Consider the following 46,990-nt stretch of genomic DNA (forward strand, 5'->3'; position numbering starts at 1 on the left):
ATCGGCCGCAGCGCGGAGGAGGTCGACCACGCGCCGCCGCGCGGCCGGTACGCCCCCGTCCCCGTGCCGCAGACGGTCGCCGCGGGCTCCCCGCTGCGCTGGGCGGCCCCCGCCGCGGCGCTCGCGCTGGCGTCGGCGATCGTGGTCGGCAGGGCCCTGCGCAAGCGCCACTGAGGAGGCGCGTACGGCGGTCTTGATCGCCCCAGTAGGGTCGTCCCGTGAGTAACGAAGACATCACGCTGACCGCGGGCGACGCGGAGGTGACCGTGCAGCCCGGCAACGGCGGCCGGGTCGGTGGGCTGCGCGTCGGGGGCACACAACTGCTCAGGCAGGGGGAGCGGTTCGGCTGCTTCCCGATGGTCCCCTGGTGCGGGCGGATCAGAGACGGGCGGTTCCGGGACGGGGCGACCGTCCACCAGATGCCGCTCAACTCCCCGCCGCACGCCATCCACGGCACCGCGCGCGACGGCGCCTGGACTGTGGCGCGGGTGGGCGCGGACGAGGCCGTCCTCACGTACGACCTCGTCGACCCCTGGCCCTACTCCGGCCGCGTCACCCAGCAGGTCGCCCTCACGCCGGACGCGCTGACGCTGACGATGGCGGTGGAGACGTACGACTCCTCCTTCCCGGCCCAGATCGGCTGGCACCCGTGGTTCAACCGGAACCTGGGCGGCGAGGACGTGCGGCTGGACTTCGCGCCCGCCTGGCAGGAGGAGCGCGGCGACGACCACCTGCCGACCGGCGACCGCATCGAGCCGAGGCCCGGCCCCTGGGACGACTGCTTCGGCATGCCCGGCGGCGTCGACGTCACCCTCACCTGGCCCGGACAGCTGGAGCTGAAGGTGGCCAGCCGGGAGGAGTGGGTCGTGGTGTACGACGAGCAGGAGGCCGCCGTCTGCGTGGAACCGCAGACCGGGCCGCCCGACGGTCTCAACACCCTGCCCCGGCAGGTCACGCCGCTGGAGCCGCTGGAGGCGACGACCACCTGGACCTGGCGCCGCCTTTAAGCTGACTGCCATGACGGACGTACGTGGCGCGCTGCTGCAGCAGATCAAGGACAAGGCCGTGGTGCACGGCAAGGTGACCCTGTCATCGGGTCTGGAGGCCGACTACTACATCGACCTGCGCCGCATCACCCTCGACGGAGAGGCCGCTCCGCTGGTCGGGCAGGTGCTCCTCGACCTGACCGCGGACCTCGACTTCGACGCGGTGGGCGGTCTGACCATGGGCGCCGACCCCGTCGCGGCCGCCATGCTGCACGCCGCCGCGGCCCGCGGGCAGCGGCTCGACGCCTTCGTCGTGCGCAAGGCCGCCAAGGCGCACGGCCTGCAGCGCCGTGTGGAGGGCCCGGAGATCGCTGGGCGGCGCGTCCTCGTCGTCGAGGACACCTCCACCACCGGCGGCTCGCCGCTGACGGCCGTCGAGGCGGTGCGCGAGGCGGGCGCCGAGGTGGTCGCCGTGGCGACCATCGTGGACCGCGCGACCGGCGCCGCCGAGAAGATCCAGGAGGGCGCGGGAGTGCCCTATCTCTTCGCTTTCTCGAAGGTCGAACTGGGTCTGGACTGAGTTGTCCACAGGGGGTTATCCACAACTTGGACACGGCGGGCAAAGCACCCTGCCATGTCTGCGAAGATGTGGCCGACGACGACGTCACTCCCAGGTTCCAGGTCAGGGCCGTAGCACGCAGAACGCCAACCCGCACATACAAGGAGCGGACAGATGCCCATCGCAACTCCCGAGGTCTACAACGAGATGCTGGACCGGGCGAAAGCAGGCAAGTTCGCCTACCCGGCCATCAACGTGACCTCGACCCAGACCCTGCACGCGGCCCTGCGCGGTTTCGCGGAGGCGGAGAGCGACGGCATCGTCCAGATCTCGACCGGTGGTGCCGAGTTCCTGGGCGGTCAGTACAGCAAGGAGATGGTGACGGGCTCGGTCGCGCTGGCCGAGTTCGCGCACATCGTCGCCGAGAAGTACCCGGTCAACGTCGCGCTGCACACGGACCACTGCCCGAAGGACAAGCTCGACGGGTACGTCCGTCCGCTGCTGGCGGTCTCCGAGGAGCGCGTGAAGGCGGGCCGCAACCCGCTCTTCCAGTCGCACATGTGGGACGGCTCGGCGGAGACCCTCGCCGACAACCTCTCCATCGCGCAGGAGCTGCTGGCCCGCGCCGCCGCCGCGAAGATCATCCTCGAGGTCGAGATCACCCCGACCGGTGGCGAGGAGGACGGCGTCTCGCACGAGATCAACGACTCCCTGTACACCACGGTCGACGACGCGATCCGCACCGCCGAGGCCCTGGGCCTGGGCGAGAAGGGCCGCTACCTGCTGGCCGCGTCCTTCGGCAACGTCCACGGCGTGTACAAGCCGGGCAACGTCGTGCTGCGTCCCGAGCTGCTGAAGGAGCTGAGCGACGGCGTCGCCGCCAAGTTCGGCAAGCAGTCGCCGTTCGACTTCGTCTTCCACGGCGGTTCCGGCTCCACCGAGCAGGAGATCGCCACCGCGCTGGACAACGGCGTGGTGAAGATGAACCTCGACACCGACACCCAGTACGCCTTCACGCGCCCGGTCGCCGACCACATGTTCAAGAACTACGACGGCGTTCTGAAGGTCGACGGCGAGGTCGGCTCCAAGAAGACCTACGACCCGCGCACCTGGGGCAAGCTGGCCGAGGCGTCCATGGCGGCCCGTGTCGTCGAGGCCACGCAGAACCTCCGCTCGGCGGGCAACAAGATCAAGTAAGCGGATCTTCGCCGCGCCTTTTCCAGCGGGCCCGGTGCTACGGCGCCGGGCCCGCTGTATACCTGAGGCCATGCCCGACGTCCGGCTGGCCTCATCGCAGGGCAAGTGGATCCTGCTCACCACCGTCCTCGGCTCCAGCATGGCCATGCTGGACTCGACCGTCGTCAACGTCGCCCTGCCGCGCATCGGCCGGGACCTCGACGCGAACCTCGCCGCCCTGCAGTGGACCGTCAACGCGTACATGCTCACGCTGGCCGGGCTGATCCTGCTCGGCGGTTCGCTCGGTGACCACTACGGCCGCCGCAAGGTCTTCGTCGTGGGCGTGGTGTGGTTCGCCGCCGCGTCCCTGCTGTGCGGGCTCGCCCCGACGGCCGGCGTGCTCGTCGCGGCGCGGGCCCTGCAGGGCGTGGGCGGCGCGCTGCTGACGCCGGGCTCGCTGGCCCTGATCCAGGCGTCCTTCCACCCCGACGACCGGGGGCGGGCGGTGGGCCTGTGGTCCGGCTTCGGCGGGATCGGCGCGGCGGTCGGCCCGTTCCTGGGCGGCTGGCTGGTGGACGGTCCCGGCTGGCGCTGGGTGTTCCTGCTCAACGTCCCGCTCGCCCTGCTGTGCGCGCCGATCGCCCTGCGGCACGTCCCGGAGTCGAGGGACGGCCGCTCCCACGGGCGCTTCGACGTGCTCGGCGCGGCCCTCGGCGCACTGGCGCTCGGGCTGCTGACGTACGCCCTGATCGAGGCCCGTCAGGGCTCCGCGGTGGTCGCCCTCACGGCGGTGGCCGGCCTCGCGGCGGGCGCCGCCTTCGTGTACGTCGAGAAGCACAGCCCCGACCCGATGATGCCGCTGGACATCTTCGCCTCCCGCCAGTTCACGGCCGTCAACCTGGTCACCCTGTGCGTCTACGCGGCCTTCGGCGGGTTCTTCTTCCTGTCCGCGCTCCAGCTGCAGGTCGCCCTCGGCTGGTCCGCGCTCGCCGCGGGTACGGCGCTGCTGCCGACGACGGCCATGATGCTGCTGTTCTCGGCCCGCTCCGGCGCCCTCGCCGACCGCATCGGACCGCGCATCCCGCTGACCGTGGGGCCGCTGCTGTGCGCGGCGGGCATGCTGCTGATGCTGCGGGTCCGCCCCGGCGCCTCCTACGCCGCCGACGTTCTGCCCGCGCTCCTCGTCCTGGGCACCGGCATGGTCACCCTGGTCGCCCCGCTGACCGCGACCGTCCTCGCCTCCGTCGACACCGCGCGGGCGGGCCTGGCCAGCGGCGTCAACAACGCGGCGGCCCGCGCGGCCGGCCTGATCGCGGTGGCCGCGCTGCCGCTGCTCGCCGGGATGGGCCCGGACGCGTACCTCTCCCCGGCCGCCTTCGACGACGCCTTCCACCGGGCGATGCCGCTGTGCGCGGGCGTCCTGGTCCTCGGAGCGGTGATCGCCTTCGCGACGGTACGGTCCCTGCCGCCGGACTGCCGCCACCCGGAATGCCGCCACCACGGCGCGATCACGGCACCCCCGCTGGAGGGACAGACGGCGGCGAAGCGGATCGGCTAGCGCGGGGGCGGTGGGCGACCGGAGCGCTTGCCGATGGTGTCCCGGGCGCTTGCCTGTGGTGTTCCGGGTCGCTTGCCGGTGGTGTCTCCGGGCGCTTGCCGGTCGTGTCTCCGGGGTGCTGCCGGGGTGTCCCGGGGCCGCTTGCCGCCGGTGTCCCCGGTGGCCCGGGGCGGCGGCCGTTCGTGGTCGAGGCGGGGGTCTTGGGGCGCCCGCCACCGGCACGGGCGACACTGGTGCACATGTCGATTCACGAGAACCTCCTCGGGGGCCCGCCCCCGACCCACCTGCCCGACGACCCCGAGCCCCGCGAGCTCCTGGCGGGCGGCACCCCGCCCGCGGACGTCGCCGCCAAGTACCCCACCTCCTCGCTGGCCTGGGCCCAGCTGGCCGACGAGGCGTTCGAGCGGGGCAGCGTCGTGGAGTCGTACGCCTATGCCCGTACGGGCTACCACCGGGGCCTGGACGCCCTGCGCCGCAGCGGCTGGAAGGGCCACGGCCCGGTGCCGTGGGAGCACGAGCCGAACCGCGGCTTCCTGCGGGCCCTGCACGCCCTCGCCCGCGCCGCCGGAGCCATCGGCGAGCAGGAGGAGCACGAGCGCTGCACGCAGTTCCTGAAGGACTCCTCGCCGGCCGCCGCCCAGACCCTGGGCTGACCGTCGCCTCCGGGCCCGCCCGTCCGGTGTGACGAGGCGGGCCTTGCGATGCGGGGGGTCATTGCAAAGAATGCGGGTGGGGACCGGGGCCCCCGTGTCGGTAACGGCAGGGGCGGACCGCTACCCGGAGAACATCACAGGAGACAGCGATGTCCCACGAGGCTCACGAGGCCCAGGAGCCCGAGACCCCGCATCTCGACTTCGCCGGCACGACTCCGTACGAGGACTACGTCAAGGCGGACGTGCTCACCCATCTCCAGCACACCCTCTCCGACGATCCCGGAGAGATGGTCTTCCTGGTCACGACCCAGGTCATGGAGCTGTGGTTCACCTGCATCGTCCACGAGTGGGAGACCGCGGCCGACGCCCTGCGCTCCGACGACGTGCCGACCGCGATCGCCGCGCTGAAGCGTTCGGTGCGGGAACTGGAGGCGCTGAACGCCTCCTGGAAGCCGCTGGGACAGCTGACCCCGGCCCAGTTCAACTCCTACCGCTCCGCCCTCGGCGACGGCTCCGGATTCCAGTCGGCGATGTACCGGCGCATGGAGTTCCTCCTCGGCGACAAGTCCGCGTCCATGCTGGTCCCGCACCGCGGCGCGCCCCGCGTCCACGCCGAACTGGAGAAGGCGCTCGCCGAGCCCAGCCTCTACGACGAGGTGCTGCGGCTGATGGCGCGGCGCGGCTGCGCGATCCCGGCGTCCGTCCTGCGGCGCGACGTCTCCCTGCGCTACGAGGCGAACGACGCCGTCGAGGCCGCCTGGACCGCCGTCTACGCGGGCGACGAGACCGCTGAACTCGCCCGGCTCGGCGAGGCGTTGACCGATGTCGCCGAGCTGGTGTGGCGCTGGCGCAACGACCACCTCGTCGCCACCCGCAGGGCCATGGGCGCCAAGCCCGGCACGGGCGGCTCCGCCGGCGTGGCCTGGCTGGAGAAGCGTGCGCGCAAGAACGTGTTCCCCGAGCTGTGGACGGCGCGCTCCCATGTCTGAACTGGCCTCCCGAGCAAGCGAGTTGGACGCCGCCGACGAACTGGCCGGGCTGCGCGAGCGGTTCGTGCTGGACGACGTGGTCTACCTGGACGGCAACTCGCTCGGCGCCCTGCCGGCGCACGTCCCCGGTCGCGTCGAGGACGTCGTACGGCGGCAGTGGGGCGAGCTGCGCATCCGGTCCTGGGACGAGAGCGGCTGGTGGACGGCGCCGGAGCGGATCGGCGACCGGATAGCCCCGCTCGTCGGGGCCGCCGCCGGGCAGATCGTGGTGGGCGACTCCACGAGCGTCAACGTCTTCAAGGCGCTGGTCGCCGCCGTGCGGATGGCGGGCGAGGGACGCGACGAGATCCTCGTCGACGCGACCACCTTCCCCACGGACGGCTACATCGCCGAGTCCGCGGCCCGGATGACGGGGTGCACGCTGCGCCCGGTCGCCCCGGCCGAGGTGGGTCCGGCGCTGTCCGGCCGTACCGCCGCCGTGCTGCTCAACCACGTCGACTACCGCACCGGGCGGCTGTACGACCTGCCCGCGCTCACCGCCGCGGTCCACGCGGCGGGCGCGATCGCGGTCTGGGACCTGTGCCACAGCGCGGGCGCGCTGCCGGTCGGCCTGGACGAGCACGGGGTCGACCTGGCCGTCGGCTGCACCTACAAGTACCTCAACGGCGGCCCGGGTTCACCGGCGTACCTGTACGTCCGCCGTGACCTCCAGGACCGTTTCGACTCCCCGCTGCCCGGCTGGAACTCCCACGCGGAGCCCTTCGGGATGCGGCCCGGCTACGAGCCGGCGTCCGGGGCGGTGCGCGGCCGGGTCGGCACGCCGGACATCCTGTCCATGCTGGCCCTGGAGGCCGCGCTGGACGTCTGGGACGGGGTGTCGGTCGAGGCGGTGCGGGCGAAGTCCCTTGCTCTGACGGACTTCTTCCTGGAGTGCGTGGCGGCGTACACCCCGGCCGGCCGGGTGGAATCCGTGACGCCGGCCGCCCACGCGGAACGCGGCAGCCAGGTCGCGCTGCGCTGTGACGACGCGGGTGACGTGATGAAGCGGCTGATCGAGCGGGGAGTGGTCGGCGACTTCCGGCACCCGGACGTCCTGCGCTTCGGCTTCACGCCGTTGTACGTCGGTTTCGCGGACGTCGAGCGGGCGGCCCGGGTGCTGGGGGAGACGGTCGCGGGGTAGCTTGCGGCGCTTTCGGGGGATGTGGGCCGGGCGGCGCGTGACGCCGTCCGGCCCCGGTGCCGCTGCCGAACCGTTTTCCCCTCACCCAGCGTGACATCCGCGTGTCCGCGCACGTCACCGGCCTGATACCGTCCCCGCCAACGGCCGCGGTCTCTGGGGGACGCCTTCCCGCCCGGTCCGTCAACACAGGTACACCGCTGAGAGGTTGGAGCATGCCGGACGACGCCGCAGCAGCCCGGGCCGCCGCCGAGGAGCAGTCGGCCTTCTCGCACCCGGCGGTCGACCCCGACTCCACCGCCGCCTACGGCGACCACCCCGACCAGGTGATCGACTTCTACGCCCCGCGCGGCGAGACGGTCCCCGGCGCCGGGCCCGTCCCGCTGGTCGTCGTCCTGCACGGGGGCGCCTGGCGGCCCCCGTACGACCGCAAGCACATCTCGCCGTTCGCGGACTTCCTGGCACGGCGCGGGTTCGCCGTGGCCAGCGTGGAGTACCGGCGGGGCGCGGTGCTTCCGGGGCAGGGCGGCGAGGGCGGTGCGGGGGTTCCCGTCGCGGGTCGCTGGCCGGACACCTTCGACGACGTGGCAGCGGCGCTGGACGCGCTTCCCGCGCTCGCCCGCGAGGCGCTTCCGCAGGCCGACCCGCGGCGCATGGTGATCACCGGGCACTCGGCGGGCGGCCACCTCGCCCTCTGGGCGGCGGCCCGTCATCTGCTGCCGGGCGACGCGCCCTGGCGCATCAGCGGCCCCGCGCCGCTGCGCGGAGTGGTCGCGCTCGCCCCGATCGCCGACTTCGAGGTCTCCGACAAACTGGGCGTCTGCGGCGGAGCGGTACGGCAACTCCTCGGCGGGGACGAGAAGTTCGCGGAGCGCCGCCCCTACGCCGACCCGGCGCTGCTGCTGCCCACCGGCATCGCGACCGCCCTCGTCCAGGGCCGCACCGACCTCATCGTCCCGCAGGCGGTCGCCGAGTCCTACGCGGACGCGGCGGCGAAGTCCGGCGAGATGGTCGGCCTCACCCTCCTGGAGGACGTCGGCCACTTCCCCCTCATCGACCCCGCGGCGGACGCCTGCGCGGTGGTGGCGGAGGAGATCGCCCAACTGGCCTGGTGACACGCCCTGCTCGGGGGTGACACGCCCTGAGCAGTGACCCGCCCCGCTCAGGGGTGACACGCCCTGAGCAGGTCTTTCACCCTGGTGTCGGGGTTCCCCTCTCATACCCGTAGTACCTGAGAGCTACCCCGCGCATGGGCTCTCCAGCGTGACGCGGACGACGTTCTCGTCTCCGTAACTTCCCTTCCAGACAGGCCCGATGACCGGGCGGTGGGGGAAGGGAGACGCGTCATGGGGCGAGGAACGGGGGCCGGGGCGACGGTGGCCGCGCGAACGGTGCGGACACCGTCGCCGCCCGGGGAGGGACGGCCGAGCGAGAACGACGCCTCTCGGTCCCCACGGCGGCGCAGGCACCGCGAGCGCCGGACCGTCCTGGCGGCTCTCCTCGCCGCCGCCGTGGTCCTGCCGCTCACCGGTGCCACCAGGCCGGACATCCCCGCCCCGCCCCCCGCCTCCCTGGCGCCCCTCACCCCCGCCACCCTCGACGCGGCCTACGAGGCCAACCGCGCCGACGCCGCCGAGGCGTCCCGCATGGCCGCCGCCCACGGCGACACCACCCGCGCCGCCGCCGACCACGCCATGGCCTCCCCCTCCCGCCGGCTCCTCGCCTTCGACGGAAGAGGCGAGGGCCGGGCCACGGAGGTGTTCGGCGACCTCGCGCACGCCTCCCGCGTGGCCGTGCTGGTCCCGGGCTCCGACACCTCCCTCGACACTTGGAGTCGCTTCCGCGCCACCGCCGTCGCCCTGCGCCACCGCCTGCTGCGCGAGGCCCCGCACGGCACCGGCACGGCCGTCGTGGCCTGGCTCGGCTACACCACCCCCGCCACGGTCAGCACGACCGTCCTCACCACGGCCCGCGCCGACGAGGCCGCCCCGCGCCTGCGCGACCTCCTCACCGAACTGCACGGCCTGACCCGCCCGGACGCGCACGTCTCCCTGATCTGCCACTCCTACGGCACGGTCGTCTGCGGCCGTTCCGCCGCCCGCCTCTCCGGCCTCGGCGTGAGCGACATCGTGCTCGTCGGCAGCCCCGGCACCGGCGTCGACTCGGCCGCGGACCTGCGCACCCGCGCCCGCCTCTGGGCGGCCCGCGGAGACGACGACTGGATCGCCGACGTCCCGCACCTGCGCACCGACTTCTTCGGCACGACCGTCGGCTTCGGCACCGATCCCGTCTCCCCGGCCTTCGGCGCCCGCGTCTTCGCGGCGGGCGGCGGCGGCCACAGCGACTACTTCCGGCCGGGCTCGGTCTCCCTGGCCAACCTCGCCCGGATCGTCCTCGGCGAGACACGGGAGGTCTCCCATGCGTGAGCCGACCCCGCGAAGCACCTGGGACGGCATACGGCGTGCCGCCCACCGCGTCGACGCCGCCACCCCCGCCGGCCGGGACCGGGCCGTGGACGCCCTGCGCGCCTTCGCGATCCTCGGCGTGGTCCTGGGCCACTGGCTGGTCTCCGCCCTCGTGGCGGACGGCGGCAACCTGCAAACCGCAAGCCCGCTGCAGCACATGCCCCGGCTGGCGCCGATCTCCTGGCTCTTCCAGACACTCGCCGTGTTCTTCCTGGTCGGCGGCCATGTGGCGACCCGCGGCCACACCGCGGCCCGGGCCCGGGGCGTGCCGTACCGCAGCTGGCTGGCGAGCAGGCTGTCCCGCCTGTTCACACCGGTCGCCGCCCTCCTGGCCCTGTGGACGGTCGTCACCGTCGCCCTGCTCTGCTCCGGCACCGACTACGCCACGGTCCGCACCCTCGCCAAACTGGCCCTCTCCCCGCTCTGGTTCCTCCTCGTCTTCGCGGCGCTGACGGCGGCGACCCCGCTCGTCGCCCGGCTCAACCCCCTGTGGCCGCTGGCCGTCGTCCTCCACGTGGACCTTCTCCGCTTCGGCCTCGGCGCCCCGCACAGCCTGGGCTGGCTGAACCTGGCGGCCGGCTGGCTGGTGCCCTACACCCTGGGCGCGGCCTGGGCCCGTGGTGAGCTGGAGCGTCCCCGCGCCGGCTGGGTGCTGCTCCTCGGCGGGGCCGCGGCGACGGCCGGGCTCGTGCTGTGGGCGGGCTACCCGGCCTCGATGGTCGGCGTGCCCGGCGCGTCCGTCTCCAACCTCGACCCGCCGACGCTGGCCGCCGTCACCTTCGGCCTGGCCCAGTGCGGACTGGCCCTGCTCCTGCGCGACCGGCTGCGCCGTGCGATGCGCCGCCCTCTGGCGTGGGCGGCGGTGGCCCTGGTGAACCTCTCCGCCATGACGATCTTCCTGTGGCACCAGACGGCCATGATGGCGACCACCGCCACCGGACTCCTCGCGGGCCGCCTGCCCGGCCTGCACACGCGCCCCGACGATTTCGTCTGGGTGGCGTACCGGCTGACCTGGCTGCCGGTCTTCGCCCTGGCCCTCACGGTCTGCTGGACGGCGTTCCGCGCCTACGAACACGGCCGTCCGGCCGAGGGCGGCCGCTCGCGGGTGGTGCGGACCGGACGCGGACCGGCCGATCGGGCGGGGACGGCGGGGCCGCGCCGTGTCTAGGGTGGTCCGCGTGACGGGGACGGGGATCATGCGGGTGCTGGGCGAGCGGCTGCCGCGCTGGCCGCGGGTGCTGCGCGAGGACCTGTGGACCCTGCGGGCCGACCCGCTGCCGCGTTCCGCGCGGCTGCGCAGGGCGCCGCACGTGGTGCTGTGCCTCGCCGCGTTCGGCGTCGTGCTCGGCGGGGTCGCACAACTCCGGGACAACGGGCACCTGGGCACCGGCACCGCCTTCCCGATCGCGCTCGCGCAGGGCGGCGCGGTGGTCCTCGCCCTCAGGCGGCCGATCCCGGCGTGGTGGCTGTCCACGGGCGCCACGCTGGTCGGCGCCGTACTGCTGCACGGCCGGCTGAGCATGCCGCCGGCCATGCCGTTCACCTGGCCCTGGACCACGGCCGGGATCATCGCGCAGACCCTCGTGATGCTGCTGCTCGCCCTGCGCGTCCCCACCCGTGTCTCCGCCGAGGCGCTCACCGTGACCGCCCTGGTCACCTATGCCCTGGAGGGCGTGTGGGGCGCCCCGCACTACCAGGAGACCGGGGTCATCGCCGTCGCCCTGTCGGCGCTGGTGTGGGCGCTCGGCAGTGCCCTGCGCGGCCGTCGCGAGGCCCGGGCGGAACTCGGCCGGCAGGCCACGCTCGCCACGGAGGAGCGGGCGCGGCGCACGCTGCTGGAGGAGCGCAGCCGTATCGCGCGCGAACTGCACGACGTGGTCGCCCATCACATGTCCGTCATCTCCATCCAGGCCCAGGTCGCCCCGCACCTCGTGCAGGACCCGCCCCCGGAGCTCCGGGAGAACCTGGAGGGCATCCGGCACAACGCGCTGGAGGCGCTGACCGAGCTGCGCCGGGTGCTGGGGGTGCTGCGCTCCGAGGACGGCGACACCGACGCCCTCGACCGGGCCGGCACCGACCCGCACAGCCCGCAGCCCACCCTGGACCGGCTCGACGCGCTGGTGGAGAACACCCGGGCGGCCGGGCTGAGCGTGAGCACGCGGATCGTCGGCGAGCGGCGGCCGCTGCCGTCCGGTGTGGAGCTGTCGGCGTACCGGATCGTGCAGGAGGCGCTGAGCAACGTCCTGCGTCACGCTCCCGGCGCGACGGCGAGCGTCGAGATCGGCTATGTGCCCTACGGTCTGCGGGTGGAGGTCCTCAACTCGCCCTCGCGCAGACCGGTTCCCCCGTCGCCGGGCGCCGGGCACGGGCTGCTCGGCATGCGGGAGCGGACCGCGATGCTGGGCGGTCACCTCCTGGCGGGCGTCCGGCCGGACGGCGGCTTCCAGGTCTCCGCGTTCCTCCCGGTCACCCCGCGCCCCGAGGCCGCGGGGCCCGTCGACGCCGACGACACCTCCGACGTGAAGGACCACACCGCATGACGAGCAGCCCGATCCGCGTACTGATCGCCGACGACCAGCAGATGGTCCGGCAGGGCTTCACCGTGCTGCTCAACACCCAGCCCGACATCGACGTCGTCGGGCAGGCGGTGGACGGCGCGGACGCCGTCGCCAAGGTCGGCGAACTCGCCCCGGACGGCGTCCTGATGGACATCCGCATGCCCGAGCTGAACGGCATCGAGGCCACCCGCCGCATCGCCGTCGAGCTGCCGCACATCAAGGTGCTGGTGCTCACCACGTTCGACCTCGACGAGTACGTGTACGAGGCGCTGCGGGCGGGTGCGTCGGGGTTCCTGCTGAAGGACGCCTCGGCGGACAAGCTGGCCGAGGCGGTCCGCGTGGTGGCGGCCGGCGACGCGCTGCTCGCGCCCGGCATCACCCGGCGGCTGATCGCCGAGTTCTCCCGCCTCGGCGACCGGCCGCGGGCCCCTCTGAAGGTGCGCGTCGGCGATCTGACCGAGCGCGAGACGGAGGTCCTGGCTCTGATCGCGCAGGGCCTGTCCAACGCGGAGATCGCCGAGCGGCTGGTCGTCGCCGAGCAGACCGTGAAGACCCATGTGGGCCGGATCCTGGTGAAGCTGGGGCTCAGGGACCGGACGCAGGCGGCGGTGTTCGCGTACGAGTCGGGACTGGTCAGGCCGTCCGGCTACTGAAGCCCGAACCCCGTACCCGTAGTACTTCAGGTGGATGCCGCAGGACCGTTCTCACAGGGGACGCCCCCGTACCGGGTCTGCGCCTACGGTTTCCGTGTGACCGAGAAGACCCGGACGCAGCAGGAGCCCACGAGGCTGCTGGAGCCGTCGGACCCCGCGTACGAGCCGTACACACCGCGCAGCCCCGAGTTCCGGGCCGCCATGGACGCGCTCCAAGGACTGCGGCAGGACCTGTTCCATGACGCCTTCGCCTACCGTCCGCTGCCCCGGATGGGTGTCGACGGCCCCCTCACCCGGCGGCTGAGGGGCAGGCTGCGGGAGTACGCGACCTGGCGGGGGCACGCCGTGATCGTCGCGCTCGGGCTGCTCGCGATGCTGATCGGCTCCAACAGCTCCCTGATCGGCGCGGGCAACAACTTCGTCCTCGGCCTGCTCGCGCTGGTCCCGGTCCTGCTGACCATGGTGCGGCCGGTCGGCGCGTTCTGGCTGTCGATGGCCGCGACCCCGCTCGCCGGCGTGGTCGGCGGCAGCTGGGAGACCGAGTTCCCGTGGCTGCCCGGGAGCTTCGCGTGCCACCTGTTCGTCCTCACGATCGTGGCCGTGCGGACCAGGCCGCGCACCGCGGCGTGGATGTGGGTGCTGACGACGGTGTACGGCGTCGTGGTGGAGAACTTCTTCGACTGGGGACACTCGCCGTTCGGCACCAACTCCGCCCCCATGGTGTTCTTCTCGGCCCTGGCCCTCCTCGCCGTCACCGTCTGGCACATCCGCCGCGACGCCCGCCAGGAGGTGACCGCGCAGCAGACGGTGACCGCGCACGAGCGCTCCCGGCGCACCCTGCTGGAGGAGCGCACGACGATCGCCCGCGAACTGCACGACGTGGTCGCGCACCACATGTCGGTCGTCGCCATCCAGGCGGAGGCGGCGCCCTACCGGGTGGAGAACCCGCCGCCGGAACTGGAGAAGGCGTTCGCCACGATCCGGGAGAACGCGGTGGCGGCCCTGACCGAACTTCGCCGCGTGCTGGGCGTGGTCCGCGCCGAGGACTACGAGGCGCCGGACGCCCCGCAGCCCACGCTCGCCGACCTGGACGCACTGCTCGCCAACGTCCGCGAGACGGGCCTGCGCGTGGACAGGACGACGACCGGGGCGATACGCGAACTGCCGCAGGGCGTCGAGCTGTCGGCGTACCGGATCGTCCAGGAGGCGCTGAGCAACACCCTGCGGCACGCGCCGGGAGCCGCGGCCAAGGTGGAGGTCTCCTACGTCCTCGGCGGTCTCGGCCTGCGCATAGTCAACGACCCGCCCCCGGAGCCGTCGGCGGTCAGACCGTCACCCGGTGCCGGCCACGGCGTCACGGGCATGCGCGAACGCGTCAGCATGCTGGGCGGCGAGATGACGGCGGGCCCGACGGACGAGGGCGGATACGAGGTGACGGTGTTCCTGCCGGTCGCCGCGGTGAGCGAAGGAGAGGCATGACGATCCGCGTCCTGATCGCGGACGACCAGATGATGGTGCGCGAAGGCTTCTCGGTCCTGCTCAACGCGATGCCGGACATCGAGGTCGTCGGCGAGGCGGTCAACGGCCGCGAGGCGGTCGAGCGCGTCCGCGAACTCACCCCCGACGTCGTCCTGATGGACATCCGCATGCCGGAGATGAACGGCATCGAGGCGACCCGCGAGATCGTGGCGGCCAACAGCACCTCGAAGGTCCTGGTGCTGACCACCTTCGATCTCGACGAGTACGTCTACCAGGCGCTGCGCGCCGGCGCCTCGGGCTTCCTGCTCAAGGACGCCTCCGCCCGCCAACTGGCCGACGGGGTCCGGGTGGTGGCGTCCGGCGAGGCCCTCCTCGCGCCCACGGTCACCAGACGCCTCATCACGGAGTTCTCCAAGCTCTCCCAGGCCCCGCGCGTCATGCAGGCTGCCCACCAGGCCTACGGCGACCTCACCGAACGCGAGACGGAGGTCCTGGTCCTCATCGCCCAGGGCCTGTCCAACGCGGAGATCGCCGAGCGCCTGGTGGTCGCCGAGTCGACGATCAAGACCCACGTCAGCAGAATCCTGGTGAAACTGGGCCTGCGCGACCGCACCCAGGCAGCGGTGTTCGCGTACGAGGCACGTCTGGTGACGCCGGGGTGAGGCGGAACCCCCCTGGTCAGGGCCCGGCATGCCGGGTTAGCGTCCCCGCATGGCAGCCTTCGACCCCTGGGACCCGGCGTTCCTCGCCGACCCCTACCCCGTCTACGCCGAGCTGCGTGCCGCCGGGCGCGTGCACTACTTCGAGGCCACCGACCAGTGGCTGGTGCCGCACCACGCGGACGTCTCGGCGCTGCTGCGGGAGCGCCGGCTCGGGCGGACGTATCTGCACCGGTTCGGCCACGAGGACTTCGGACGCACCGCGCCGCCGCCCGAGCACGAGCCGTTCCACACGCTCAACGACCACGGCATGCTCGACCTGGAGCCGCCGGACCACACCAGGATCCGGCGGCTGGTGTCGAAGGCGTTCACGCCGAGGACCGTCGAGCGGCTGAAGCCCTATGTCGGCGATCTCGCCGGAAAGCTGGTGGACCGGCTCGTCGAGAACGGCGGCGGCGATCTGCTCAGCGACGTCGCCGAGCCGCTGCCCGTCGCCGTCATCGCCGAGATGCTGGGCATCCCGGAGTCCGACCGTGCCCCGCTGCGGCCCTGGTCGGCGGACATCTGCGGGATGTACGAGCTGAACCCGTCCGAGGACACGGCCCGCAAGGCCGTCCAGGCGTCCGTGGAGTTCTCGGAGTACCTGCGCGAGCTCATCGCCGAGCGGCGCAAGGAGCCCGGCGACGACCTGATCTCCGGGCTGATCGCCGCCCACGACGAGGGGGACCGGCTGACCGAGCAGGAGATGATCTCCACGGCCGTGCTGCTGCTCAACGCCGGGCACGAGGCGACGGTCAACGCCACCGTCAACGGCTGGTACGCCCTCTTCCGCAACCCGGAGCAACTGGCCGCCCTGCGCGCCGATCACACGCTCGTCCCCACCGCTGTGGAAGAGCTCATGCGCTACGACACCCCGCTGCAGCTCTTCGAACGCTGGGTGCTGGACGACATCGAGATCGACGGCACCGTCATCCCCAGGGGCTCGGAGATCGCGATGCTCTTCGGGTCGGCCAACCACGACCCGGAGGTCTTCCGGGACCCCGAGCGCCTCGATCTGACCCGCGCGGACAACCCGCACATCTCCTTCTCCGCCGGCATCCACTACTGCATCGGCGCCCCGCTCGCGCGCATAGAGCTGGCCGCCTCCATGACGGCCCTGCTGGAGAAGGCCCCGACGCTGAGCCTCAGCGAGGAGCCGCGCCGAAAGCCGAACTTCGTGATCCGCGGCCTGGAGGGACTCGGCGTCCAGGTGGGGTGATCACCTGTTCGGATGATCACCGAGCGATCCCCGGTGAAAGCCGCGAGTGACTCGTCACGCTGGTGCCTGCCTGCGGAGGGAGGCACCATGACGGTTATGGCAGAGCGCACCTCGTCACAGATGTCGCTGGATGTGTTCGAGCGGATCGCGGCATTCGCGGAACGCGAGGACGAGACCGTCAGGCTCGAGTTCATCGGCGGACGGATCGGGGTCGGGAAAGTGACGAACGGCAACCACGGTTCGATCATCATGTGGTTGATTCGGCAGTGCATGCGGGCCCGACCCGACCTCGACCTCAATCCGACCCAGGGCCTCAAGGTCGAGGCCTACCGCCGGGGGCGGGCCCGGCCTGACGGCGTGCTGGCGCCGGTGGGGCACTTCGCGGGACAGGGCGACTGGGCCGAAACCGATGGCGTGCTCATGGTCCTCGAAATCACTTCGTACGACTCGGACACGCACCTTCGCGACCGCGTGGAGAAGCCCCGGGGCTACGCCGAGGCCGGCATCCCCGTCTACCTGCTGATCGACCGCGACAGCCTCTCGGTCCTGGTCCACAGCGACCCGGACCCGGAGGACGGATACCGGGACATCCACGTGGTGAAGCTGGGGGGCAAGGTCGCTCTCCCCGATCCGGTCGGCATCGAACTCGACACCGAGGAACTCAAGGACTACCTCGACTGACTACCTCGACTGAGCAACCGCCGTCCCGCCGGCGGCCCTCTCAGGTCGTCAGGTCCCGACGGCGCAGTCCCGCCAGGCCCGCCGCGACCAGGGCCACGGCGAGCGCCAGCAGTACCAGGACCGGCCCCCACTCCATCCCCCCGCCGGGCAGCTTCGGCAGGTGGCCGAAGGGGGAGAGGTCCAGCACCGCCTGCGGCGCGGCCAGCGCGGGGCCGACCCAGCCGATGAGCAGGACCGCGCCCGCCACGCCCCAGGCCGCCGTCGCCGCCCGGGGCAGCACCCCGTACAGCAGCACCGCCAGTCCGCCGATCACCCACACCGCGGGGAGCTGCACCAGGCAGGCCCCCAGGATCGGCCCGGCCTCCTTGCCGTAGCCGACGACGAAGCCGAGGCCGGTCACGAGCATCAGCAGGACCGAGCCGCCGAAGGCGATGACCAGGTGGCCCGTGGCCCAGCGCAGCCGGCCCACGGGGTTCGCCAGCACCGGTTCGGCCCGGCCGGAGGTCTCCTCGCCGTACAGGCGCAGCACGCTGCCGACGACGTACAGCGCCGCGACCAGGCCCATCATGCCGACCATCGCCGCGAGGAAGGCGTTGGTCAGCGCGCTCTGCCCGCCCATCCGCTCGAAGATCCTGCGCGCGCTCTCGTTGTCGCCGACGATGTCGGCCACGCCGTCCGTGAGGCCGCCGTAGACGACTCCGACGACGAAGAAGGCGAGCGACCAGCCCAGGACGCTGCCGCGCTGCAGCCGCCAGGCGAGCGCGCCGGCCGTGCCCAGGCGGCCGACCGAGGGGCCGGGCCGGGTGGGCAGGAAGCTCATGCCGATGTCCCGGCGGCCCGCGAGCCCGTAGGCGACGGCCGCCTGGAGCGCGATCGCCGCCGCGAACAGCGCCAGCACCCACCAGCGTTCGCCGCCGTAGGCGCGCAGGTTCTCCAGCCAGCCCAGCGGCGACAGCCAGGTCCACACCGAGGAGCCGTCCGTGGTCGCGGAGTCGCCCGCCGCGCGCAGCACGAAGGCCGCGCCGAGCACGCCCGCGGTCAGGCCGCGCGCCAGCCGCGCGCTCTCCGTCAGCTGGGCGACGATCGCCGCGGCGGTCGCGAAGACCATGCCGACGGCCGCCAGTCCGAGTCCGAAGGCCAGCGCGCCCACGGCTCCCTGGCCCATCAGGCCGGCCACGACCAGCAGGGCCAGCACGGCGTTCGCCACCGCCGCCGCGAGCAGCGCCGCGGTCAGCGAGGCCCGGCGGCCCACCGCGCCGGAGGAGATGAGTTCCTGACGCCCGCTCTCCTCCTCGTCGCGGGTGTGGCGTACGACGACCAGGAGACTGGTGACCGCCGCGAGCACCCCTGCGTAAACGCCGACGCGCCAGGCCGTCAGGGCGCCGACGGAGTCGTCGAAGACGGGGCCGATCAGGGCCCGGAAGGAGGCGTTGGTGGCGACCTGGTGGATGAGGTCGGCGCGTTCGGCGGGGGTGCCGTAGAGGGTCTTCAGCGTGTTCGGCATGGAGAGGACCATCAGGGTGTTGACGGCCACCCACACCGGGATCATCAGCCGGTCGCGGCGCAGGTTGAAGCGCAGCAGGATCCTGGTGCCCACGAGGGACGTCATCGCGCCGCCACCTCGTCGTCCTGGTAGTGGCGCAGGAACAGCTCCTCCAGCGTGGGCGGGGTGGAGGTCAGCGAGCGGACCCCGGACTCGCTCAACTGCTTCAGTACGGCGTCGAGTTTGTCGGTGTCGACCTGGAGCCGTACCCGCCGGCCCTGGACGTCGAGGTCGTGGACGCCCGGCAGGTGCGACAACCCGTTGGGCGCGCCCGCCAGTTCGGCGGTCACGCTGGTCCGGGTCAGATGGCGCAGGTCGGCCAGCGAACCGCTCTCCACGGTGTGGCCCTTGCGGATGATGCTCACCCGGTCGCAGAGCTCCTCGACCTCGCTGAGGATGTGCGACGACAGCAGGATCGTCCGGCCCCTGGCCCGCTCCTCCTCCACGCAGCGCTGGAAGACCTCCTCCATCAGGGGGTCCAGGCCCGAGGTCGGCTCGTCGAGGATCAGCAGGTCGACGTCCGAGGCGAACGCGGCGACCAGGGCCACCTTCTGGCGGTTGCCCTTGGAGTAGGTGCGGCCCTTCTTGGTGGGGTCCAGTTCGAAGCGCTCGATCAGGTCGGCGCGGCGGGCGGCGTCGAGTCCGCCGCGCAGGCGGCCGTAGAGGTCGATCACCTCGCCGCCCGAGAGGTTGCGCCACAGGGTCACGTCCCCGGGGACGTAGGCGATCCGGCGGTGCACCTCCACCGCGTCCTTCCACGGGTCGCGGCCCAGCACCTGGGCGGCGCCGGAGTCGGCGCGCAGCAGGCCGAGCAGGACGCGGATGGTGGTGGACTTGCCGGCACCGTTCGGGCCGAGGAAGCCGTGCACCTCGCCGCTCTCCACGTCGAGGTCCAGGCCGTCCAGGGCGTGGGTGCGGCCGAAGGACTTGTGGAGCCCGGCGACCGTGATTGCCTTCGTCATGCTTCAGAACGTACGCTTCTTTCAGAAATTTGTGAAGATGAGGAAGCCTATGAAGCCCGGTTAGGGTGGTGGCCATGACTGACGAGGTGGGGCGGGACCCGGAAGCGGTCTCGAAGTTCGTGGAGAGCTTCGCGGCACAGCTCGTCGAGGCCGGGATGCAGCGCATGCCGGCACGGATCTTCGCCGCGCTGCTGTCCTCCGACGAGGGGGCGATGACCTCGGCGGAACTGGGCGAGCAGTTGCAGATCAGCCCCGCCGCGGTCTCCGGCGGGGTCCGCTATCTGGCCCAGCAGCACATGGTGTCCCGGGAACGCGAGCCCGGCTCGCGGCGGGAGCGCTACCGCGTGCACAGCAACCAGTGGTACGAGGCGCTGACCAACCGCGAGGCCGTCATCAAACGGTGGGAGGGCGCCCTGCGGGAAGGCGTCAGCAGTCTCGGCGCCGGCACCCCGGCGGGCCGCCGCATGGCCGAGACGCTCGCCTTCTTCGAGTTCGTCGACGGCGAGATCGCGGCCATGATGGAACGCTGGCGGCTCCACCGCGAGGAGCTCTTCGGGGCCTAGCGGGCCCTCGGCGGCGGCCCGCGGCTCTGCTCACCGTCCCGGCAGCGTGAGCCCCCAGGCCCCTTCCCACACCGTCCACGTCCTCCTGCGCACCGGCCCGCACACCCCCGCGTCCGCCCGGTAGCGGAAGTCCGCCCCCGACACGCTCACGGTGCGCCCCTCGGCCCGTACCGGCGAGGCCTCCGCGCCCACCGACAGCGGCCGCACCTCGACCTCGGCCACCCCCCGGTCGCCCGGTACGACCGACACCGCCTCCACCGGCTGGTCCAGGTCGACCAGGGTCACGCCGTCGACCTCGATGCGCAGCCGGGCCGCCCGGGGCGCCGGGGCCGGCGCCTCACGGGCCGGGACCAGGGTGCGCACCAGCGACTGGGCCGTGCGCAGCCACGGGCGCCCCGCGGCCTCCTCCAGCGCGTGGGCGTCGCTCAGCGGAGGAATCCGCAGCGCGCCCAGCACCACCCCGTCGCTGTCGTCCACCAGCAGATCCATCCGGCGTACGGCCCCTTCGAGCACCGACCGGGCCGCCGCCACCGCGCCCGTGGGCACCCCCAGGGAACGGGCCACCGACAGCGCGGCCCCCACCGGCACCATCGACAGCGCGCATCCGGCCAGCTCCCGCTGCCGGTGCAAAAGGGACACGGCACGCACCAGGGCCCGGTCGTCGCCGATGACCACCGGCCTTCTCGATCCGCGCCGGGACAGCGCCCGGGCGAATTCCTCCGGACCGTCCGGCAGGCAGACCTTGGTCTGCGCACCCGCGCTGAGCACGTCTTTCGCGATGCGTACCGACTCCCCGTCCGTCCGTCGGGCCACCGGATCGATGACCACCAGCAGCTGTTCGGAACTCGCCTCGGAAGTCGCGGAAGTCGCCACCTCGGTCCTGCCTCGCTTCCTCGGGTAGCATCTTTGTGCAAGAGCCCCTTGCGCTATTGCGCCAGGGGCTTCGTCTATTCCGGGGCATCCGGTCCGACGGGTTACGGCCAACGACGGCCATGGTGCACGCGGCGGTGAACCCTACGCGTGCGCCCCTGACCTTGGACATGCCCCGCCCGGAAGGGGTGTACGCGCGTGCCCGCACTTGTGCTGCTCGGTGCTCAGTGGGGTGACGAAGGCAAGGGAAAGGCGACCGACCTGCTCGGTGGCTCAGTGGACTACGTCGTGCGGTACCAGGGCGGCAACAACGCCGGCCACACCGTCGTCGTGGGCGATCAGAAGTACGCCCTCCACCTGCTCCCTTCCGGAATCCTCTCGCCGGGGTGCACCCCGGTCATCGGCAATGGTGTCGTCGTCGACCCGTCGGTCCTGTTCTCCGAGCTGAACGGACTCAACGAGCGCGGCGTCGACACGTCCAAGCTCCTCATCAGCGGTAACGCGCACATCATCACGCCGTACAACGTGACCGTCGACAAGGTCACGGAACGCTTCCTCGGCAAGCGGAAGATCGGTACGACGGGGCGCGGCATCGGACCGACCTACGCGGACAAGATCAACCGCGTCGGCATCCGGGTGCAGGACCTCTACGACGAGTCGATCCTCACCCAGAAGGTCGAGGCGGCCCTCGACGTCAAGAACCAGATGCTCACCAAGCTCTACAACCGGCGCGCGATCGCCGTCGACCAGGTGGTCGAGGAGCTGCTGGGCTACGCGGAGAAGCTCGCGCCGTACGTCGCCGACACGGTCCTGGTGCTCAACCAGGCCCTGGACGACGACAAGGTCGTGCTGTTCGAGGGCGGCCAGGGCACGCTCCTCGACATCGACCACGGCACGTATCCCTTCGTGACCTCGTCGAACCCGACCGCGGGCGGCGCCTGCACCGGTGCCGGCGTCGGCCCGACGAAGATCAGCCGGGTCATCGGCATCCTCAAGGCGTACACCACCCGCGTCGGCTCGGGTCCCTTCCCGACGGAGCTGTTCGACGAGGACGGCGACGCGCTGCGCCGCATCGGCGGCGAGCGGGGCGTGACCACCGGCCGGGACCGCCGCTGCGGCTGGTTCGACGCGGTGATCGCCCGCTACGCCACCCGCGTCAACGGCCTGACGGACTTCTTCCTCACCAAGCTCGACGTCCTCACCGGCTGGGAGCAGATCCCGGTCTGCGTCGCCTACGAGATCGACGGCAAGCGCGTCGAGGAGCTGCCGTACTCGCAGTCGGACTTCCACCACGCGAAGCCCGTCTACGAGACCCTCCCGGGCTGGTCCGAGGACATCACCAAGGCGAAGTCCTTCTCCGACCTGCCGAAGAACGCCCAGAACTACGTCAAGGCGCTGGAGGAGATGTCCGGCGCCCCGATCTCCGCGATCGGCGTGGGCCCGGGCCGGGACGAGACGATCGAGATCAACTCGTTCCTCTGACCCGCAGACGCGCAAGGAGCCGCCCCACCGGGGGCGGCTCCTTGCGCGTTGCACGCCGAGGGACGAGGGAAGTGGGCCTGCGTATGCGACTGATCGACGTGGAGATCTGCCGGTACGACTGGTCGGCATTAACCTGTGGATGTACGAAGGCGGCCGCTCACCTGGCCGACGACCTGCTGAGGCTGGCCGCGGCGCAGTCCGATGAGGAGGCGCGGGCGCTTCACATCGAGAACCACGCCATGATTCAGTCGATCCCGCAGGAGCCGGCGGTTCCCGTCGCCTCGGTGCTCATGGCGGCGCTTGCGGGTGACCTGTCCCCGGGGGCGGGGTTCGTATGCCTGGATCTGCTCGGCGGGCTGGTGTTGAACGACGGCGACGACTCGTCGGAGATGTGTCGGCAGATCGCGCGGCAGGGGCTCTGGATGCTGTACCGCGACCTGTGGTCGGGCGCATCGCCCGGCATTGTCGCGTGTGCCTATTACGTCCTGCGCGCGATCGAGGACGACGAGGACCGGCTTCGCGCCTACCGGGACACAGGACACTTCGACCTGCCCGAATACCTTGCCGATTGACCGGACGGTGCCCCGCTGGTCAAGGCGCGAGACCGGAGCGGAACGGCACATGCGACTGATCGACTGGAGATCGGCCGGTACGACTGGTCGGCGTTCGAGGGTGGATGCGGGAGAACTGCCGCGCACCTGGCCGTCGACCTGAAGCTGCTCGCCGGGGCGCGGTCCCGTGAGGAGGCGTGGGCTCTTCGCCTCCACGACCACGCGCTGATCCAGTCGTTCCCGCAGGAGCCGGCGGCGCCCGTCGTCGCCGTCCTGATGGCGGCTCTGTCCGGCGACCTGACTCCCGGCGCGCGGGGCGTATGTCTTGATCTGCTTCTCCGGCTCGTCGACACCGACGACGAGGACTCGGCGGAGGCGTGTCAGGCCATCGCACGGCAGGGGATCTGGGGGCTGTATCGGGACCATCCCGACCTCGTGGTCTATGCCTACCTCGTCCTGAGAGCGTTCGAGACCGATCACGAACGGCTGCGCGCCTGCCGGGACTCGGGGCTGATCACCCTCCGCGAACCGGCGCCGAGCTGACTCATCTTTGAACTGGACATGGCCAATTCCTGGTTTTCCGGGCGGCTGGGCAGAGGTCACGCTCTACGCGAGTAGCCCCGCACGTCCGACTTGTCTACGCGCGTCGCGCCACGCCAGCTTCCAGGAGCCCCGTATGCCCGTCAGTCCCATGAACCGCCGCGAGTTCGTGAAGAAGTCGGCCGTCACCGGAGCGGCCGTCGCCGCGGCGGGGGCCGTCGGCGCCGGCACCGCCCAGGCCGCCGACGGTCAGCTGCCCGGGAAGGCGCCGAAGACCTGGTCCTTCTCCATCCTGGGCACCACCGACCTGCACAGCCACGTCTTCGACTGGGACTACTACAAGGACGCCGCCTACAGCGACAAGGCCGGCAACTCCGTCGGCGTCGCCCGCGTCGCCACGCTCATCAAGCAGCAGCGCGCGGCCAAGGGCGAGGAGCACGTCCTGCTCGTCGACGCCGGCGACATCATCCAGGGCACCTCCCTGGCCTACTACTTCGCGCGCGTCGCCCCGATCACGGGCACCGACGGCAAGCCCGGCCCCAAGCACCCGATGGCCGTGGCCATGAACCACATGCGCTACGACGCCGCCGCCCTCGGCAACCACGAGTTCAACTACGGCATCGAGGTGCTCAGGAAGTTCGAGAGCCAGTGCCGCTTCCCGCTGCTCGGCGCCAACGCCCTGGACGCCAAGACCCTGCGCCCCGCCTTCCACCCGTACACCGTCAAGCGCATCTGCGTGCCGGGCGCGCCCGACATCAAGGTCGGCATCCTGGGCCTGACCAACCCGGGCATCGCGCTGTGGGACAAGGACAACGTCAGCGGGAAGATGGTCTTCCCGGGGCTGGTGGAGCAGGCGAAGAAGTACGTGCCGCGGCTGCGCGCGCTCGGCTGCGACGTCGTCTTCCTGACCGATCACTCGGGCCTCGACGGCTCCACCTCCTACGGCGACGCGCTGCCGTACGTGGAGAACGCCTCCAACCTCGTCGCCGAGCAGGTCCCCGGCATCGACGCGATCCTGGTGGGCCACACGCACGTCGAGGTGCCGTCCTACACGGTGAAGAACGCGGAGACCGGCGAGGACGTCCTGCTCTCCGAGCCGTACTGCTGGGGCTACCGGCTCAGCGTCTTCGACTTCGAGCTCGAACTGCACCACGGGCGCTGGAAGGTGACCAAGAAGACCGCCCAGACCCTCAACCCCAACACGGTGGACGAGGACCCGGAGATCAAGAAGCTCCTGGAGGCCGACCACGAGCTGGTCGTGAAGTACGTCAACACGGCGGTCGGCACCTGCACCGAGGACCTCTCGGCGGCGGAGTCCTGCTGGAAGGACGTGCCGATCATGGACTTCATCCACCAGGTCCAGATGGACACGGTGAAGTCCGGGCTCTCGGCCTCCGACGCCGCGCTGCCGCTGATCTCGGTCGCCGCGCCCTTCAGCCGCACCGCCGACATCCCGGCCGGCAGCGTCACCATCAAGGACATCGCCGGCCTCTACATCTACGACAACACCCTCTACGGCAAGAAGCTCACGGGCGCCCAGCTGAAGGACTACCTGGAGTACGCCGCGAAGTACTACCACCAGGTCCTGTCCGGCACGAAGGTCGACACCTCGACCCTGACGAACGCCAACAGCTTCTGGGACTACATGTACGACACCGCGGCGGGCGTCGACTACGAGATCGACATCGCGCAGCCCGAGGGCTCGAGGATCAAGAACCTCACCTACAAGGGCGCGGCGATCGCCGCCGACCAGGTCTTCGTCGTCGCGGTCAACAACTACCGGGCGAACGGCGGTTCGGGCTACCCGCACATCGCCTCGGCGGACATCGCCTACAGCTCCACCAACGAGATCCGCCAGCTGATGATCGACTACGTGACGTCGAAGGGGACGCTGGACCCGAAGGACTTCGCGGTGACGAACTGGAAGCTGACGCAGGACGGCACCCCGGTCTTCTGACCGGGGCGCGGCGGACGAAGGGCGACCGGTGGTTACGCCTCCGGTCGCCCTGCCCGGCCATATCGGGCTTACGATGTAAACGCCGCGTATCGGTCTACTGAAGAAGGTGAGTGCGATGCGCGTGTTGCTCAAGGCGTCCATGAACACCGAGAAGGCCAACGACGTCATCCGCAGCGGCAAGATGCCGCAACTCATGGAGGAGACCCTCGGTAATCTCAAGCCCGAGGCCGCCTACTTCACCATCGACCACGGCGTCCGCACCGCCTACCTCGTCCTCGACGTCCAGGACAGCTCCCAGATGCCGGCCATCGGCGAGCCCTTCTTCCTGGACCTGGGCGCCGAGGTCGACATGACGCCCGTGATGAACTCCGACGACCTGCAGAAGGGGCTCTCGCAGCTCCGGTAGGGCACGGCCGCTCAGCTGAAGACGATCATCGACCCCTGCGCCAGGCTCCGCGTCGCCGCCGCGTGCAGGCCCAGCCAGACGTGCCGTTCGCGGGCGAAGGGGCTCGGGTCGTACGGCGCCGGGACCGCCGGTTCCTCCAGCTCCGTGGGAGCGCGCGGCGGTTCCGGGGCGGCAGGCGGGTTGGCCGGGTCGATGCCGATCGCCGGGGCGACGTACTCCAGTTCCCGCAGCAGTGCCTGCGAGGAGCCCAAGGGGCCGCCGCCGGACAGCAGTTCGTCGTTGGACAGGGGCTGCGGGAAGTCCACGGGGACGTACGCGCCCGCGTGGTCGTAGTGCCAGACCAGGTGCGACTGCTGCGCCGTCGAGTCGAACATCTCCAGCAACTGCTCGTAGTCGCCGCCCAGATCGTCGACGGGCGTCACCGGCAGACCGCAGACCTGCAGCAGATAGACGCGGCGCAGGAAGTGCAGGGCGTCGTAGTCGAAGCCGGCCACCGGGGCGACCTCGCCGGACAGGCCCGGCATGTACTGGTACACCGGCACCGGCGGCAGACCGGCCCCGGCGAGCACGTCGTTGTACTGCGCGAGTTCGTCGGCGAAGGGATTGTCGGGGGTGTGGCACAACACGTCGACGAGCGGTACCAGCCACAGGTCACAGGCCAAAGAGGGCTCCCTAGCGAGGTGGTCAGTGAAGGAAGGGTAGTCGGTGCGGCTCGGGGTGGGACCGGGGCGTTCGGGTCAGGTGGCCCGGTGCAGGTCCCATACCCACACCCCGTCCACCCACGTCCCGTCACGGCCCATCAGTTCCCGCAGCGTCCTGCGCAGGGCGTCGGCGTGCGGCTGCGGCGCCACCACCAGCACCCCCGCCTTCCAGTACGCGAGGTCCCGCGCGGCCTGCGCCCGCCAGTTCGCGCCGATCTCGGGGACCACACCGGTGTCGCGGACATCACTGAACAACTGCGAGGTGTAGCGCGGGGCGGCGCCGTAGATGCCCCTGCGCTTCTTGCCCCACGGCCCGTTGAAGTAACCGCCGGGAAGCCTGAAGCCGTACTCCGCCTGCTCCTGCCAGCGCAGGGGGGTGGCGTCGCCCGCGTCGGGCAGCGGCACCGTGACGAGCGACTCGCCGGCACGGACGTACGACGTCCACGTGCCGTCCGTGAAGAACGCCGGCGTCTCGGCCCGGGGCACCGTCTTCAGCGGGGCCGGGATCAGCGGGAGCAGGGCGAGGCAGACGCCGAGCAGGCCCAGGTACTGCGCGCCCCGGTCACGGGTGGCGGCCAGACGCTCCAGCGCGAGGGCGAGCAGCAGGCCGAGCGCGGGGGCGCAGATCATGGCGACCCGGCCCTCGATGACCGACTCGAAGAGGGGCAGGTGGGCCAGCAGTGCCCAGGGGCCGGGGTAGGTCCGCTCCGTCAGCGGGATGCGGAAGGCGGGCCCGAGCGAGAGCAGGGCCGCGCCGACCGCGGTCACCGCGAGCGCCTTGACCAGGGCCCGGTCCCACAGCCGTACCGTGATCGCGAAGGCGACGGCGACCAGGGGCCAGCCGTAGAAGGCGTTCTGCTCGGTCGGGTTCATCGACAGCGCGTCGGCGCGTTCCGCGCTGCCCGCGACCAGGGAGCGCTCGGCGAAGGACAGCAGCGCGAGCGGGCTGTTGCCCGCGTTGTCGCCGTGCGGCATGTTCGCGTAGCTCTGCGGGCCGGTGAACTGCCAGATCAGGGCGTAGGCGACCAGGGGGAGGCAGACCGCGGCCGCGATCCCCAGGCCCTTGAGCAGCGGGCGCCACACGGCCTTCGCCACGTCCCGCCGGACGACGGCGTAGGCGGCGGCGAACAGCAGCAGGCCGAGCGCCGCCAGCAGCAGCGGCTCCTCGCCCAGGAAGACCTGGTAGGCGGCCATCAGGCCCAGCACGACCCCGTCCCGGACCACCCGGCGGCCCTCGCACAGGCGCAGGGCGCGGTCGACGATCAGCGGGATCATGAACAGCACCACGAAGTTGGGGTGCGCGTTGGCGTGGCTGACCATCGGCGGCGCGAAGGCGGCCAGACTCGCGCCGACGAAGGCCGCCGGGCGGTGCCGCACGACGCGCCGGACGATCAGCCGGTACCAGGCGAACCCGGTGACGGCCAGGCCCAGCGTCATCGCGACGGAGAGGGAGAGCGCCGGGCCCGCGAGGAGGGTGAGCGGGGCGAAGGGGACGGAGAGGCCGAGCATGACCGTGTTGGCCATGAGGTTCACGCCGGCGGGGAAGTTCTGGGCGTCGGAGAAGAGCGGGTTGTCCAGGTGGGCGAGGTTGTGGGCGGTGACGCCGAAGAACCACTCCCACTGGTTCTGGTCCTGCAGGGAGTCCACGAGGTAGCGGCGGTCGGGGTCGAAGAGACGGCCCGAGTACAGGGCCATCGACATCAGCAGGAACAGCAGCAGGGCGAAGAGGTCGGCCGGGCGCACCGAGCGGGCGCGCAGCAGGGTCAGTTCGGCGAGGGCGCGGACGTAGTCGAGGGGCCGCACCTTCGAGCCGGGCTGGTGGGACCAGCGCACGGGGACCTCGGTGACCTGCCAGTTCGCGCGGTGGAAGTGGTGCAGGACCTCGACGTCGATGGCCCAGCCGTCGACGCGGGAGGCGGCGAAGGCCTCGCGGGCCCGCTCGCCCTCGAAGAGCTTGAAGCCGCACTGGGTGTCCCGTACGCCGGGGACGGTGCCGCTGCGTATCAGCAGGTTCCCGGCGCGGCCCAGCAGCCGGCGCACCGGATGCTGACGCTCCCCGATCGTGGCGCCGGGCACCGAACGGGAGCCGATCGCCGCCGAGTTGCCCTCCCCGAGCACCTCGTCGAGCTTCTCCAGCTCCTCGATGGGCGAGGCGAGGTCGGCGTCCGTGACCAGCACGCGCCGGCCCCGGGTGGCGGCGACGCCCAGCCGCAGCGCGCTGCCCTTGCCGCGGTGCCGGTCCGCGACCACGAGCCGGACGCGCGGGTCGCCGCGACCGGCGACCACCTCGCGCGTCCCGTCACGGGAGCCGTCGTCGGCGACGACCACCTCCCATGCCCCCCAGCGCCCCGCGCCGTCGGAGAGGTAGCGGGTGACGGCGTCGAGGGTGCGCCCGAGGCGCTCCTCCTCGTCGAAGGCGGGGACGACCACGGAGAGGTCGAGGGGAGCGGCGGACTCCCGCGTGCCGTTGCCGTCGTCCCCTTCCCCGGCGGTGCGTTCCTCGCCGGCCAGGGCGCTCATTCGTCGGCCAGCCGCTCGATGAGGGCCAGGGCGTGGGCGTTGTACGCGTCGACGATCCGCCGTGCGGCCGGCAGGTCGCGCCGGGACAGCGCCTCGACCAGTTCGGTGTGGCCGGACCACAGGGTGCCGCGCAGGTCGGTGAGCCGGCGCAGGTGCTGCACCGCGCACACCCAGGACTGCACGCGCAGCCGGTGCAGGAAGTCGGCCAGGTAGGGGTTGCCGAACAGGTTGCCCAGTTCGTGCCAGAAGCGCAGGTCGTAGCCGATCAGCACGGTGAGTTCACCGGCCAGCGAGGCCCGCTGCGCCTCCTCGCCGCGGCGGCGCACCCCGGCGAGGGCGGCGTTGGCGCGGGCGTCGTCCGGGGCGGGCAGATGTCCGGTGCCGGACTCCAGGACGTGGAACATGCCGTCGGTCACCAGGCTGCGGGCCTCGACGATGCCGCGGTAGTCGGCGGCGGAGTACTCGTGGACGTGGAAGCCGCGGTGCTGGTCGGCGTCGAGCAGGCCCTGTGCGGACAGGTCGACCAGCGCCTCGCGGACGGGCGTCGCGGACACCCCGTACTGCTCGGCGATCTCCTTGACCGTGAACTCCTGCCCCGGCTGGAGCCGTCCCGCCAGCACCTCGTCGCGAAGCGCGTCGGCGATCTGCTGCCGCAGGGTGCTGCGGGTCACGGCGCCGTTGCCGCTGCTGCCGGGCATCGTCGGACGGTCTCCTCGGGGCGGTCGGGTGGCGTGCACGTCTATACCTACGAGCACGCCACCTTACGCGTTCGGGATTCGCCCGTTTATCCGTGTGCCGGGTGCCCGCCGGCCCCCTTTCCGCTACTCCGGGTGCCCGCCGGCCCCGTTTCCGTCACTCCACGTACGCGGCGTCGCGGCTCCCGCTACTCCGTGTGCTCGTCGGCCACGGACAGCGCCGCGTCGAGTGCCGCGAAGCCCTCCTTCAGTTCCGCCTCGCTCACGTTGCACGGCGGCACGACGTGCGTGCGGTTCATGTTCACGAAGGGCCAGATGCCGTGCCGCTTGGCGGCGGCGGCGAAGGCGGCCATCGGGGCGTTCGCCTCGCCGGCCGCGTTGTAGGGCACCAGCGGTTCGCGGGTCTCCCGGTTCCTCACCAGCTCCAGCGCCCAGAACATGCCGACGCCGCGCACCTCGCCGACGCTGGGGTGCCGCTCGGCGAGCTCCCGCAGGGCCGGGCCCACGACGGTCTCGCCGAGCCGGCGGGCGTTGTCGACGACGCCCTCCTCCGCCATGACGTTGATCGTCGCGACCGCGGCGGCGCAGGCGAGCGGATGCCCGGAGTAGGTGAGGCCGCCGGGGTAGGGCCGCTTGCCGAAGGTCTCGGCGATCTCGCCGCTGATGGCGACGCCGCCGAGCGGCACGTACCCGCTGTTGACGCCCTTGGCGAAGGTCATCAGGTCCGGGGTGACGCCGAACAGGTCAGCCGCGAACCACTCGCCGGTCCGTCCGAAGCCGGCCATGACCTCGTCGAGGATGAAGACGATCCCGTACTTGTCGCAGAGCTCGCGCACCCCGGCGAGGTAGCCGGGCGGCGGCAGCATGATCCCGGCGGTGCCGGGGACGGTCTCCAGGACGATCGCGGCGACGGTGCCCGGCCCCTCGAAGGCGATGGTCGTCTCCAGGTGCTCCAGCGCCCGCGCGGCCTCCTGCTCCTCGGTCTCGGCGTAGAAGCGCGACCGGTACAGGTACGGCGCCCAGAAGTGCACGACCCCGGCCGAGGCGGAGTCGGAGGCCCAGCGCCGGGGGTCACCGGTGATGTTCACGGCCTGCTGCGTACCGCCGTGGTACGAGCGGTACGCCGACAGCACCTTCGCCCGCCCGGTGTGCAGCCGGGCCATGCGCACGGCGTGCTCGATGGCGTCCGCGCCGCCGTTGGTGAAGAAGATCTTGTCCAGGTCCCCGGGGGTCCGCTCGGCGATCAGCCGCGCCGCCTCCGAACGGGCCTCGACCGCGAAGGCGGGCGCGAAGGTCGTCATCGTCGCGGCCTGCTCCTGGATCGCGGCGACGACCTTCGGGTGCTGGTAGCCGATGTTGGTGTAGACGAGCCCGCTGGTGAAGTCGAGGTACCGCTTGCCGTCGTAGTCCCAGAAGTACGACCCCTCCGCGCCGGCGACGGCGAGCGGGTCGATGAGTTCCTGCGCGGACCAGGAGTGGAAGACGTGCGCACGGTCCGCCGCCTTCACGGCGGCACCGGCCCGGGGATTCGGCTGAGGGGTCATGCGGGCGAGCGTAAATGTCCGCGATGCGGAGACGGAATCGGCGTCCTGTCTGCGGTCCGGGGCTTTCCGCGACAGGTTGTCGACAGCGGCACCGGATCGACACTTGACAGCATGTTGTCGTAGTGACAGCCTGCTGTCATGAACTCCAAGTCCGTGCATCTGGCTGTGTACGACACGCTCGCCGACTGGGAGACGGGGTATGCGACGGCGTACCTCGCCCGGGCCGGGTACCGGGTGCGGACGGTGGGCGCGTCCGCGGAACCGGTCCGCAGCATCGGCGGGCTGCGCGTCGAACCCGATCTCGTCCTGGACGACGTACGCCCGGAGGACAGCGCGCTGCTGATCCTGCCCGGCGCCGATCTGTGGGACTCCGGCGACCGGCTGGCGCCCTTCGCCCGCAAGGCGCGGGAGTTCCTCGACGCCGGCACGCCCGTCGCCGCGATCTGCGGGGCGACCGCGGGGCTCGCCCGGGAGGGGCTGCTCGACGACCGGGACCACACCGGCGCCGTCTCCTTCTACCTCGCCGCGACCGGGTACCAGGGCGGCGGGCGGTACGTCGAGGCGGACGCCGTCACCGACGGGAACCTGATCACCGCCGGACCCACCGAGCCCGTCGCGTTCGCGCGGGAGGTGTTCCGGCTGCTCGGGGTGTACGAGGGGGAGGTCCTCGACGCCTGGTACCGGCTGTTCCACGACTCCGACCCCGAGGCGTACGCCGTGCTGGAGAAGGCGGCCGCGAAGTGAGCCGGGAGCGGCAGGAACTGCTCAGCCGCAGCGCACTCGGTGTGTTCCGGCTCAACGGGCAGTTCCTCGCCGTTGCCGAGGAGATGGCGGGCCCGGCCGGGCTCACCGCCGCCCGGTGGCAGGTGCTCGGTGCAGTGCTGGGGGAGCCGCTGTCCGTCGCCGGGATCGCCCGGGTCATGGGCATCACCCGGCAGAGCGTGCAGCGCGTCGCCGACCTGCTGGTGGAGCGCGGCCTCGCCGAGTACCGGCCCAACCCCGCCCACCGCCGCGCCAAGCTCCTCGCGCCGACCGACGAGGGGCGCGCGGCGATCGGGCGCATCGGCCCCGGTCACGCCGCCTTCGCCGACCGGCTGGCGGAGGCCTTCGGGGAGGCCGAACTCGCCGAGGCGGTGCGGACGCTGGAGCGGCTGGCCGACGTACTCGAAAAGCTCGGCCCCCCTGTTACGGAACCGTAGACACCGCTCCGGCCATCGGGCCCCCGCCTCGCACTATCGTGGGCACGTTCCACAGGTATCGGGGGATTTCGGGGGGCCGGGGATGGAGAAGCTCGGGGCGGGCGACCCGCGACAGATCGGGGCATACCGGCTGCTGGCGCGGCTGGGCGCGGGCGGGATGGGGTTCGTGTACCTCGCCCGGTCGGAGCGCGGCCGTACCGTCGCCGTGAAGCTGGTGCGCCGGGAACTGGCCGCGCAGGAGGAGTTCCGGGCCCGCTTCCGGCAGGAGGTGCAGGCCGCGCGGCAGGTCGGCGGGTACTGGACGGCACCGGTGCTGGACGCCGACACCGAGGCCGCCGTCCCCTGGGTCGCCACCGGGTACGTCGCCGGGCCGAGCCTGCAGCAGGTCGTCGGACACGACCACGGGGCGCTGCCCGAGCGGTCGGTGCGCATCCTCGCGGCGGGGCTCGCCCACGCGCTGAAGGACATCCACGCCGCCGGGATCGTGCACCGGGACCTCAAGCCCTCCAACGTGCTGGTGACCATCGACGGCCCGCGGGTCATCGACTTCGGTATCGCCCGGGCACTGGAGACCGTCACCGACGGCGGACTCACCCGGACCGGCGCGCTCGTCGGGTCGCCCGGCTTCATGGCGCCCGAGCAGGTGCGCGGCGACCGGATCACGCCCGCCTGCGACGTCTTCTGCCTCGGCTCCGTCCTGGCGTACGCCGCCACCGGCGCCCTGCCCTTCGGCACCGCCAACAGCGGTGTGCACGCCCTGATGTTCCGCATCGCCCAGGAGGAGCCGGACCTGGAGGGCGTGCCCGAGGGCATCGCCGACCTCGTACGGGACTGCCTGAAGAAGGACCCCGCCGCCCGGCCGACGCTGGACGAGGTCCTGGAGCGCACGGGCGCCGAGGACACCGTGCTGGGCGGCCGCTCCAAGGACCCGTGGCTGCCGAGTGCCCTGGTGGCCCAACTCGGGCGGCACGCGGTGCGGTTGCTGGACACGGAGGACCCGGAGCGGACGGGGGAGGGGGCCTGGGCCGCGGGCGCCACGGCCGTCGACCCGTCCTCGGCACCGTCCCCCGGCACGCCGTCGCCCGAGGCCGCGCCCGAGCACGCCCCCGCCGGCGACGACGCGCCCGCCCAGCCGGGCGCGGACACACCCGCCGGGCCGCCCCCGCCCGGACAGCCGGCCGGCGGCACGCCCCTGAACCACCTGCCGACGCAGGTCGCGGGCCAGACCGCCCCGACACCCCCGCCCACCCCCCAGCCCCAGAGCCACCCCGGCCCCGGCACCGCGCCGCAGCAACCGGCCTACGGCTACCCGCAGCAGCCGCCCCCCGGCTACGGCTACCCCCACCAGCCAGGCCCCTACGGCGCCCTCGGTGCCACCCCGCCGTACGGGCCCGGCCCCTACGGCGGCCCCTACACCGGCCCGTCGACCACCGTCCCCCAGGAGCCGCCGCACAGAAGCGGCCGCTCCACGGCGCTGCTCATCGCCGTCGCCCTGGTCGTCGCGCTCGGTGCCGGCGGCTCGGTGTACGCGATCATGAACGGCGGCGGCGACGGCAAGGCCGACGACAAGCCCGGTCCGGGGCCCTCCACGGGCGCGCCCACGACCCCCGGTCCGACCACGCAGCAGCCCACGTCGGCCTCCCCGACCACGTCCGCGCCCTCCGACGGCGCGGTGCCCGCCGCCTACCTCGGCAGCTGGAGCGCCACGATCACCAACGCGGACGGCGAGAACACCCGCCGGATCACCATCCGGCAGGGCAAGGTCGGTGACAACGTCCTCTCCCTCGTCGCCGACGGCCCCACCTCAAGCGGCAGCTACCACTGCGTGTTCCAGGCCGAGCTGACCCAGGCCCCGGGCGGCGACGGCCCGCTGGAGCTCGGCCCCTCCGTCGTCACGGTCGGCGATGCCGGCTACTGCAAGCCGGGCGACCCCACCGAGATCAGCCTGCTGCCCGACGGCACCCTGGAGCGCGTGAACACCACCAACGGGGAGAAGCTGAAGTACACCAAGAACTAAGGGCACCCACACGCGCCAGGGGCGCGGCTCCTCCCGGCACTCCGGGCACCTACACGTCCTCAGGGGCGCGGGGAACTGCGCGGCCGGCCACCCCCCACCCGCAGCCGCGAACCACCCCGCACCCCCACGGCGACAAGGCGCCCCCGCCCCGCACCCCTCACCGCGGCTCCGGCGGCCGTTGGCGCGGCATGTTCGGGCGGGAGTTCGCGCCGGGCGGCAGCGGCAACCGCCCCTGCGCCCCGCCCTGCTCCTGGCGGCCGCCTCCCGCGCCCACGGACTGGATCCCCATCGGCGCCGAGCCCGTACGGAACTCCACCATCCAGTCGGCCGTCTCGGTCCGCACCAGCTCCGTCACGTCCTCGGCGAACCTGCGCAGCACCGCCAGGCACCGCTCGGCGGCCTCCCCGGCGGTCCCCTCGGTCGGCCCCAGGACCTCGCGCACGCTCTCCGACGCCCACTCGAACTGCAGCGCCTGCAGCCGCCGCGTCACCGCCTGCGCCGTGGCCACGTCCCTTATCCACCCGGACGTCACCCCGAAGAACCGGTCCACGGCCACGCAGGCCACGGCCAGCAGCAGCGCCAGATACCCCCAGGTGGCGCCCCCGCCGATCACCCCGGTCAGGTCGAGCAGCGGCAGCGCGGCCCCGGTGACCGCCCCCACCGCCGTCCCGGCCCGCAGCGCCCGCGCGCCGCGCCGCTTCCACACCCGGTCGGCGAGGTACCAGGCCGCCGTCTCCATCGCCCCGCGCTCCACCCACCGGTACAGCTCGTACAGCCGCTCGGCCGGCTCGCCCCAGTCGCCGAGCGGGAGCGACCGCCCGGCCAGATCGCCCGGCCGCAGCCCGGCCGCGCCCTCGCCCCGCCCGTCCTGAGGCGGACCCTCGGGCTGCATCTCCGGCTGACCCACCCGGCACTCCCTACTGATCCACTGATCCCGAACCGACGCCGACCGCTCACAATGCGTGACATTGGACGACGGCGCGGGACCCTTCCTACCGCCCAATGGGTGGCGAAGGCCTGCCTTTCGTCTCTTTTCCGCTCGCAAGGGGGCCTTGATCAGGTATGGGAGTCGCGGCGATCTCACTCGAAAGAGTGGCGGGGCGATGGCTGCGCGGACCACGTAGGCTCGTGCACAACGGAAAAGCACAACGGATGAAACGACGAAACCAGGAGCTGAATCGTGATTCCCGGTGGTGGCCAGCCCAACATGCAGCAGCTGCTCCAGCAGGCCCAGAAGATGCAGCAGGACCTGCAGCGGGCGCAGGAGGAACTGGCGCAGACCGAGGTCGACGGGCAGGCGGGCGGCGGCCTGGTGCAGGCCACCGTCACCGGCTCCGGCGAGCTGCGCGCCCTGAAGATCGACCCCAAGGCGGTGGACCCGGAGGACACCGAGACCCTCGCCGACCTGATCGTCGCGGCGGTCCAGGCCGCCAACGAGAACGCCCAGACCCTGCAGCAGCAGAAGCTCGGCCCGCTGGCCCAGGGCCTCGGCGGCGGCAGCGGCATCCCGGGCCTGCCGTTCTAGGAGCCGGCACCGCCTTTCTAAGCGGGCCCCCGGGCAACTACCGTACGAACTGAAAGACTCCAGGAAGGGCGATCCGTTGTACGAAGGCGTGGTCCAGGACCTCATCGACGAGCTGGGACGGCTGCCCGGCGTCGGTCCCAAGAGCGCCCAGCGGATCGCCTTCCACATCCTGCAGGCGGAGCCCACGGACGTACGGCGCCTCGCCCAGGCTCTGATGGAGGTCAAGGCGAAGGTCCGCTTCTGCGCGACGTGCGGCAACGTCGCGCAGGAGGAGCTGTGCAACATCTGCCGCGACACCCGCCGCGACTCCTCCGTCATCTGCGTGGTGGAGGAGCCGAAGGACGTGGTCGCGATCGAGCGCACCCGCGAGTTCCGCGGCCGCTACCACGTGCTGGGCGGGGCCATCAGCCCCATCGAGGGCGTGGGCCCCGACGACCTGCGCATCCGGGAACTCCTCGCGCGGTTGGCCGACGGCGCGGTCACGGAACTGATCCTGGCCACGGACCCGAATCTGGAGGGCGAGGCCACGGCGACGTACCTCGCCCGAATGATCAAACCCATGGGCCTCAAGGTCACCCGCCTGGCCAGCGGCCTCCCGGTGGGTGGCGACCTGGAATACGCGGACGAGGTGACCCTCGGTCGCGCCTTCGAGGGGAGACGACTCCTAGATGTCTGACGCCACGCTGCACGACGCGACGCAGGACCCGGACGACTTCGCGGTCCAGATCGCGGACCAGATCGAGAGCTTCCTGGTGGCCGTCACGGAGGTGGCCAAGGGCGACGAGCCCGGCTCGGCCGTCCCCTTCCTCCTCCTGGAGGTCTCCCAGCTGCTGCTGGCCGGCGGCCGCCTCGGCGCGCACGAGGACATCGTCCCCGACGAGCGCTACGAGCCGGACACGGGCCCCGACGCCGACGTGGACGAGCTCCGCGAGAACCTCGCCCGCCTGCTGGACCCGGTCGACGTCTACTCCGAGGTCTTCGACCCCTACGAGCCCCGCAAGGCCCCGGTGCCGGCCCGGCTCTCCGACGACATCGCCGACGTCATCACCGACCTTCGCCACGGCATGGCCCACTACCGCGCCGGCCGTGTCACGGAGGCCCTGTGGTGGTGGCAGTTCTCCTACTTCTCCAACTGGGGTTCCACGGCCTCCGCCGCCCTGCGCGCCCTGCAGTCCGTGCTCATCCACGTCCGTCTCAACCAGCCCCTGGAGGAGCTGGACGGCCTGGACACGGACCAGAGCATGGGCGACGAGACCCTGGAGTTCGAGGCGGGCAAGGTGATGGCGGAGGAGATCGCGGGCCCGCTGGGCATCAGGCGAGGCTAGGGCCTGTCGTTCGGATCAGCTCGGCGTCGCGGGGCCTGGTGCGCACTCCCCCAGAGGGGGCCCCAGCCGCGTTGTCACTCGTCGACTCCCCCACGCTCGGCTTCGCTCGCGCGGGGGCCCCATCGCGTCGACTCCCTCCTCGGCCTTGCAGCCGCACGCACCAGACCCCCGCTCGGGTCAGCAAGGACGCACCGTCCCCCGCAGCCGACCCGATCCAAACGACAGGCCCTGGCTCCGGGGCCGGGCGAGGGTCAGATCGGTACGGCCGCGCCGGCCACGCCGATCCCCGTGCCCGGCTCCGCCGGTACCGTCACGGTGATCAGGCTCGGCCGGCCCATGTCCACGCCCTGGTGGACGGTCACCGTCGCGGGCGTCGCCACCAGACCCAGTTCGCGGAGGTAGCCGCCGAGCGCGGCCGCCGCGGCACCGGTCGCGGGGTCCTCGACGACACCGCCGGGCGGGAACGGGTTGCGGGCGTGGAAGACGGTGGGGGACTCGCGCCAGACCAGGTCGACGGTCGTCCAGCCGGTGCGGTCCATGAGGGCGGAGAGCGCGTCCATGTCGTAGCGCATCTCCGCCAGCCGCTTGCGGTCGGCGGCGGCGAGGACCGGATGCCAGGCCCCGGCGAAGGCCGCGCGCGGTGGCAGCGTCGGGTCCAGGTCCTCGGCCGTCCAGCCCAGGATCGCCAGCAGTTCGGCCAGGTCGGCCTCCTCCAGCGGTTCCGTACGCGGGGCGACGCTCACCAGGGTCGCGACCAGCGTGCCGTCGGCGGTGCGGTCGGTGGTGACCGTGACGAGGCCCGCCTGTGTGCGCAGCCGCAGCCGTCCGGTGCCGTGCCGCTCCGCGTGCGCGACGGCGGTCGCGATCGTCGCGTGACCGCAGAACGGCACCTCGGCGAGCGGGCTGAAGTACCGCACGTCCAGGGCGCCGTCGCGCGACGGCACCACGAACGCCGTCTCCGAGTAGCCGATCTCCGCCGCGGTCGCCAGCATCGTCGCGTCGTCGACGCCGGTGGCGTCCAGCACCACGCCCGCCGGGTTGCCTCCCGCGGGGTCGGTGCTGAAGGCCACGTATCGCAGAATCTCCATCGGGCGACCGTATCCGAACTGCCGTACGCCGGAGGGGTTCACAGTCCCCACAGCCCCTTGCCCAGGGCCGTCGCCCCGCCAGTCAGCGCCAGCAGCAGGACCAGCAGGCGGGCCCGCTTCTCGGGGATGCGCTCCGCGAGGGACCTGCCGATGAGGGCGCCGGCCGCCATCGCGCAGGCCACCGCCGCCCACTGTCCGCCGGACAGTCGGGGCGCCCCGTTCGCGGCCACCGAGAAGGCGTTCACCACGACGCCGTAGAACTGCGCGTTCGGCACGAACTCCCGTACCGTCCAGCCCGCGTTGAGCGCGTACAGGGAGATCGGCGGGCCGCCGACGCCGGCCGCCGAGTTCATGAACCCGCCGACCGCACCGGCGGCGACGGCGCCCTTCGTGCCGCGCAGGGCGGTCACCCGGGCGCCGCGCATCACCAGCAGCACGGCGACGGTCACCAGGGCGCCCATCACCGACAGCAGGACGGGCGGCGGGAGTCGCCGGGTCAGCCAGGCCCCGGCCGGGACCGTGCAGGCCGCGGCCAGGCACAGCGGGACCATCGCGGCCGCCCGCACCCGCCGCCAGCCGCCCGCGAGCCCGACGACGCTGATGGCGCCCGCGGCGCAGTTGGCCAGGACCACCCCGTTCACCGGCCCCAGCAGCAGCACCAGCGCGGGTACGGCGACCAGCGCGAACCCCATGCCGGTCAGCCACTGCACCGACGAGCCGAGCAGCACGATCCCCGCCAGCAGTACATCCGTGCTCACGCGCCCCCCCGTGAATTCCGAGCTCAGCCGGCCGTCATTGTGACCCGGGGCACTTTCCGAGTGGTGCGGACGTTCGGGGGGCAGGTGCTGTCCGGAACGCGAGCGGAACGGGGTCTCACGATGCGATATCGCGGAGGGGATTTTCGGACGCTCGTTAGACTGAGCCGACATATACGGGACTGAGCGAGGAGCGCACGTGGGCCTTGTCGTGCAGAAGTACGGAGGCTCCTCCGTAGCCGATGCCGAAGGCATCAAGCGCGTCGCCAAGCGGATCGTGGAAGCGAAGAAGAACGGCAACCAGGTGGTTGTCGTCGTTTCCGCGATGGGCGACACGACGGACGAGCTGATCGATCTCGCCGAGCAGGTTTCTCCCATGCCTGCCGGGCGGGAGTTCGACATGCTGCTGACCGCCGGAGAGCGGATCTCCATGGCACTGCTGGCCATGGCGATCAAAAACCTGGGCCACGAGGCCCAGAGCTTCACCGGCAGCCAGGCGGGCGTCATCACCGACTCCGTCCACAACAAAGCCCGGATCATCGACGTGACGCCCGGCCGTATCCGTACGGCCCTGGACGAGGGCAACATCGCCATCGTCGCCGGTTTCCAGGGCGTCAGCGCCGACAAGAAGGACATCACGACCCTCGGTCGCGGTGGCTCCGACACCACGGCGGTCGCGCTGGCCGCGGCCCTCGACGCCGAGGTGTGCGAGATCTACACCGACGTCGACGGCGTGTTCACCGCCGACCCGCGCGTGGTGAAGAAGGCGAAGAAGATCGACTGGATCTCCTTCGAGGACATGCTGGAGCTGGCCTCGTCCGGCTCCAAGGTGCTGCTCCACCGCTGCGTGGAGTACGCCCGCCGTTACGACATCCCGATCCACGTCCGGTCCAGCTTCAGCGGACTGCAGGGCACCTGGGTCAGCAGTGAGCCGATTGGGGACAAGAAGGTGGAGCAGGCCATCATCTCCGGTGTCGCGCACGACACCTCGGAGGCCAAGGTCACGGTCGTCGGCGTGCCGGACAAGCCGGGCGAGGCCGCCGTCATCTTCCGCGCCATCGCCGACGCCGAGATCAACATCGACATGGTCGTGCAGAACGTGTCGGCCGCGTCCACAGGGCTCACCGACATCTCCTTCACGCTTCCCAAGACCGAGGGCCGCAAGGCCATCGACGCTCTGGAGAAGGCCAAGGTCGGCATCGGCTTCGACTCGCTGCGCTACGACGACCAGATCGGCAAGATCTCCCTGGTCGGCGCCGGCATGAAGACCAACCCGGGCGTCACCGCGGCCTTCTTCGAGGCGCTGTCCGACGCGGGCGTGAACATCGAGCTGATCTCCACCTCCGAGATCCGCATCTCGGTCGTCACCCGCGCCGACGACGTCAACGACGCCGTGCGCGCCGTGCACACCGCCTTCGGGCTGGACTCCGACAGCGACGAGGCCGTCGTCTACGGGGGCACCGGCCGCTGATGCCCGGGACCGGACGGCCGACGCTCGCGGTCGTGGGCGCGACCGGGGCCGTCGGCACGGTCATGCTCCAGATCCTGTCCCAGCACGCGGACATCTGGGGCGAGATCCGTCTGATCGCCTCGCCGCGCTCGGCCGGCCGCAAGCTGGCCGTGCGCGGCGAGCAGGTCGAGGTGGTGGCGCTGACCGAGGAGGCCTTCGACGGGGTCGACGTCGCCATGTTCGACGTGCCCGACGAGGTCGCCGAGCGGTGGGCGCCCCTCGCCGCCGCCAAGGGCGCGGTCGTGGTGGACAACTCGGGCGCCTTCCGGATGGACCCCGAGGTCCCGCTGGTCGTCCCCGAGGTCAATCCGCACTGCGCCCGCCGCCGGCCGCGCGGGATCATCGCCAACCCCAACTGCACGACGCTGTCGATGATCGTGGCGCTCGGCGCGCTGCACGCCGAGTTCGGGCTGCGCGAGCTGGTGGTGTCCTCGTACCAGGCGGTGAGCGGGGCCGGCCGCGCCGGCGTCGACACCCTCCGCCGCCAGCTGTCCCTGGTGGCCGGCACGGAGCTCGGGACGCACCCCGGTGACCTGCGGCGGGCCGTCGGCGACGACACCGGGCCGTTCCCGGAGCCGGTCGCGCTGAACGTCGTACCGTGGGCCGGGTCGTTGCGCGAGGACGGCTGGTCGTCGGAGGAGATGAAGGTGCGGGACGAGACCCGTAAGATCCTCGGGCTGCCCGCCCTCCCCGTCGCGGTCACCTGCGTACGGGTCCCGGTCGTCACCACGCACTCCCTGACCGTCCACGCCCGCTTCGAGGGCGAGGTCACCGTGGAGGGGGCCCGCGAGATCCTGGCCACCGCGCCCGGCGTCGTGCTGTTCGACGACCCGGCCGCCGGCGAGTTCCCCACGCCCGCCGACGTGGTGGGCACCGACCCGACCTGGGTGGGCCGGGTGCGGCGCGCGCTGGACGATCCGACCGCGCTCGAACTGTTCGTCTGCGGGGACAACCTGCGCAAGGGCGCGGCCCTGAACACCGCCCAGATCGCCGAGCTGGTGGCCGCCGAGCGGGTGTGACGCGGGACGCCCCGGGACCGGGTCCGGGGCGGTTTGTATGATCTCTGAACGAAGTGTGAGCCGGTCCATGGTCCGGACCACTTGCTGTGGACCCGGTCGGCGTCCGAAGATTTTCCTCCCCGTCTTTCCGCAACCGCGCGAAGGGCGGGGAGCGTCTTTGCGAACGCCCTTCAGGGGGCCGAACGTCCTCCAGGGGGTCGAACGCCCCCGGGAGCCGGCGGGGGCGCGGCGCGAGGTGTGGGGACACCTCGAACACTCAGGACACAGGGGAAGAGCGGGTAGGCATGAGGGCGTTCGACGCACGGTCGGTTGTGCTGCCTGACGCGAGACGGCCGGTCGCGGCACATGACGCGAAAGTGACGCCCGGCACGTACAACCTTCACAGGGGGAAGCGTGTCCAACTGACGTGGCCCAGGTTCTCGACTTCACCGCTGCGACACGCAGCCGACCCCGCATGCCCGGCACGCCCGGCGGCATGCCGGTGATCGCGCCCATGCCCGCAGCGCGGCCCGCCCGCATACCCAGTCAGCGCGACGGCGCCGAGGATGCCGTGGCGGCCGGAACCACCGTCGACCACCTGACCGAGACCTACCGCGCGCACTACCGCTCGCTGCTGGGCCTGGCCGCACTCCTGCTCGACGACACCGCCTCCTGCGAGGACGTCGTCCAGGAGGCGTTCATCCGCGTCCACTCCGCGCGCAAGCGCGTCCGCGACCCGGAGAAGACGCTCGCCTACCTGCGGCAGACGGTCGTCAACCTCTCCCGTTCGGCCCTGCGCCGCCGCATCCTGGGCCTGAAGCTGCTGTCCAAGCCGATGCCGGACATGGCGAGCGCGGAGGAGGGGGCGTACGACCAGCTGGAGCGCGACTCCCTCATCAAGGCCATGAAGGGCCTGCAGCGCCGGCAGCGCGAGGTCCTGGTCCTGCGCTACTTCGCGGACATGACGGAGGCCCAGGTCGCCGAGACCCTCGGCATATCGCTGGGCTCGGTGAAGGCGTACGGCTCCCGCGGCATCGCCGCCCTGCGCGTCGCGATGGAGGCGACGGCATGAACCGCGACGCCCAGGGACCCGACTCCCGCGACCGCCACGAGCCCTTCGCCTGGCACGAGCCGACGGAACCGCACGAGCAAGAGCACACGCAATCGCACGCTGGGAACGGAACTGTGAACGACGGCCCCGACGACCAGAGCCCCGAAGGGTTCGACTCGGACGAGCTGGCTCTGCGCAGGATGCTGCAGCAGGCGGTGCAGACGGTCGAGCCGCGCGACGGCACGCTGGAGCACCTGCGGCGGGCCGTGCCCGCCCGACGCGCCCGCAAGCGGCAGGCGATGGTCGGCATGGCGGCCGCGGCACTCTTCCTCGGCACCGCCGTCCCGGCCCTGGTGCACGTCTCCAACTCCACCGGCTCGGACGTCAACCCGTCCGTCGCCGGACAGGCCTCGCAGGCCCAGGGCGGGGCGAACCAGGGAAAGACCGACGGCAGTGAGAGCACCGCCGGAGGCACCTCCGGCAAGTCCGGGAACCCCGGCAAGAACGGCACCAAGGGTGGCGACAAGGGCAAGAACTCCGGCGCCGCCACCGGCGGCACCGCCGGCAGCGACCCGTCGTCGACCTCGGCCTCGGCCCCGGTCTGCACGGCCGACCAGCTCGGCCAGGCCACCGGCAGCGCCGCCGCCCCCGACGCCGCGGGCGCCGTCTACGGCACCTTCCGCGTCGTGAACATCTCCACGGCCTCCTGCACGGTCGACAGCCTCGGCTCCGTGAGCTTCCAGACGGCGGGCGCCGCGGACGCCACGAAGATCAGCACCATGCGGCACGTCTCCGGCGACGCGGCGGCCGGACTGCCCGACCCGTCCACCGAGGTCGCCTCACTGATCCTGCAGCCCGGCGCGGCCTACGAGGTGAAGTTCGCCTGGGTGCCCTCCCAGAGCTGTCCCACCACCGGCGGCGACAGCGGCGGCACCTCCGACGGCGGCCCCACCGCCGACCCGAGCCCCACGGGCGAGACCACCGGCAGCACCACCGGAACCACGTCCACGTCCACGGGCACGGACAGCGGCGTGACCACCCAGATGCTCAGGACGGACGGCACGGCGGACGGCAGCGTGATCGTGTCGCACACGACGCAGGCGGGCTCTCCGACGGCCACGGCGACGGTGCCGAACGCGTGCGCCGGAACCGTCTACTACACGGGGCTGCTCGCGGGGTCCTGAGCCTCGGTCTCGCTCTCGCTCACCAGCCCCATCGCCGCGTCGCGCGCGAACTCCACCTCCCGGCGCAGCAGCCGGAACCACATGAACACCACGAACCCGGCGAAGACGAACCACTCGCCGGTGTAACCGAGGTTCTGGAAGGCCTTCAGGTCCAGCCCGGAGCCGGCCGGAGCCGTCGCCGGCACGGCCTTCATCCCGGAGTCCGCCGTGTTCAGGGTGACCCAGGCGTCGTACACGTCGTACGGCACCAGGTTCACCAGCGACGCCGCGCTGATCGCGGCGGTCTGCCCGGCCGGCAGGCCGCCCCGCGCACTCACCCCGTTGTCGCCGGGCGTCTCGGAGGCCTGGAGCGCGCCGGTGACGGTGACCTCACCGCTCGGTGCCGCGGGGGCCCGGGACGCGTCGGCCGACCCCGGCAGCCAGCCCCGCACGACCGGCAGCGCCTTGCCGCCGTCGACGCGCAGCAGCGTCAGGACGTAGAACCCCTGCTTGCCGTCCAGGGTGCGGTCCGGCACCAGCAGCTGCCTGCCCCAGTGACCGGTGGCGGTGGCCTGCCGGCCGGAGGTGGCCTTGTCCACGGGCAGCAGCTCCCGCAGGGGGCGGGCGGCCTCCCGCCTGCTGTCGGCGGCCTGCGCGGTCGCCTGGCGGTGGTCCTGCACCCGGCCCTCGAAGCGGCTCAGCTGCCACGACCCCATGAAGATGCAGAAGGGGATGGCGAGCAGCACGAAGACGTTGATCCCCCACCACCGGGGCGTCAGCAGAAACCGGTACACGCCTTCCACGGTACGGGGCGGCCGCGCCGTCCCCGGCCGCGGGGTTCGCTGGGGCGCACGCACCGGCCGAGCGCCTGGACGCGTGTTCGGTAAGGGCGCGGTAGAAGTTGTCCACAGCCTGGGGACCCCGACGGCGAATTGTCCGTACGAGCAGGCAGTATGGGGCCATGACTGAGAGCAACGGGTCCGCTGCCCCCAAGCGGAACGAGGACATGCCCGACTGGGAGAAGCGCTTCAGGGCGCCGCGGGTGTCGCTGCCCGAGTGGGCCGAGGACGCCCCGGACCGCTCCTTGTTCGTGTCGAACGCGACGGGCACGTACGAGCTGTACGCCTGGGACCGGGCCACGGGCGCTCAGCGCCAGGTCACGGACCGGCCGAACGGCACGACGGACGGCGTGCTCTCCCCGGACGGCGCGTGGATCTGGTGGTTCGACGACAAGGACGGCGACGAGTTCGGCGTCTGGCGCAGGCAGTCCTTCGACGGCGGCCCCGACGAGCTCGCCGCCCCCGGCCTGGACGCCTCCTACCCGGCGGGCCTGGCCCTGGGCCGCGACGGCGCCACCGCCGTCGTCGGCCGCTCCACCGACGAGGACGGCACCACCCTCCACCTCGTGCGCGCCGGCTCGGACCCCGTGGAGATCTACCGTCACCGGGAGTCGGCGGGGGTCGGCGACCTCTCCCACGACGGCTCCCTCGTCGCGATCGAGCACACCGAGCACGGCGACGCCATGCACTCGGCGCTGCGCGTCCTGCGCCCCGACGGCACCAGGGTCGCCGAGCTCGACGACACCAAGGACGGCACGCGGGAGCTGGGCCTGGAGGTGCTGGGCTTCGCCCCGGTCGACGGCGACACCCGCCTGCTCATCGGCCACCAGCGCCGGGGCCGCTGGGAGCCGCTGGTGTGGGACGTGGCGACCGGCGAGGAGACGGACCTCGCCCTGGACCTGCCCGGCGACGTGAGCGCCGAGTGGTACCCGGACGGCTCGGGCCTGCTCGTCGTGCACAGCTTCGAGGCGCGCAGCGAGCTCTTCCGCTACGACCTGGCCGGTCGCGCCCTGGAGCGCATCCCCACCCCGCCGGGCACCGTCTCCGGCGCCTCGGCCCGCCCGGACGGCAGCGTGGAGTACCTGTGGTCCTCGGCCGCCGAGCCCCCGGCGGTGCGCTCCACGACCGGCGAGGTGGTCCTCGACCCGCCCGGCATGAAGTCCCCGGGCTCGGTGCCGGTGGAGGACGTCTGGGTGGACGGCCCCGGCGGCCGCATCCACGCCCTGGTGCAGAAGCCGGCCGGCGCCACCGGCCCGCTGCCGACCGTGTTCGACATCCACGGCGGACCCACCTGGCACGACAGCGACGCGTTCGCCGCGGGCCCGGCGGCCTGGGTCGACCACGGCTACGCGGTGATCCGCGTCAACTACCGCGGCTCCACCGGCTACGGCCGCGCCTGGACCGACGCCCTCAAGCACCGCGTCGGCCTGATCGAGCTGGAGGACGTCGCGGCGGTCCGCGACTGGGCGGTGGCCTCCGGCCTCGCCGACCCCGGCCGGCTCGTCCTCACCGGCGGTTCCTGGGGCGGCTACCTCACCCTCCTCGGCCTGGGCACCCAGCCGGACGCCTGGACCCTGGGCATCGCCGCGGTCCCGGTCGCCGACTACGTCACGGCCTACCACGACGAGATGGAAGCGCTGAAGGCCATGGACCGCACCCTGCTGGGCGGCACCCCGGAGGAGGTCCCCGAGCGCTTCGAGGCGTCCTCGCCCCTGACCTACGTGGACAAGGTCACCGCCCCGGTCTACATCTCGGCCGGCGTCAACGACCCCCGCTGCCCGATCCGCCAGATCGAGAACTACGTCAAGCGCCTGGAGGCCAGAGACGCGGTCCACGAGGTCTACCGCTACGACGCGGGCCACGGCTCCCTGGTGGTCGACGAACGCATCAAGCAGGTACGCCTGGAACTGGAATTCGCCCAGCGCCACCTGGCCACCTAGCCGCGGCCAGCCGGTGAGCCGGAACGCCGCGCCGCCGCAGCCGCGGCGACCGGCTCCGCTGGGATACCGCCCAGCCGCGGGAGCCGCGCCGCCTCAGCCGCGACGGCCGGGGGAGCCGCGCCGCCTCAGCCGCAGTTGCCGCGGGCAGCCACGCCGCCCCAGCCGCGGGCAGTCGTGCCGCTGGGGCGGCACCCGACCCAAGGAGGGCGGCACCCCGCAAGCGCGGGCGAGCGAAACCACCCCCGGCCACCCCGACGCCGGGCACCGGGTCAGCTCCCGGCCACCCCGACGCCGGGCGCCGGCACGCCAACCCCCCCCCCCCCCCCCCCCCCCGGCACCCCCCCCCCCCCCCCCCGCCCCCCCCCCCCCCCCCCCCCCCCCCCCCCCCCCCCCCC

Annotated in this window: 44 protein-coding genes and 1 pseudogene; 34 read left to right on the plus strand and 11 right to left on the minus strand. The window is 72.3% G+C overall.

The genetic code is table 11. The annotated features are described in order from the left end of the window. From M8J74_RS31485 to M8J74_RS31565, 17 genes and pseudogenes are all read left to right on the plus strand, one after another. Positions 1–174, plus strand: a pseudogene (locus M8J74_RS31485) (carbon monoxide dehydrogenase subunit G); the annotation flags it as partial. Between the two features lie 44 nt (positions 175–218). Further along, entirely contained in the window at positions 219–1,007 is a 789-nt protein-coding gene (locus M8J74_RS31490) for an aldose epimerase family protein (protein WP_249839702.1), read from the plus strand. 10 nt (positions 1,008–1,017) lie between these two features. Beyond that, the gene (pyrE, locus tag M8J74_RS31495) at positions 1,018–1,566 is read left to right on the plus strand and encodes an orotate phosphoribosyltransferase (RefSeq protein ID WP_249839703.1); all 549 of its coding nucleotides are present in this window, start codon (positions 1,018–1,020) and stop codon (positions 1,564–1,566) included. A gap of 153 nt (positions 1,567–1,719) precedes the next feature. Further along, on the plus strand, positions 1,720–2,742 hold the full coding sequence (gene fbaA, locus M8J74_RS31500) for a class II fructose-bisphosphate aldolase (RefSeq protein WP_249839704.1): 1,023 nt from the start codon (positions 1,720–1,722) through the stop codon (positions 2,740–2,742). Between the two features lie 70 nt (positions 2,743–2,812). Further along, entirely contained in the window at positions 2,813–4,279 is a 1,467-nt protein-coding gene (locus tag M8J74_RS31505) for an MFS transporter (protein WP_249839705.1), read from the plus strand. Between the two features lie 239 nt (positions 4,280–4,518). Continuing rightward, complete coding sequence (locus tag M8J74_RS31510; protein ID WP_249839706.1) at positions 4,519–4,932, plus strand: DUF3151 domain-containing protein; 414 nt, start codon at positions 4,519–4,521, stop codon at positions 4,930–4,932. 149 nt (positions 4,933–5,081) lie between these two features. Continuing rightward, positions 5,082–5,921, plus strand: a complete 840-nt coding sequence (locus M8J74_RS31515) for a tryptophan 2,3-dioxygenase family protein (protein WP_249839707.1) — start codon at positions 5,082–5,084, stop codon at positions 5,919–5,921. Further along, the gene (gene kynU, locus M8J74_RS31520) at positions 5,914–7,101 is read left to right on the plus strand and encodes a kynureninase (RefSeq protein WP_249839708.1); all 1,188 of its coding nucleotides are present in this window, start codon (positions 5,914–5,916) and stop codon (positions 7,099–7,101) included. Before M8J74_RS31515 ends, kynU begins: the two co-directional genes overlap by 8 nt. A gap of 212 nt (positions 7,102–7,313) precedes the next feature. Next, complete coding sequence (locus tag M8J74_RS31525) at positions 7,314–8,213, plus strand: alpha/beta hydrolase (RefSeq protein ID WP_249839709.1); 900 nt, start codon at positions 7,314–7,316, stop codon at positions 8,211–8,213. Positions 8,214–8,444: 231 nt separating this feature from the next. Then, positions 8,445–9,524 (plus strand): alpha/beta hydrolase, encoded by a 1,080-nt coding sequence (locus M8J74_RS31530; RefSeq protein WP_249839710.1) that lies wholly within the window; start codon positions 8,445–8,447, stop codon positions 9,522–9,524. Next, positions 9,517–10,731, plus strand: coding sequence for an acyltransferase family protein (locus tag M8J74_RS31535; protein ID WP_249839711.1), 1,215 nt, complete (start codon positions 9,517–9,519; stop codon positions 10,729–10,731). The genes M8J74_RS31530 and M8J74_RS31535 overlap by 8 nt, the downstream gene beginning before the upstream one ends. Positions 10,732–10,759: 28 nt before the next feature. Continuing rightward, on the plus strand, positions 10,760–12,103 hold the full coding sequence (locus M8J74_RS31540) for a sensor histidine kinase (RefSeq protein WP_249839739.1): 1,344 nt from the start codon (positions 10,760–10,762) through the stop codon (positions 12,101–12,103). After that, positions 12,100–12,774: a response regulator gene (locus M8J74_RS31545; protein ID WP_249839712.1), complete on the plus strand. Its 675-nt coding sequence runs from the start codon at positions 12,100–12,102 to the stop codon at positions 12,772–12,774. The genes M8J74_RS31540 and M8J74_RS31545 overlap by 4 nt, the downstream gene beginning before the upstream one ends. Positions 12,775–12,870: 96 nt before the next feature. Continuing rightward, on the plus strand, positions 12,871–14,253 hold the full coding sequence (locus tag M8J74_RS31550; RefSeq protein ID WP_372500328.1) for a sensor histidine kinase: 1,383 nt from the start codon (positions 12,871–12,873) through the stop codon (positions 14,251–14,253). Beyond that, the gene (locus M8J74_RS31555) at positions 14,250–14,915 is read left to right on the plus strand and encodes a response regulator (RefSeq protein ID WP_058924132.1); all 666 of its coding nucleotides are present in this window, start codon (positions 14,250–14,252) and stop codon (positions 14,913–14,915) included. The genes M8J74_RS31550 and M8J74_RS31555 overlap by 4 nt, the downstream gene beginning before the upstream one ends. Before the next feature lie 49 nt (positions 14,916–14,964). Further along, positions 14,965–16,170 carry a cytochrome P450 gene (locus M8J74_RS31560; protein WP_249839713.1) on the plus strand — a complete coding sequence of 402 codons (1,206 nt, stop codon included), beginning with the start codon at positions 14,965–14,967 and terminating at the stop codon, positions 16,168–16,170. An 87-nt stretch (positions 16,171–16,257) separates the two neighbouring features. Continuing rightward, a complete protein-coding gene (locus tag M8J74_RS31565; RefSeq protein WP_249839741.1) occupies positions 16,258–16,851 on the plus strand; it encodes a Uma2 family endonuclease in 594 nt (197 codons plus the stop codon). Between the two features lie 40 nt (positions 16,852–16,891). On the opposite strand, the gene M8J74_RS31570 is transcribed toward M8J74_RS31565, so the two are convergent. Together M8J74_RS31570 and M8J74_RS31575 are read right to left on the minus strand one after the other, a co-directional pair. After that, positions 16,892–18,460, minus strand: a complete 1,569-nt coding sequence (locus tag M8J74_RS31570; protein WP_249839714.1) for an ABC transporter permease — start codon at positions 18,458–18,460, stop codon at positions 16,892–16,894. After that, a complete protein-coding gene (locus M8J74_RS31575) occupies positions 18,457–19,356 on the minus strand; it encodes an ABC transporter ATP-binding protein (RefSeq protein WP_249839715.1) in 900 nt (299 codons plus the stop codon). The genes M8J74_RS31570 and M8J74_RS31575 overlap by 4 nt, the downstream gene beginning before the upstream one ends. Before the next feature lie 74 nt (positions 19,357–19,430). Between M8J74_RS31575 and M8J74_RS31580 the strand changes: the two genes are divergently transcribed. Continuing rightward, complete coding sequence (locus tag M8J74_RS31580; RefSeq protein WP_249839716.1) at positions 19,431–19,919, plus strand: GbsR/MarR family transcriptional regulator; 489 nt, start codon at positions 19,431–19,433, stop codon at positions 19,917–19,919. Between the two features lie 30 nt (positions 19,920–19,949). On the opposite strand, the gene M8J74_RS31585 is transcribed toward M8J74_RS31580, so the two are convergent. Beyond that, a complete protein-coding gene (locus tag M8J74_RS31585; protein ID WP_249839717.1) occupies positions 19,950–20,792 on the minus strand; it encodes a diacylglycerol kinase family protein in 843 nt (280 codons plus the stop codon). A 195-nt stretch (positions 20,793–20,987) separates the two neighbouring features. Between M8J74_RS31585 and M8J74_RS31590 the strand changes: the two genes are divergently transcribed. From M8J74_RS31590 to M8J74_RS31610, 5 genes are all read left to right on the plus strand, one after another. Continuing rightward, on the plus strand, positions 20,988–22,271 hold the full coding sequence (locus M8J74_RS31590) for an adenylosuccinate synthase (protein WP_058924128.1): 1,284 nt from the start codon (positions 20,988–20,990) through the stop codon (positions 22,269–22,271). 83 nt (positions 22,272–22,354) lie between these two features. After that, positions 22,355–22,843 (plus strand): hypothetical protein, encoded by a 489-nt coding sequence (locus M8J74_RS31595; protein ID WP_249839718.1) that lies wholly within the window; start codon positions 22,355–22,357, stop codon positions 22,841–22,843. 255 nt (positions 22,844–23,098) lie between these two features. Continuing rightward, on the plus strand, positions 23,099–23,365 hold the full coding sequence (locus M8J74_RS31600) for a hypothetical protein (RefSeq protein WP_249839719.1): 267 nt from the start codon (positions 23,099–23,101) through the stop codon (positions 23,363–23,365). Positions 23,366–23,498: 133 nt separating this feature from the next. Then, entirely contained in the window at positions 23,499–25,319 is a 1,821-nt protein-coding gene (locus M8J74_RS31605) for a bifunctional metallophosphatase/5'-nucleotidase (RefSeq protein WP_249839720.1), read from the plus strand. 115 nt (positions 25,320–25,434) lie between these two features. After that, a complete protein-coding gene (locus M8J74_RS31610; RefSeq protein WP_249839721.1) occupies positions 25,435–25,725 on the plus strand; it encodes a hypothetical protein in 291 nt (96 codons plus the stop codon). Between the two features lie 11 nt (positions 25,726–25,736). On the opposite strand, the gene M8J74_RS31615 is transcribed toward M8J74_RS31610, so the two are convergent. From M8J74_RS31615 to M8J74_RS31630, 4 genes are all read right to left on the minus strand, one after another. Beyond that, positions 25,737–26,387: a putative DNA-mimic protein gene (locus M8J74_RS31615; protein WP_249839722.1), complete on the minus strand. Its 651-nt coding sequence runs from the start codon at positions 26,385–26,387 to the stop codon at positions 25,737–25,739. A gap of 75 nt (positions 26,388–26,462) precedes the next feature. Beyond that, positions 26,463–28,946 (minus strand): dolichyl-phosphate beta-glucosyltransferase, encoded by a 2,484-nt coding sequence (locus tag M8J74_RS31620; protein WP_249839723.1) that lies wholly within the window; start codon positions 28,944–28,946, stop codon positions 26,463–26,465. Continuing rightward, a complete protein-coding gene (locus tag M8J74_RS31625) occupies positions 28,943–29,644 on the minus strand; it encodes a GntR family transcriptional regulator (protein ID WP_249839724.1) in 702 nt (233 codons plus the stop codon). The genes M8J74_RS31620 and M8J74_RS31625 overlap by 4 nt, the downstream gene beginning before the upstream one ends. Before the next feature lie 185 nt (positions 29,645–29,829). Next, complete coding sequence (locus M8J74_RS31630) at positions 29,830–31,185, minus strand: aspartate aminotransferase family protein (protein ID WP_249839725.1); 1,356 nt, start codon at positions 31,183–31,185, stop codon at positions 29,830–29,832. 138 nt (positions 31,186–31,323) lie between these two features. On the opposite strand from M8J74_RS31630, the gene M8J74_RS31635 reads away from it, so the two are divergent. The 3 genes from M8J74_RS31635 (at position 31,324) to M8J74_RS31645 (ending at position 34,401) form a co-directional block, all read left to right on the plus strand. Continuing rightward, on the plus strand, positions 31,324–31,929 hold the full coding sequence (locus tag M8J74_RS31635; protein WP_249839726.1) for a type 1 glutamine amidotransferase family protein: 606 nt from the start codon (positions 31,324–31,326) through the stop codon (positions 31,927–31,929). Beyond that, positions 31,926–32,384, plus strand: a complete 459-nt coding sequence (locus M8J74_RS31640; protein ID WP_249839727.1) for a MarR family winged helix-turn-helix transcriptional regulator — start codon at positions 31,926–31,928, stop codon at positions 32,382–32,384. The genes M8J74_RS31635 and M8J74_RS31640 overlap by 4 nt, the downstream gene beginning before the upstream one ends. An 82-nt stretch (positions 32,385–32,466) precedes the next feature. Continuing rightward, complete coding sequence (locus M8J74_RS31645; RefSeq protein ID WP_249839728.1) at positions 32,467–34,401, plus strand: serine/threonine-protein kinase; 1,935 nt, start codon at positions 32,467–32,469, stop codon at positions 34,399–34,401. A 157-nt stretch (positions 34,402–34,558) separates the two neighbouring features. Here M8J74_RS31645 and M8J74_RS31650 read toward each other — a convergent pair whose 3' ends face one another. Beyond that, positions 34,559–35,308 (minus strand): SLATT domain-containing protein, encoded by a 750-nt coding sequence (locus tag M8J74_RS31650; RefSeq protein WP_249839729.1) that lies wholly within the window; start codon positions 35,306–35,308, stop codon positions 34,559–34,561. 273 nt (positions 35,309–35,581) lie between these two features. Here M8J74_RS31650 and M8J74_RS31655 point away from each other — a divergent pair, with 273 nt between their 5' ends. The 3 genes from M8J74_RS31655 (at position 35,582) to M8J74_RS31665 (ending at position 37,251) form a co-directional block, all read left to right on the plus strand. Continuing rightward, entirely contained in the window at positions 35,582–35,926 is a 345-nt protein-coding gene (locus tag M8J74_RS31655; RefSeq protein WP_058924118.1) for a YbaB/EbfC family nucleoid-associated protein, read from the plus strand. A 76-nt stretch (positions 35,927–36,002) separates the two neighbouring features. Then, a complete protein-coding gene (gene recR / locus M8J74_RS31660; RefSeq protein ID WP_249839730.1) occupies positions 36,003–36,602 on the plus strand; it encodes a recombination mediator RecR in 600 nt (199 codons plus the stop codon). Then, positions 36,595–37,251 carry a DUF5063 domain-containing protein gene (locus M8J74_RS31665; RefSeq protein ID WP_249839731.1) on the plus strand — a complete coding sequence of 219 codons (657 nt, stop codon included), beginning with the start codon at positions 36,595–36,597 and terminating at the stop codon, positions 37,249–37,251. Before recR ends, M8J74_RS31665 begins: the two co-directional genes overlap by 8 nt. A 251-nt stretch (positions 37,252–37,502) precedes the next feature. Here the strand turns inward: M8J74_RS31665 and M8J74_RS31670 are convergent, their stop codons facing one another. Together M8J74_RS31670 and M8J74_RS31675 are read right to left on the minus strand one after the other, a co-directional pair. Then, a complete protein-coding gene (locus tag M8J74_RS31670; RefSeq protein ID WP_249839732.1) occupies positions 37,503–38,339 on the minus strand; it encodes a PhzF family phenazine biosynthesis protein in 837 nt (278 codons plus the stop codon). Positions 38,340–38,377: 38 nt separating this feature from the next. After that, the gene (locus M8J74_RS31675; RefSeq protein ID WP_249839733.1) at positions 38,378–39,097 is read right to left on the minus strand and encodes a TSUP family transporter; all 720 of its coding nucleotides are present in this window, start codon (positions 39,095–39,097) and stop codon (positions 38,378–38,380) included. A 196-nt stretch (positions 39,098–39,293) separates the two neighbouring features. On the opposite strand from M8J74_RS31675, the gene M8J74_RS31680 reads away from it, so the two are divergent. The 4 genes from M8J74_RS31680 (at position 39,294) to M8J74_RS31695 (ending at position 43,837) form a co-directional block, all read left to right on the plus strand. Next, complete coding sequence (locus tag M8J74_RS31680) at positions 39,294–40,565, plus strand: aspartate kinase (protein WP_058924115.1); 1,272 nt, start codon at positions 39,294–39,296, stop codon at positions 40,563–40,565. Beyond that, positions 40,565–41,623, plus strand: coding sequence for an aspartate-semialdehyde dehydrogenase (locus tag M8J74_RS31685; RefSeq protein WP_249839734.1), 1,059 nt, complete (start codon positions 40,565–40,567; stop codon positions 41,621–41,623). The genes M8J74_RS31680 and M8J74_RS31685 overlap by 1 nt, the downstream gene beginning before the upstream one ends. Positions 41,624–42,077: 454 nt before the next feature. Continuing rightward, positions 42,078–42,674 carry a SigE family RNA polymerase sigma factor gene (locus M8J74_RS31690; RefSeq protein WP_249839735.1) on the plus strand — a complete coding sequence of 199 codons (597 nt, stop codon included), beginning with the start codon at positions 42,078–42,080 and terminating at the stop codon, positions 42,672–42,674. After that, positions 42,671–43,837, plus strand: a complete 1,167-nt coding sequence (locus M8J74_RS31695) for a hypothetical protein (RefSeq protein WP_249839736.1) — start codon at positions 42,671–42,673, stop codon at positions 43,835–43,837. The genes M8J74_RS31690 and M8J74_RS31695 overlap by 4 nt, the downstream gene beginning before the upstream one ends. Here M8J74_RS31695 and M8J74_RS31700 read toward each other — a convergent pair. Next, the gene (locus M8J74_RS31700) at positions 43,810–44,610 is read right to left on the minus strand and encodes an SURF1 family protein (protein WP_249839737.1); all 801 of its coding nucleotides are present in this window, start codon (positions 44,608–44,610) and stop codon (positions 43,810–43,812) included. The genes M8J74_RS31695 and M8J74_RS31700 overlap by 28 nt on opposite strands. 167 nt (positions 44,611–44,777) lie before the next feature. On the opposite strand from M8J74_RS31700, the gene M8J74_RS31705 reads away from it, so the two are divergent. Further along, a complete protein-coding gene (locus tag M8J74_RS31705) occupies positions 44,778–46,595 on the plus strand; it encodes a S9 family peptidase (RefSeq protein ID WP_249839738.1) in 1,818 nt (605 codons plus the stop codon). Positions 46,596–46,990 lie beyond the last annotated feature (395 nt).

Source organism: Streptomyces panaciradicis (assembly GCF_023516615.1).
Classification (GTDB): Bacteria; Actinomycetota; Actinomycetes; order Streptomycetales; family Streptomycetaceae; genus Streptomyces; species Streptomyces panaciradicis.

Coding starts and splice junctions, on each gene's coding strand:
- M8J74_RS31560 (WP_249839713.1), top strand. CDS start 14,965: ATGGCAGCCTTCGACCCCTGGGACCCGGCGTTCCTCGCCGACCCCTAC.
- M8J74_RS31555 (WP_058924132.1), top strand. CDS start 14,250: ATGACGATCCGCGTCCTGATCGCGGACGACCAGATGATGGTGCGCGAA.
- M8J74_RS31665 (WP_249839731.1), top strand. CDS start 36,595: ATGTCTGACGCCACGCTGCACGACGCGACGCAGGACCCGGACGACTTC.
- M8J74_RS31685 (WP_249839734.1), top strand. CDS start 40,565: ATGCCCGGGACCGGACGGCCGACGCTCGCGGTCGTGGGCGCGACCGGG.
- M8J74_RS31545 (WP_249839712.1), top strand. CDS start 12,100: ATGACGAGCAGCCCGATCCGCGTACTGATCGCCGACGACCAGCAGATG.
- M8J74_RS31505 (WP_249839705.1), top strand. CDS start 2,813: ATGCCCGACGTCCGGCTGGCCTCATCGCAGGGCAAGTGGATCCTGCTC.
- M8J74_RS31515 (WP_249839707.1), top strand. CDS start 5,082: ATGTCCCACGAGGCTCACGAGGCCCAGGAGCCCGAGACCCCGCATCTC.
- M8J74_RS31570 (WP_249839714.1), bottom strand. CDS start 18,460: ATGACGTCCCTCGTGGGCACCAGGATCCTGCTGCGCTTCAACCTGCGC.
- M8J74_RS31540 (WP_249839739.1), top strand. CDS start 10,760: ATGCGGGTGCTGGGCGAGCGGCTGCCGCGCTGGCCGCGGGTGCTGCGC.
- pyrE (WP_249839703.1), top strand. CDS start 1,018: ATGACGGACGTACGTGGCGCGCTGCTGCAGCAGATCAAGGACAAGGCC.
- M8J74_RS31530 (WP_249839710.1), top strand. CDS start 8,445: ATGGGGCGAGGAACGGGGGCCGGGGCGACGGTGGCCGCGCGAACGGTG.
- M8J74_RS31605 (WP_249839720.1), top strand. CDS start 23,499: ATGCCCGTCAGTCCCATGAACCGCCGCGAGTTCGTGAAGAAGTCGGCC.
- M8J74_RS31705 (WP_249839738.1), top strand. CDS start 44,778: ATGACTGAGAGCAACGGGTCCGCTGCCCCCAAGCGGAACGAGGACATG.
- M8J74_RS31635 (WP_249839726.1), top strand. CDS start 31,324: ATGAACTCCAAGTCCGTGCATCTGGCTGTGTACGACACGCTCGCCGAC.
- M8J74_RS31525 (WP_249839709.1), top strand. CDS start 7,314: ATGCCGGACGACGCCGCAGCAGCCCGGGCCGCCGCCGAGGAGCAGTCG.
- M8J74_RS31580 (WP_249839716.1), top strand. CDS start 19,431: ATGACTGACGAGGTGGGGCGGGACCCGGAAGCGGTCTCGAAGTTCGTG.
- M8J74_RS31510 (WP_249839706.1), top strand. CDS start 4,519: ATGTCGATTCACGAGAACCTCCTCGGGGGCCCGCCCCCGACCCACCTG.
- M8J74_RS31535 (WP_249839711.1), top strand. CDS start 9,517: ATGCGTGAGCCGACCCCGCGAAGCACCTGGGACGGCATACGGCGTGCC.
- M8J74_RS31690 (WP_249839735.1), top strand. CDS start 42,078: ATGCCCGGCACGCCCGGCGGCATGCCGGTGATCGCGCCCATGCCCGCA.
- kynU (WP_249839708.1), top strand. CDS start 5,914: ATGTCTGAACTGGCCTCCCGAGCAAGCGAGTTGGACGCCGCCGACGAA.
- M8J74_RS31595 (WP_249839718.1), top strand. CDS start 22,355: ATGCGACTGATCGACGTGGAGATCTGCCGGTACGACTGGTCGGCATTA.
- M8J74_RS31630 (WP_249839725.1), bottom strand. CDS start 31,185: ATGACCCCTCAGCCGAATCCCCGGGCCGGTGCCGCCGTGAAGGCGGCG.
- M8J74_RS31565 (WP_249839741.1), top strand. CDS start 16,258: ATGACGGTTATGGCAGAGCGCACCTCGTCACAGATGTCGCTGGATGTG.
- M8J74_RS31695 (WP_249839736.1), top strand. CDS start 42,671: ATGAACCGCGACGCCCAGGGACCCGACTCCCGCGACCGCCACGAGCCC.
- M8J74_RS31620 (WP_249839723.1), bottom strand. CDS start 28,946: ATGAGCGCCCTGGCCGGCGAGGAACGCACCGCCGGGGAAGGGGACGAC.
- M8J74_RS31575 (WP_249839715.1), bottom strand. CDS start 19,356: ATGACGAAGGCAATCACGGTCGCCGGGCTCCACAAGTCCTTCGGCCGC.
- fbaA (WP_249839704.1), top strand. CDS start 1,720: ATGCCCATCGCAACTCCCGAGGTCTACAACGAGATGCTGGACCGGGCG.
- M8J74_RS31610 (WP_249839721.1), top strand. CDS start 25,435: ATGCGCGTGTTGCTCAAGGCGTCCATGAACACCGAGAAGGCCAACGAC.
- M8J74_RS31600 (WP_249839719.1), top strand. CDS start 23,099: ATGGCGGCTCTGTCCGGCGACCTGACTCCCGGCGCGCGGGGCGTATGT.
- M8J74_RS31670 (WP_249839732.1), bottom strand. CDS start 38,339: ATGGAGATTCTGCGATACGTGGCCTTCAGCACCGACCCCGCGGGAGGC.
- M8J74_RS31625 (WP_249839724.1), bottom strand. CDS start 29,644: ATGCCCGGCAGCAGCGGCAACGGCGCCGTGACCCGCAGCACCCTGCGG.
- M8J74_RS31645 (WP_249839728.1), top strand. CDS start 32,467: ATGGAGAAGCTCGGGGCGGGCGACCCGCGACAGATCGGGGCATACCGG.